At 37.4% G+C, this 57,671-nt stretch carries 37 protein-coding genes; 17 read left to right on the top strand and 20 right to left on the bottom strand.

Going from position 1 to position 57,671, the window contains the following annotated elements; translation table 11 throughout:
* Positions 1–561 precede the first annotated feature (561 nt).
* The 7 genes from QNJ50_RS01140 to rpsT all read right to left on the bottom strand — a co-directional run bounded on the left by QNJ50_RS01140 (position 562) and on the right by rpsT (position 16,505).
* Positions 562–996 (bottom strand): universal stress protein, encoded by a 435-nt coding sequence (locus QNJ50_RS01140; RefSeq protein WP_300631242.1) that lies wholly within the window; start codon positions 994–996, stop codon positions 562–564.
* Positions 997–1,361: 365 nt separating this feature from the next.
* Complete coding sequence (gene hisD / locus QNJ50_RS01145; protein WP_300631161.1) at positions 1,362–2,726, bottom strand: histidinol dehydrogenase; 1,365 nt, start codon at positions 2,724–2,726, stop codon at positions 1,362–1,364.
* 1,673 nt (positions 2,727–4,399) lie between these two features.
* The gene (locus tag QNJ50_RS01150) at positions 4,400–8,452 is read right to left on the bottom strand and encodes a DNA-directed RNA polymerase subunit beta' (RefSeq protein ID WP_300631162.1); all 4,053 of its coding nucleotides are present in this window, start codon (positions 8,450–8,452) and stop codon (positions 4,400–4,402) included.
* Between the two features lie 487 nt (positions 8,453–8,939).
* Positions 8,940–10,817, bottom strand: coding sequence for a DNA-directed RNA polymerase subunit gamma (locus QNJ50_RS01155; protein WP_300631163.1), 1,878 nt, complete (start codon positions 10,815–10,817; stop codon positions 8,940–8,942).
* A gap of 347 nt (positions 10,818–11,164) precedes the next feature.
* Positions 11,165–14,563, bottom strand: coding sequence for a DNA-directed RNA polymerase subunit beta (rpoB, locus tag QNJ50_RS01160; protein WP_300631164.1), 3,399 nt, complete (start codon positions 14,561–14,563; stop codon positions 11,165–11,167).
* 736 nt (positions 14,564–15,299) lie between these two features.
* Positions 15,300–16,085, bottom strand: a complete 786-nt coding sequence (locus QNJ50_RS01165; protein WP_300631243.1) for a TatD family hydrolase — start codon at positions 16,083–16,085, stop codon at positions 15,300–15,302.
* A gap of 114 nt (positions 16,086–16,199) precedes the next feature.
* Entirely contained in the window at positions 16,200–16,505 is a 306-nt protein-coding gene (gene rpsT / locus QNJ50_RS01170; protein WP_300631165.1) for a 30S ribosomal protein S20, read from the bottom strand.
* A 798-nt stretch (positions 16,506–17,303) separates the two neighbouring features.
* Between rpsT and QNJ50_RS01175 the strand changes: the two genes are divergently transcribed.
* Both QNJ50_RS01175 and QNJ50_RS01180 read left to right on the top strand, forming a co-directional pair.
* A complete protein-coding gene (locus tag QNJ50_RS01175) occupies positions 17,304–17,633 on the top strand; it encodes a hypothetical protein (RefSeq protein WP_300631167.1) in 330 nt (109 codons plus the stop codon).
* A gap of 72 nt (positions 17,634–17,705) precedes the next feature.
* A complete protein-coding gene (locus QNJ50_RS01180; RefSeq protein WP_300631168.1) occupies positions 17,706–18,251 on the top strand; it encodes a GIY-YIG nuclease family protein in 546 nt (181 codons plus the stop codon).
* 47 nt (positions 18,252–18,298) lie between these two features.
* On the opposite strand, the gene QNJ50_RS01185 is transcribed toward QNJ50_RS01180, so the two are convergent.
* From QNJ50_RS01185 to crtH, 8 genes are all read right to left on the bottom strand, one after another.
* The gene (locus QNJ50_RS01185) at positions 18,299–19,447 is read right to left on the bottom strand and encodes a nucleotidyltransferase family protein (RefSeq protein WP_300631169.1); all 1,149 of its coding nucleotides are present in this window, start codon (positions 19,445–19,447) and stop codon (positions 18,299–18,301) included.
* Positions 19,448–19,723: 276 nt separating this feature from the next.
* The gene (locus QNJ50_RS01190; protein ID WP_300631171.1) at positions 19,724–21,556 is read right to left on the bottom strand and encodes an ABC transporter ATP-binding protein; all 1,833 of its coding nucleotides are present in this window, start codon (positions 21,554–21,556) and stop codon (positions 19,724–19,726) included.
* 27 nt (positions 21,557–21,583) lie between these two features.
* On the bottom strand, positions 21,584–22,465 hold the full coding sequence (locus QNJ50_RS01195; RefSeq protein ID WP_300631172.1) for a hypothetical protein: 882 nt from the start codon (positions 22,463–22,465) through the stop codon (positions 21,584–21,586).
* A gap of 204 nt (positions 22,466–22,669) precedes the next feature.
* A complete protein-coding gene (locus QNJ50_RS01200; RefSeq protein WP_300631174.1) occupies positions 22,670–22,837 on the bottom strand; it encodes a lasso peptide in 168 nt (55 codons plus the stop codon).
* Positions 22,838–23,009: 172 nt separating this feature from the next.
* Positions 23,010–25,280: a lasso peptide isopeptide bond-forming cyclase gene (locus QNJ50_RS01205; protein ID WP_300631176.1), complete on the bottom strand. Its 2,271-nt coding sequence runs from the start codon at positions 25,278–25,280 to the stop codon at positions 23,010–23,012.
* Positions 25,277–25,714: a lasso peptide biosynthesis B2 protein gene (locus tag QNJ50_RS01210; protein WP_300631178.1), complete on the bottom strand. Its 438-nt coding sequence runs from the start codon at positions 25,712–25,714 to the stop codon at positions 25,277–25,279. Before QNJ50_RS01210 ends, QNJ50_RS01205 begins: the two co-directional genes overlap by 4 nt.
* Positions 25,715–26,140: 426 nt before the next feature.
* Complete coding sequence (locus tag QNJ50_RS01215; RefSeq protein WP_300631180.1) at positions 26,141–26,461, bottom strand: PqqD family protein; 321 nt, start codon at positions 26,459–26,461, stop codon at positions 26,141–26,143.
* Between the two features lie 1,059 nt (positions 26,462–27,520).
* Complete coding sequence (gene crtH, locus QNJ50_RS01220; protein WP_300631182.1) at positions 27,521–29,059, bottom strand: carotenoid isomerase; 1,539 nt, start codon at positions 29,057–29,059, stop codon at positions 27,521–27,523.
* A gap of 744 nt (positions 29,060–29,803) precedes the next feature.
* On the opposite strand from crtH, the gene upp reads away from it, so the two are divergent.
* The 3 genes from upp (at position 29,804) to QNJ50_RS01235 (ending at position 31,410) form a co-directional block, all read left to right on the top strand.
* Positions 29,804–30,454 carry a uracil phosphoribosyltransferase gene (gene upp, locus QNJ50_RS01225; RefSeq protein ID WP_300631184.1) on the top strand — a complete coding sequence of 217 codons (651 nt, stop codon included), beginning with the start codon at positions 29,804–29,806 and terminating at the stop codon, positions 30,452–30,454.
* A 198-nt stretch (positions 30,455–30,652) separates the two neighbouring features.
* Positions 30,653–31,003 carry a hypothetical protein gene (locus tag QNJ50_RS01230; protein ID WP_300631186.1) on the top strand — a complete coding sequence of 117 codons (351 nt, stop codon included), beginning with the start codon at positions 30,653–30,655 and terminating at the stop codon, positions 31,001–31,003.
* 128 nt (positions 31,004–31,131) lie between these two features.
* On the top strand, positions 31,132–31,410 hold the full coding sequence (locus QNJ50_RS01235) for a YggT family protein (RefSeq protein ID WP_300631188.1): 279 nt from the start codon (positions 31,132–31,134) through the stop codon (positions 31,408–31,410).
* Between the two features lie 209 nt (positions 31,411–31,619).
* Here QNJ50_RS01235 and QNJ50_RS01240 read toward each other — a convergent pair whose 3' ends face one another.
* The gene (locus QNJ50_RS01240) at positions 31,620–32,078 is read right to left on the bottom strand and encodes a hypothetical protein (RefSeq protein WP_300631189.1); all 459 of its coding nucleotides are present in this window, start codon (positions 32,076–32,078) and stop codon (positions 31,620–31,622) included.
* Between the two features lie 125 nt (positions 32,079–32,203).
* Between QNJ50_RS01240 and QNJ50_RS01245 the strand changes: the two genes are divergently transcribed.
* Positions 32,204–32,806 carry a hypothetical protein gene (locus QNJ50_RS01245; protein WP_300631190.1) on the top strand — a complete coding sequence of 201 codons (603 nt, stop codon included), beginning with the start codon at positions 32,204–32,206 and terminating at the stop codon, positions 32,804–32,806.
* A gap of 355 nt (positions 32,807–33,161) precedes the next feature.
* On the opposite strand, the gene QNJ50_RS01250 is transcribed toward QNJ50_RS01245, so the two are convergent.
* Positions 33,162–34,049: a shikimate dehydrogenase gene (locus QNJ50_RS01250; protein ID WP_300631191.1), complete on the bottom strand. Its 888-nt coding sequence runs from the start codon at positions 34,047–34,049 to the stop codon at positions 33,162–33,164.
* Between the two features lie 98 nt (positions 34,050–34,147).
* On the opposite strand from QNJ50_RS01250, the gene QNJ50_RS01255 reads away from it, so the two are divergent.
* The 4 genes from QNJ50_RS01255 to QNJ50_RS01270 all read left to right on the top strand — a co-directional run bounded on the left by QNJ50_RS01255 (position 34,148) and on the right by QNJ50_RS01270 (position 36,529).
* Entirely contained in the window at positions 34,148–35,095 is a 948-nt protein-coding gene (locus tag QNJ50_RS01255; RefSeq protein WP_300631192.1) for an alpha/beta fold hydrolase, read from the top strand.
* Between the two features lie 136 nt (positions 35,096–35,231).
* The gene (gene petN / locus QNJ50_RS01260) at positions 35,232–35,321 is read left to right on the top strand and encodes a cytochrome b6-f complex subunit PetN (RefSeq protein ID WP_058183634.1); all 90 of its coding nucleotides are present in this window, start codon (positions 35,232–35,234) and stop codon (positions 35,319–35,321) included.
* Between the two features lie 7 nt (positions 35,322–35,328).
* Positions 35,329–35,496 carry a hypothetical protein gene (locus tag QNJ50_RS01265; protein ID WP_201026126.1) on the top strand — a complete coding sequence of 56 codons (168 nt, stop codon included), beginning with the start codon at positions 35,329–35,331 and terminating at the stop codon, positions 35,494–35,496.
* Positions 35,497–35,647: 151 nt separating this feature from the next.
* Positions 35,648–36,529, top strand: coding sequence for an ion channel (locus QNJ50_RS01270; protein ID WP_300631195.1), 882 nt, complete (start codon positions 35,648–35,650; stop codon positions 36,527–36,529).
* 126 nt (positions 36,530–36,655) lie between these two features.
* Here the strand turns inward: QNJ50_RS01270 and QNJ50_RS01275 are convergent, their stop codons facing one another.
* Positions 36,656–36,832: a hypothetical protein gene (locus tag QNJ50_RS01275; RefSeq protein ID WP_300631196.1), complete on the bottom strand. Its 177-nt coding sequence runs from the start codon at positions 36,830–36,832 to the stop codon at positions 36,656–36,658.
* 178 nt (positions 36,833–37,010) lie between these two features.
* Between QNJ50_RS01275 and QNJ50_RS01280 the strand changes: the two genes are divergently transcribed.
* The 7 genes from QNJ50_RS01280 to QNJ50_RS01310 all read left to right on the top strand — a co-directional run bounded on the left by QNJ50_RS01280 (position 37,011) and on the right by QNJ50_RS01310 (position 51,296).
* On the top strand, positions 37,011–38,096 hold the full coding sequence (locus QNJ50_RS01280) for an ATP-binding protein (RefSeq protein WP_300631197.1): 1,086 nt from the start codon (positions 37,011–37,013) through the stop codon (positions 38,094–38,096).
* Between the two features lie 129 nt (positions 38,097–38,225).
* Positions 38,226–40,529, top strand: a complete 2,304-nt coding sequence (locus tag QNJ50_RS01285) for an ATP-binding protein (RefSeq protein WP_300631198.1) — start codon at positions 38,226–38,228, stop codon at positions 40,527–40,529.
* Between the two features lie 497 nt (positions 40,530–41,026).
* Entirely contained in the window at positions 41,027–42,955 is a 1,929-nt protein-coding gene (locus tag QNJ50_RS01290) for a vanadium-dependent haloperoxidase (protein WP_300631199.1), read from the top strand.
* A 1,180-nt stretch (positions 42,956–44,135) separates the two neighbouring features.
* Positions 44,136–45,842 carry a 4Fe-4S binding protein gene (locus QNJ50_RS01295; RefSeq protein WP_300631200.1) on the top strand — a complete coding sequence of 569 codons (1,707 nt, stop codon included), beginning with the start codon at positions 44,136–44,138 and terminating at the stop codon, positions 45,840–45,842.
* 133 nt (positions 45,843–45,975) lie between these two features.
* On the top strand, positions 45,976–47,448 hold the full coding sequence (locus QNJ50_RS01300) for an FHA domain-containing protein (RefSeq protein WP_300631201.1): 1,473 nt from the start codon (positions 45,976–45,978) through the stop codon (positions 47,446–47,448).
* 1,827 nt (positions 47,449–49,275) lie between these two features.
* The gene (locus QNJ50_RS01305; RefSeq protein WP_300631202.1) at positions 49,276–49,614 is read left to right on the top strand and encodes a hypothetical protein; all 339 of its coding nucleotides are present in this window, start codon (positions 49,276–49,278) and stop codon (positions 49,612–49,614) included.
* A gap of 170 nt (positions 49,615–49,784) precedes the next feature.
* Positions 49,785–51,296: an FAD-dependent oxidoreductase gene (locus tag QNJ50_RS01310; protein ID WP_300631203.1), complete on the top strand. Its 1,512-nt coding sequence runs from the start codon at positions 49,785–49,787 to the stop codon at positions 51,294–51,296.
* Between the two features lie 1,081 nt (positions 51,297–52,377).
* Here QNJ50_RS01310 and QNJ50_RS01315 read toward each other — a convergent pair.
* Positions 52,378–52,833, bottom strand: coding sequence for a hypothetical protein (locus QNJ50_RS01315; RefSeq protein WP_300631205.1), 456 nt, complete (start codon positions 52,831–52,833; stop codon positions 52,378–52,380).
* A 1,448-nt stretch (positions 52,834–54,281) separates the two neighbouring features.
* Complete coding sequence (locus QNJ50_RS01320) at positions 54,282–56,123, bottom strand: sodium:solute symporter family protein (protein ID WP_300631207.1); 1,842 nt, start codon at positions 56,121–56,123, stop codon at positions 54,282–54,284.
* Positions 56,124–57,671: the final 1,548 nt, after the last annotated feature.

Consider the following 57,671-nt stretch of genomic DNA (forward strand, 5'->3'; position numbering starts at 1 on the left):
GCGGAGCGCGTCCTCAGCAATCTCAAAGCCTTGCGTTAGCGTTAGCGTGTCCGACAGGACATATGCTACGTTACGCTACGCTCCACTCGCAATGACAAATATACAATTAATTTTCTCCAAGTACTTATTTGTCCATTTTGAAATAATTTAATACCAAAATAGTCAAATTTCCCCAAACATTATAGTTTCCGAACTTCAGAATATTTATACATAGAACATTAAGTATCAATATCTATCAAGAAGCTATGGAGATATTCAAGTATAATTTTACGCGAAATAAAGCAAAGTCAAATTTAAGCCTGATTGTTGCCAATTATGAATATTAGATTATGAATATTAGATTCACGAAAATATAATTTATGATAGAATTAAATCTTATTTTTTTTATTTTAGTTACTTAATTAGAATACTTTTTAAACTAAAATGAGAGAAATTTTCTTTTACAAATCTTCTTTTAAAAATCAAATACATAGTTTTAACCTAAACTCAAGAAAACCCAAATTTATAGCCAAATTTACAATTAACTAAATACGAAATAGTTAATAACCAGTAAACAGTCAGCTACTTATATGACTTTGGTTTTACCACTAAAACTGAACATTGAGCATCCTCAAGTACTTGGGAACTGACAGACCCTTCAATAATCCGTTTCATACCGGTTAAACCACGAGTACCAATCACAATCAGATCTGCTTTGTAGATATTTGCCAGACGAATAATTTCTTCGGCTGTATCTCCATTCACTAATTCCAATTCACTATCTACTTTTAATTGTGCTTGGTAAGACTGCAATTGCTTTTCCACTTGCACGTAGGGAAGTGTAGCTGACTCTGAGTGGGGACGATCTGCAACTAACTGCATTTCTGATTCTGGCGGTGGAAAGACGTGACAAAAAACAACTTTGCTATTTGAAGGGAGTAGCAATTCTTGCAAAGTCTGAATAACCTGTTTAGAAATATCAGAACCATCTAGAGCAACTAAAACTGTCTTTACCACCACTATTTTCTCCTCAAAAGTAGTCAAAACCTAACATCAGATTGATATTTTAAAACTAGCTATTGCACCCAGGCATAACTAAATTAGAAATATGCGGCTTGTATATTCCTTAAACTTTAGTTTGAGGCCATTAACTAGTTTTTGTCAAAGGTCTCCAAAAAAATTAAGAATTAAAGATAGCTCAAAATTGGCAATAAATTTTCCACTCTAAAATTATTTCCAATTAAAAATAAGTTAAGCAGGTAAACTGACATTAACCATGAAGCGTGGGGATGATAGTTGGGGATGATGATATTTATCTCAAACATATTATGCAAATTAAAGAGACGTAGAAATTCCACGTCTCCAACTAAAAAAATAATTATTTATTCTGTTTCTTGATTTCGAAATTCCGACTGAGTATTATCTTCCACAGAAGGTGTTTCTTGTCGTTGTTCTTTCCGGACCCGACGTTTGACTGAATCAGCATGGGAAGGTAAGCCTTCTGTTGTTGCTAACAAATCAATTGCACTTGCAACTTTTTCTAAGGCTGTATGGGAATACTGGATAATACTCGAATGTTTGAGGAAGGTTTCCACACTCAATGCTGAGGAATAACGGGCAGCTCCGGAAGTTGGTAATGTATGATTTGGTCCAGCCAAATAATCTCCTACAGCTTCTGGTGTTGAATGACCTAAAAATATTGCCCCAGCATGGCGGATTTGAGGTAACAAGGCCCAAGGGTCTTCGACTTCTAACTCTAAATGTTCTGGTGCAAATTCATTTGAGAATTCTGCTGCTGCTTGCAAAGATTCTACAACTACTATCAGACCATAATGAGCGATCGCTTTCTCTGTCAGCGTACGTCTTGGATGATCGACTAGTTGTCTTTCAACAGCTACTTGTACATTTTTTGCTAATACCGTATCATTTGTCAGCAATATTGCTGCAGCCATTGGATCGTGTTCGGCTTGAGCGAGTAAATCAGTCGCCACATCAACAGGATTTGCTGTTTTATCTGCAATAATTAGTACTTCACTTGGTCCGGCTAAAGAATCAATCCCTACGCTTCCATAGACCAGCTTCTTAGCTAAAGTAACGTAAATATTACCTGGTCCAGTGATTAAATCAACCTTGGGAATTGTCTCAGTACCATAAGCGAGAGCCGCTATAGCCTGTGCTCCACCAATACGGTAAATTTCCTTGACACCAGCTTCATGTGCAGCAACTAACACTGCTGGATTAATCCCATTGTCCCCTCCTGGTGGAGTTACCATTACTATGCGCTCGACACCAGCAACTCTAGCTGGAATCGCATTCATTAGCACCGTACTCGGATAAGCAGCCCGACCACCAGGAACGTACAGACCCGCACGATCTACTGGTGTATAACGCTTGCCCAGCACAATTTCATCAGAACCAAAGTGGACCCAATCTTTTGGGACTCGCTGGCGGTGAAAAGCCTCTATTCTCCGACACGCTAGTTTAATTGCTTCGAGCAAGTCTGAGTTCACTTTCTGATAAGCAACGTCTAGTTCTGAGCCACTAACGCGCAGTTCCTCAGGAGTTAATTTTTGTTTGTCAAATTCTGCAGTGTAATGTAGCAGAGCTTTGTCACCTTGAGATTTCACAGTTTGCAACACTTCTTTTACTGTTGCTTCTTTGTGAAATACTTGTTCGTCATTTGTGCGATTGCAGATCCGCTGTAGTTCAGCTATTACATCTGCTTGCTGAGTGATGATTCGCAGCATGGAGTAAGGACAATGCCAACTTTAATATATACCCACCTGAGTTCAAAATATTGCTTGTTTTCCTCAAAAGAGGTTTTAGCAGCTTTCTTGAACTCTGTTATCTAGCTTAACTCGTATTTTTTTTTAACTTCCACGGCTTGAGGGCACATGGTGTTGGTTAATCTAGGTTAAAAATTTACTTACTGTACATCTAGTTTTTGAATGCAAACTAACTGTAGGCAGTATTAGATATACTCTATTATGGCTATTTCCCAATTTCAAAACAGTATTCAGCAGTGGGTGTACTTAGTACTAGTGCCACGTACTATAGCCTATTTATCAAAAGGAATAATAGTATAACTTTTACCTATCTTTTTGATTCACGAGTGATTAGTTGTACAGACGCAATATATCAAGATTTTAGTTTCTGATATCCACATTTGGGAAATTAACAATTCATTTGACTTATTTATGTCCTAATTAGGGACATACTATATTTAAAGAATTTACCACTGCTTATAACTTTACATTTATAAACTTGGGTAAGTTAGGATGCGCCGTACTTTAGTATTCTATTTTAACCCATTTTTTGCTTTAAAAACATACTGATTTGTTTGATTTGTAAACTTCGAAATCATTGGAACAATAATTTAGACAATGACTTTCTCGGATATAGCATTCAAGGACCTTAGTTTACTTTGTATTCTTTACGATTTTTTTACAATTGATCTACTGTATTTTTGAACTAATCAGGACTTATTTTTTAAATATTATTGAAAGATATTATTTATATTCCTTTGAAGTCACAACAATATAAATATATTCATACGTAATCAACTTAATTATTTATACACATTTAAATGCTTACATTGGTATATCAAAATATAATCATTAAATATATTATTAGTAAGATTATTTTGATGTTTTATGAAAACTATTTTTGTGGTTTACAATGTTTTATGTTTGGGCGCTTAACATAGTCATTTTTTTATTATTCAATCAAGAATTATATAGGAATTAATATAATTGTTTTTAGTTATTTTCTATCTATCTATCTGTCTATTTATTTATCTATTTATTTATAATTAATTGTGTTTGAAGTTAGAAAATTTTTAACTTCCAAATTTTAATAATATAAAAATGCATAAAATCATTTGATTCCAAACTGTCAAATACATGCAAGTATTTGATAATAAGTTGATTGGTATTTGCTACCCTAAAAATCTATAATCAAATACTACTACCATATGCTAATGAACTTGTATTATAGGGCATTAATTACTAATACTGTAAAGTAATTAATTTTATAAATGATAAAATGTATATGGAAATTATTAAAATTGACAATCATGTTTGTGACAATTTTTATGCTTCATTAGCACTTTTATCCCAATATCAAATACATATAAGTTAAGCAGTTGTTGTTACAAAATTATTTATTAGCTAACTCGCAAATAATTTCTCAAATATGATAATAAAATCTGAAATTTTATATAGTGTAGATGTTGAACAATATCAAGTTTAAGTATTATTAAATAATAGTTTAATTGTTATATAGCTATTACTAAAAATAAGTAATAATGTCTTAGGTAAAATAATACTGCGGTATGTTATTTTTTTATCTAACTGCACATGATAAAGAAAAAAGCATTCTTGTATTTTAAGAATGCTTTTTTCAATTTAAAAATATTTACCTAGCTAGAAAAATCGCCAAAGTTAAAGCTACTTCCACCGGGGAAATCATTATTGTTTTGCCGTTCTTCTCCTAAATCCTGGATTTCTGGAGGAATCAATTCATCTTCACTACTCAATATTGAATTATCCATTGTCGGAGACATAAATCCAGATTCAGTTAGGGTGGGTGAGTCTAAATTGTAAGCGCGAGCAGTACGATCATCCAACACCATATCCATTGGGTCATCAACCTCATCCAAAACACTACTAGTGAGATCTGTGGAGTAATCATCGATTGCACTTGGTTCTTCATAGGTATTAAAACCAGTACCTGCAGGAATTAGTCTTCCGATAATCACGTTTTCCTTCAGACCGCGTAACCAGTCAGACTTACCTTCAATTGCAGCTTCAGTAAGTACGCGAGTTGTTTCTTGGAATGATGCGGCAGAAATGAAGCTATCCGTATTCAAAGACGCTTTGGTAATACCCAGCAACACAGGAGTGTATTCAGCACGAGCACCACCAGTAATAGCCATTGCTTCATTTACCTGTTCGACTTGACGTAGTTCAATCAATTCTCCAGGTAACATTGTGGTGTCACCACCATCATCTATACGTACTTTTGAGGTCATTTGGCGAACAATCACCTCAATGTGTTTATCCGCAATATCAATGCCCTGAGATTGATAAACTGACTGTACTTGATTTACCAAGAATGTTTGTACTTTTTCTAAAGCATAACTCGCACAAGCATAGGTACCATCTTCGGAGCCAAGACTGAAGAATACGTCTAAAATTTCGTGGGGATTTGCAGGTCCATCAGTTAATGTTTGTCCTGCTGTTACGATTTCACCATCACCAACCATTAAGTTCTGACCGGGACCTAATGGATAATCCGTAACTACACCGTTACTTTCAACGATTTTAACTGCAATTACTTCATCGCCATCACCATACACAAATTTAGCTTCTCCTCCCCTACGTACTAGCAAACAAGCTTCTTTTGGTTTGCGAGCTTCTAGAAGTTCTTCAATTCTGGGCAAACCTTGAATAATATCCCCGGTTTTAGCCCGTTCGTACACTAGCATCACCAAGTTATCACCACGTTGTACCAAACCACCATCTTCTACTTGTAAGACAGCACCGGGACTGACTCGGTATGGACGACCAACACGAATTGTTATGGTGCTTTGTTGGGTTGCGAGTCCCGAACTCTCGCCATTAGCAGCCGCTTTGCTTACATGAACAACTTGTCCGGATTCTTCGGTACATATATTTTCTGCAATCGGAGCACCTTCAACCAGTAAATCACCAACTTTTACAGTCGGTTCTGCATTAATGTGCTTGGTGATAGTGTCATTTTCACGCAGGAGTAAACAACGTCGAACTGCTTCTACTCCCTTTTGAACGCCACGAATAATACCTCCCCCTTTGGAAAGAATTTGAGTTCGTGCGACAACTGCTCCAGGTGTAATTGTATCTCCGTCTTTTACTTCTAGTTTGGTTTGGGTACTACCTTGAGTTGCATCAGCAGCTATATCGCGTCGAATCACTAATGACTCGAGAATTACCATTTGTAAGCGCTGGATTTCTGAGTCGTCTAGATCTTCAATTAATTCAATATCCGCAGCTAGGGGAGCAGTATTGATTTCTTGATCGTTATCTTGCTCAATTTCCAGGACTAACTGAGTTCGCAGTAAATCGACGCCTTCAACAGATTTAACGCGTTCGGCGTCTTTATACGGCAGTCTTTGCACTGCTCGCAATTGAATTGAACGTCCTGTTTGCTGACTAACTGAAGTTGTAGAAGGAACGTTTGGATTTTCAGAAATAGGGAACTCTACCACTGGGCGAGTTAAAATTGCCGGACCTTCAGGGGAATCTATGTATTCAATGTAACGTAGTTGGGAAACGACTTGTCCTAAGATTTCCTCACCTGGTTGAATGAACGAGCCATCTTTACCCATGATTTTCTCAGGGTCGTCTACCATTAGGAGTTCTCCAGGTTTAATGACCACTTCTCGCAGAATGTCATTTTTCTGAGTAACTTCGACTACACCACTATTCTGGCAGAAGATATCTTTGACTACTTCTGTTCCGGCTTCTACATATTTACCATCTTCTACTAGTAAGAGGGAAATATCTTTATTCACCTCATGGGTTTCTTCCGGGATCCATAGTAAGGTTCCACCCTTGGTTACTTCATAACCTTGTTTTGCTTTACCTTTTTTCTGAATTTCAACATCGGCATATTTGAGTAAACCTCCTGTTGTGGTGCGGTAGCGGTCGTCAATTAACTCCGCAACTACTTGACCATTTTGAACTTTTGTTCCAGGAGTTGCTCGCAAATTGAAGGATTGATTATTTCCAGTAGTAATTAAGTAATTATTACGACCTTGCTGACTTTGTACGGTAACTTTTGCTTGGTCTAGAACTACCGAAGCAGTGATAATTTCAATTTCTCTGGTTGACTTACCAGGAATTGGTTCTGGTAAACGAACAACACCGCCATGGGTTGTGGTTAATTTTGTTTCTGCCAACACGCCATTGGTGTCAATTCTGTCACCATTTTTCACTACCAGTTCGGCTCCTGGTGGAAGGTTATATACTTCACCAGATAAAATCCAGATTAGCCCTCCTCGTGCAGCGGTAGTGGTAGTATTCCCTTGACGGTCAGTTTTTTGTTCTGAAGTCACTCCAGAAAACTTAACTTCTCCAGCCAAGTCAGAAGCCACATCTTTCACTGCTTTTTCTGTATTGGCGCGAGTACCGCGCGCACCCAAGGCAACTTCTGCCAACAGTTGACCTTGTTTTACTTGCTCACCTTCAACAATATATAAAGTTGAACCTTGGGTCATCGAAATTTCTTTCGATGTTTGACCGTTTGCTGATTCGATAACTAAACTACCGTTAGTTTCTACATACAACGCATCTTCTCCGTGGCGAGTACGGTACGGTCTGGTACGGAATTTCTTCTTAAAGACAACTTTTCCGTCAGTTTTTGAACGTACTTGTTGAGCAACTTCACCAGTAAATACACCACCAGTGTGGAAGGTACGCATGGTCAACTGGGTTCCAGGCTCACCAATACTTTGAGCAGCAATAATACCTACAGCTTCACCCAAGTCTACCATCTTGGCATGTGCCAAACTCCAGCCATAGCAGGACTGACATACCGAACGCGCAGCTTCACAGGTCAGAGGAGAACGAACTTGTACTTCTTGCACGCCGGCTTTTTCAATTTCACTGGCTAGTTCTTCAGAAATTGGGGTGTTACGTGCAGCAATTAATTGTTTGGTTTTGGGGTGTATGACGTCAACACCAATTACGCGTCCTAGTAAACGTGTAGACAGAGGAATTAATATTTTCTCGCCTTCTCTCATGGGACGTATGGGAATAACCCGACTAGTACCACAGTCGATTTCCCGAATGATTACGTCTTGAGATACGTCTACTAGGCGACGGGTAAGATAACCAGAGTCAGCAGTTCTCAATGCTGTATCTACTAGTCCTTTGCGCGCACCATAAGACGAAATAATATATTCAGTAACAGTAAGTCCTTCCCGGAAGTTTGTTTTAATCGGTAAGGCAATAATTTGTCCTTGGGGATCTGCCATCAGTCCGCGCATACCTACCAATTGTCGAACCTGGGAAATGTTACCCCTTGCACCAGAATTCTGCATCATGTATACCGAATTCAAGGGATTACTTTTCTCAAAGTTATAAACTACTTCATCTTTGAGAGTTTCGTTGGTATTATTCCAAGTGTCAATAACTTTTTGGAATCGTTCAACTTCAGTAATTTCTCCCCTTTGATAACGTTCCTCGGTAGCTCGAATTTCAGCTTCTGCAGCATCTAGTAAAGTTCGTTTGGATGGAGGTACCATCAAGTCATCGATACTGATGGAAACTCCGGCTTTAGTGGCGTAACGAAATCCTAAAGCTTTTAATTTATCTGCCATCACGGCGGTGCGTGCCGTACCATAGGTCGTAAAAGACCAAGAAATTAACTTCTTAAGTTGCTTTTTACCAACTACACGATTGCGAAAAATCATTTTTTGCTCGTTACTCATAAGTCCGAGTTCCCTTAGTCAGTTATTAGTAAATAGTGAACTGTCCATCAACTAAAATTGCCCAAGCAAAAACTTGGAAAAGCTATTACTTGTTACTATTTGTTGAGTGATAGATATAAATAAGTTTGTTTGTGTTTGTACTTTTCTGTTTTTCCTCGGACGGATGAAATAGAGAATTTCGCCGGATATTAACTAACTGCCACATTTGATAATTTGCTCGACAGAGCTAAGAAACTATAAGAAAATAGCGAAGAAATTATTCGTAATTTACACGCACACCACAAAAGTTGTTTGTAATGAGCAGAGTATTACGTTAAAAGTTACTTACGTAACGTTAGCCACATTTTTTGATTTGACTTTCCCTTAAAAAACTCGAATCTGTAAGATGATGAATTTGTACGATGAACAGCTTTAGCTTCAAAAACTGTAAGTAACAATTTTGGCTAAGGTCATTGGTATATGACTTTAGCCTTCATAGTTGTAGCTGTTAACTAGCGATCGCTTCTTCAATAGCTTTATTGAAAATTACCCGTCCAGGTGTTGTCTTTATATACTGAGAGATAAAATTACCATTGCTATCTTGTCTGACTCTGCGGAACTTGTACTCTAAAGTTTTACTACCATCACTGTTTTCGTGAACTTTAACTGGTTCTGTATCTGGCTTATCTGTTTCAACTTCTCCGTCATAGCGTACGTATATGTAAGCGTGTAAGTCGATTTGATGTTGTTCGAAAGCTAGAATCACATCATCAAGAGAAGTAAAGTATTTTCCTTCACCTTTCTTTGCTTTAGGATTGTCTGCTGTTAAGTAATAGGCACCCAAAACCATATCTTGGCTAGGTGTTACAATTGGCGTTCCAGTTGCTGGCGATAAAATATTATTGGAAGCAAGCATTAACAATCTCGCTTCTGATTGTGCTTCCAAAGACAAGGGTACGTGTACCGCCATTTGGTCACCATCAAAGTCAGCATTAAATGCCGGACAAACCAATGGATGTAATTGAATTGCTCTTCCTTCCACTAAGATCGGCTCAAAAGCCTGAATTCCTAAACGGTGCAATGTTGGCGCTCGGTTCAACATGACCGGATGTCCTTCAATAACTTCTTCAAGAACATCCCAAACGCTGGGGTCAGCTCTTGATATCAGTTTTTTAGCAGCTTTGATATTATTGACCATACCGCTACGAATGAGGCGGTTAATCACAAACGGTTGAAACAGTTCGATTGCCATTTCCCTTGGCAAACCACACTGGTGAATTTTTAATTTGGGTCCAACAACAATTACTGAACGTCCGGAGTAATCTACCCGTTTACCTAGTAAGTTTTGTCGGAAACGTCCCTGTTTCCCTTCAATAATATCTGACAGAGATTTCAACGGACGGTTATTGGCTCCAACCACGGTTCGTCCGCGTCGACCGTTATCAATCAAAGCATCTACAGCTTCTTGCAACATCCGTTTTTCATTACGGACGATAATTTCTGGTGCTAAAATTTCTTGCAAACGTGCCAGTCGGTTGTTACGATTAATTACCCGACGATATAAGTCGTTTAAATCGCTAGTAGCAAATCTACCACCATCTAGCTGTACCATCGGACGTAAATCAGGTGGGATAACGGGAATTACAGTCATTACCATCCACTCTGGCTTAGAACCGGTGGCAATAAAGTTATCGATTACCCGCAAACGCTTAATTAATTTAGCTCGCTTCTGACCCTTGGCTGTGGTAATTTCTTCTCGCAAACCTTCTGCTTCTTGATCCAGAGTTAGATCGGACAGTAAGCGTAGTAGCGCTTCGGCTCCAATACCTACTTCTACTCCTTCAAGTTGGGAATCTTCGCTATAAATTTGATCTTCTATTTCTAACCACTGATCTTCAGTTAAAAGCTGTTTATAGGTCAAAGTTTCAGCATTTCCAGGGCTGAGTACCACGTAGGAATTGAAATAGACAATTTGCTCTACATCCCGGAGGGGCATATCTAGCAAAATAGAAATATAGCTAGGAATACCTTTGAGATACCAGACGTGAGCTACAGGTGCAGCCAGCTTGATGTAGCCCATACGATGGCGGCGTACTCGCGATTCGGTAACTTCTACACCACAACGTTCGCAAACTATTCCCCGGTGACGTACCCGTTTATATTTACCGCAGTGACATTCCCAATCTTTTGCCGGACCAAAAATCCGCTCGCAGAACAAGCCATCCATCTCTGGCTTTAAGGTCCGATAATTAATTGTTTCTGGCTTAGTTACTTCACCTACAAGCTGACCGTTGGGTAAGGTTCTTTCACCCCATTGACGAATACGTTCTGGTGATGCTAAACCGATTTTTACATAGTCAAACTGATTATTTTGGGTATGTCTCATGTGTCTAGTATTCTCCAACTTGAGTTGTGACTTCATGAAGGAACACGGGATTATAAATTCGCCGTGCTTAGGAGGATTATTTAATTGTGAGGAGGGCAAAATTTAGAACTGAGCAGGGTTCAAACTCAAGCTCAAAATCAAACTCAAAATCAAAATCAAAATTAATATTCAAAATTAATACTCAAAATCAAAACTTAAAAGTAAAACCTAATCTTCTTGCAGTTAATTTCTGGAAATAAACTCTGAATCGAAAAGCTCACAGCACAGGGATTTTTCAATGAAGAATTAAGAATGAATCTACAAGGTGGAAAATTTTAACTTATCCCACCTTGTAAATCTGTATACTTTTATGATTCTTCTTCGATGGATTCGCGAGTGAGGGATTCATAAGTTGGACGGGGTGGAGTCCGGCGAGAACTATTATCTGCCATTAAGTCCACTTCTACATCCAAGGAACTACCATCGTTTTGTGTTTCGACTTTGTGCACTGCAATATCAAGTCCGAGGGATTGCAGTTCGCGCATCAAAACTTTGAAGGATTCTGGGGTACCGGGACGAGGAATTGCTTTACCTTTAACGATCGCATTCAAGGCTTCGTTACGTCCTTGCATATCATCAGATTTAACTGTGAGTAATTCCTGCAAGGTGTAAGCTGCACCGAATGCTTCTAGCGCCCATACTTCCATTTCTCCAAATCTTTGACCGCCTTGCTGTGCTTTACCACCCAAGGGTTGCTGGGTAACCAAGGAGTAAGGACCTGTGGAGCGAGCGTGAATTTTATCGTCCACCAAATGTACTAGTTTCAGCATATAAGCCACACCAACGGTGATCGGACGGTCAAACGGTTCTCCCGTACGTCCGTCATATACTACGATTTTGCCTGGATCTTTGGGATTATATATCCAGTTTTTGTTAGTTTCATCCCTGGCTTCTTGTAATTTGCCATGGACGATTTGGCGAGATGATTCTTCCCCATACATTTCATCGAAGGGAGTAATCTTGAAACGCACGCCCAAATTTTGACCAGCCCAGCCCAGTAAACATTCAAAGACTTGTCCAACATTCATCCGGCTAGGTACGCCCAAGGGATTGAGCACAATATCTACAGGAGAGCCATCTGCCAAGTAAGGCATATCTTCAATTGGCAATATCCGGGAGATAATTCCTTTGTTTCCATGGCGTCCTGCCATTTTGTCGCCAACTTGGATTTTCCGTTTCTGGGCTACGTATACCCGGACTACCATGTTAGCCCCGGGGGGTAATTCATCACCCTGTTCGCGGGTAAACAAACGTACGTCAACTACGCGACCTTTTTCACCGTTGGGAACTCGCAGAGAATTATCTCGAACGTCCCTTGCTTTCTCACCAAAAATGGCTCGCAAAAGTTTTTCTTCTGGAGGTTGATCTGATTCACCTTTGGGAGTGACTTTACCAACCAAAATATCTCCAGCTTCTACCCACGCACCAATACGAATAATTCCTTGTTCGTCTAATTGGCGCAGAGCATCTTCACCAACGTTGGGGATTTCGCGAGTAATTTCTTCTGGTCCGAGTTTGGTTTGTCTTGCTTCAATTTCATATTTTTCAATGTGAATTGAAGTATAAACATCATCTTGTACTAGGCGTTCGCTAATCAAAATTGCGTCTTCGTAGTTATAGCCTTCCCAAGGCATATAAGCAACGACGATATTTTGTCCTAGTGCTAATTCTCCACCTTCTGTGGAGGAACCATCAGCTAACACTTGTCCTGCAACTACTCTTTCACCTGCACGCACTAAAGGCTTTTGATTCAAACAAGTGTCTTGGTTGGAACGTTGATATTTGGAAAGTTTGTAGACAATTTCGCCCGGACTGGGTTTGGGAGTACCGGTCAATGTTGCGGGAGGATTACTGAACAATGAAGCTGCAGTCAAAGCTTCTTTGGGTTGCCCTCTATCGTCACTACCATCTGGAGAAGGTGGACGTACTCGAATTTCAGTTGCATCTACATAGGTCACGATCCCATCAGTACGGGATACCTTCACCATTCCCGAGTCTCTCGCTGCTTGAGCTTCCAAACCAGTACCAACTAGTGGGCGTTCTGGTTTAAGTAGAGGTACAGCTTGCCGTTGCATGTTTGAACCCATCAAGGCACGGTTTGCATCGTCGTGCTCCAAGAAAGGAATCATGCTTGTAGCAACAGATACGATTTGTACTGGAGATACCGCTACATAGTCTACTTGGTCTGGTGTAGTTGTTGCCCAATCCTGACGATAGCGTACGGGGATGATATCGCCAAGAATATTACCGTTCTCATCTACTGGAGTATCACCTGGAGCAACTTGCAAATCATCTTCTTCATCTGCGGTCATGTATGCCACAGGCAAGTCAAATCTTACCCGCCCATTCTCTACGGGTCTAAAAGGAGTTTCTAAGAAACCATACAAGTTAACTTTGGCATGGGTTGCTAAAGAACCAATCAAACCAGCGTTGGGACCTTCAGGTGTTTCAATCGGACAAATTCGTCCGTAGTGGGAGGGATGAATATCTCGTACGGCGAATCCAGCCCTTTCCCTAGTTAGGCCACCTGGTCCTAGAGCCGAAAGACGACGTTTGTGGGTTAATTCTGCCAATGGATTGGTTTGATCCATGAATTGTGACAGTTGGCTGGAACCAAAAAATTCCTTAATTGCAGCAACCAGAGGTTTAGGATTCACCAATGAAGCTGGGGTGAGAACTTCGGCGTCTGATACGGTCATCCGTTCCCGGATAATCCGCTCTAGACGATTTAAACCTACTCTGACTTGGTTCTGTAATAATTCACCAACACTTCTAACCCGACGGTTACCCAAGTGGTCGATATCATCGGTGGAACCGATGTCATACTCAAGGTTAATCAAGTAATCGACTGCAGCCAAAATATCTTGGGAAGTCAAAACCCTTACCGTTTCTGGAACTTGTAGGCGTAATTTCTTGTTGAGTTTATAACGTCCTACACGTCCTAAATCATAACGTTTGGGGTCGAAAAAGCGGGATTCAAGCAGTTGTTGTCCCCCTAAAACTGTTGGGGGCTCGCCAGGACGGAGCTTACGATACAACTCCATGAGGGCTTCCTCTTCAGAAAACTGCCCTTCTTTTTCAATTGTTTTCTCAAAATAATCTGGATGACGCAAGGCATCCATTATTTCGTTGTCTGATAAGCTTAGGGCTTTAAGTAATACCTGTGCTGATAATTTACGGGTTTTATCTATACGTACCCACACCAGATCGTTACGGTCTGTTTCAAACTTGAGCCATGCACCCCGATTAGGAATTAAGCTAGCAGAGTAGGTTCGTCGACCGTTTTTGTCAATTTCCGATTTGTAGTAGACCCCAGGCGATCGCACAATTTGGTTAACAATTACCCTTTCAGCACCGTTAATGATGAACGTTCCACGTTCAGTCATTAGGGGTAAATCGCCGATAAATACTTCTTGATCTTTTACGTGCCCTGTTTCTTTATTAATCAAACGAGTCGGCACATACATCTGTACAGCATAAGTGCTGTCGCGTCGCTTGGCTTCTTCGACACTGTACTTTGGTTCTTTGAGTTTATAGTTTTGACCTAAAAAGTGCAGTTCTAGCTTGCCAGTATAATCTGTAATGGGACTAAAAGAATTCAGTTCCTCAATTAACCCTTCTTCCAGAAACCAACGAAAACTGGATCGCTGGATTTCAATTAAGTCGGGCAACAGGAAGGCGGGTTCCATTATTGTTTCGTTCGTCATGCCTCTACCTTTGTCAACCTGGTTAAACAAGAACGCAATTACTTGATTGTTTTTCGGACACCAAATTATCTGAACGCCCGGAACAGACAAAATGGAGCGATTAAGCGATTAAATTATGTCGTTCGCGATTGTAGCAAGGGTATGCTTTCCCCAAACGCTAACAAATTGAGCCAAGGCGGATCTTTTGGTGCTACACCCAAAATCCACTCCTCAACCGATTTGAGAATATGTTTGGTTTTCCTCACTTCCCCATTCTGACCCCTTGATGTTAATAGTATGTATTTATACTCATCCTCATTATTTTACGAAAAAGAATATTCACCTCTTTATTCGTATCCCGCGCTCAGTCTTCGTATACGGGTAGTTTTTACTCACAAGGCAATTATGTTTAATAATTTGCTAAAGATTTGTATAATTGGATTGTGGCCTAGAGCAATAGTTTAACTCAAGCTTGTACAAAAACATCATTATCATTCAATTGCGTTCACTTGTAGAGAATACATGGACTTACAAGTAAATAGCAATCTGAATGAGGGAAAATCTGTTATATTTTGCTTCCCTTAATTATTATGGCGCAAGCTTTATCATTTGGAATAAATAATAGTATCATAATTTCTCTAAGCCGAAGGGTTGAATTTTGGACTTTGGATTTAACTGGGTTTCAAGAGTTTTCAGGTTTCAAAGTTTTTAAGGTTTGAAAATTTCTAGGTTTGAAAATTTCTAGGTTTAAAAATTTCTAGTTTACTAATCCAAAAAGCTCACAGGCGTTTTTAGTTGTCTGATTTGCGATTGCTTCTACCGTTTGTCCTCTGATATCTGCTACTCGCTCTGCAACAAAACGTACGTAAGCAGGTTCATTACGCTTTTCACCCCGTTTGGGGACTGGAGCTAAAAAAGGACAGTCAGTTTCAATCAATAGTCTGTCATCCCAAACCATTGCTGCACTCGCCTGAATTTGTTTGGCATTTTTGAAGGTGACCGTACCGCTAAAGCTGATATAGAATCCCAAATCCAAAAACCATTGGGTTTCCTCTGGGTTTCCTCCCCAACAATGCATCACACCACGCAGACGTTCTCCTGTCAAATTTCGCCACTTTGCTAAAATTTTTCTTAGAGGCTCTGCTGCGTTGCGACAATGGATAATCACAGGCAAATTTAGTTCAGTTGCGATCGCCAGGTGTTTCTCTAATACAAAATATTGTTGTTCATAGTTATCGGCTTTATAAAAGTCCAGCCCAGTTTCACCAATCGCAACAATTTTGGGATCGCTCGTTGCTAAGGACAATAGCTGATTTGCCATCCCATCATGCCATTTATCAACATCCAATGGGTGTAGTCCAACTGCGAAGCTAACTTCGTCAAAGCGATTAGCTATTTCCTGAATACTAGAAAATTCCGATGGCTCTACACAGGAGTGCACCAAACGTACAACACCCGCCTCTTGCCACCGGGAACGGATTTCTTCTAAATCGACTTTGAATAAGTCAAAGTTAATATGGACGTGAGTGTCAATTAGCTGCATCTTAGTCATTAGCTTAGCTGTCACTTAATTTAGACCATAGTTTTCTAGCTGTGGGGTATGAGCTAGAAAAAATTGAATAGCAACTAAATGAATATCGATGATTCGTCAATGACTTTAAGATGCTGTAGCTGTTTCGGGTACTGAAGACTTAAATCTTTTGGCTAATCGGGATTTTTTCCTGGCACCTTTGTTGGGATGGAAAACTCCACGCTTTACTGCGCGATCGATTTTGCTGTAAGCCTCAGACATTCTCTGATTGACTTCTTGTTTTGATTCTGGGCTGGGATTTGCTGCATAATTATCTACAGCAATCAAGAACTTTTTCGTTAAAGTTCTAACTGCGGATTTATATGCTTTGTTCCGCAGTCTATTGCGTTCTGCAATTTGAGCGCGTTTGAGAGCAGACTTTGAATTCGCCACAATTACTTCCTACAAAGGATATTAATACTTACACACACTACTAGAGATACTAATATAGCATTGATATTGCCAATGGTACGATTGAAGCAAAAAATATTCTTGCCATGGCATGGGCATACTTCGCCAGGCTTGATTTATTAAGGTACTTTTAAGCAGTTATAAATTTTTTATTAAGCATTTATTCCACAAGCATTGATATGGAATTTTGAAAACATTTGCTTTGGTATTAAAGGGTTAGTGTTTGTAATAAGGAGCGACTTGGATAATTGCTGGTCGAGAAAACTACCTGATTCAAGTATAGTAAAAATTTTCAATCTAAGCTTTACGAACTAAATCTAGATTTATTTAGATAGTCTATCACGGTGTGTTATCTAATTATAAAATATGGTTTTATATTTATATTTTCAATTAACTCATATTTAATCACATAAGCAAATAACTTTTCTAGATCAATGACATTAAAAATCAGACAATAATAGAAGTCATAATAATTGTTTTACGGTTGAAAAGATAGTCATTTTTATAAATATTGGTAGTTGCTAAATGATAATTTTTGTCTATTTTGTAAAAAATTAAGTCTTTGTGATTTTAATAAAATATATTATTTTTCATAAATCTTAACTTCGTGTGTATTTTATTAGTGTGGATTTCAAGAGTTAATTCTTGAATGTCTTATTATTTAATAATGTAATATTAAAATTTTCACATATTTGGTAAATATTAAACTATTAGACATTGTATCACTAAAAAATTATCATTTCAGTTATAATTCCTAAATCGATTTTAACCATAATTACAATGGCTTTAAAAATTATTCAAAGTTTTGATAGAAGCTTTGTACTAGATGCAAAAGCAAAAGAAATCCTTTTTAATTTATTAAATAGTGAAAACTTTACTGGACAAATTTGCCAAATACTACAGTGCAAGGATGTAAAATTTACGGAATTATTATTTCAACCCGTACCATATAGTACAAATACCCCTAAAGGCATGCCCAAAGAATTTGAAAAGTATCATCAATCTGATGATTATCTAATCGTCAATGTGCCACCAAACTTCATGTTTAATGCCAAGATTTTTAAACCTAGTCGCTTATGTGCGATTTATCAAAAAGTAATTAGCGAGTAAATTCAATTTTGAAAGAAGTTGAAGTTGTTTAAAGTTGTTGAAAGTAAATTAAAATAATCTAACATTAATTCTATGCAAGCTCAAAGCAATACACCTGCTTTAAAAGATTTAACAGATATTTCTTTTATTGATGAAAATGGTCAATTACCAGAGCAATACCAGGGCAAAATAGGAGTATACGCAATTTTTGATGCTGAAAAAGTGTTGCAATTTGTTGGTTATTCTCGGAATATTTTTGTGAGTTTAAAGCAATGTTTAGTTCGACAACCACAAAAGTGTTATTGGCTAAAGACTCAAACCATTGAACGTCCTAGTCGTTCTGTTTTAGAAAATATTGAGAAAACTTGGATTGAAGAAAATGGTAGTATCCCTGCAGGTAATGGAGATGAGAAACCAAAATGGACTCAACCGATAGATGCAAAATTGCAAATTACCCCAGAAGAACGGGCGAATTATGAAAATCCTGCTAATGATGAAATCGCCAAAATGAAAATTCTCAAAAATGTAGCGCGGAGAGTAGAAGCAGAAATTCTCCAAGTTTTAGAAATGCGAGGTCTAAAAATGCAGGTTCGATTCAATCCAAAGTTGAAGGAAGAAGGTTTGTTGGATTTGAAATAAATCTATCAATGTTAATGCTGTCGAAAATACTCGATCTCTTGGGATGCTTAAATTGACAATCCCATCCTAGTGGTTTTGAACCAATTAATAAAAGATTGTAAATACAATAATTTATCTTGTAAGCGCTCTCTTGTTTGTAGGTGATAAAGAGTTCTTCCCAAAAATTTCTCTGAAGTTCTTACGTTGTCAAACAATTGAGCGTAAACAAGAGGGATAATCTTTTCTATGATTTTGTCACTTTTGATTTGCTTGTAAATTTCTGCTGGTAAGTTAACTTCAAACAAGGTTTTTGTAAGTAAAATACCAACAAAAAGTATTCTTTTACACTGCCAGTTTTCGGAATTGTGAATAACTCTTTCCCAATTTAAATTTGGATTCGTATAAATGAGTGTTGCAATATCGCATAACCAAGCTAATTTCGTCCAGATATGTCTCGAGCCATGGACGCATAAAATGGGCAGATAATACTCAGGGGGCAATGTTAAAGTCGTAATATTACTGAGAGTGATTGGTGTTAGATTATTCCAAAAATTATCTGGCTTGATATCAGTAAAAACTTTTGGTCCTAAACGCCAGTGAACTTCTACAAGAATTTTTTTGGGTTCGTCAATAAAATCATAGGTATGTTGATTTTTCGAGCGCAGGTAAGCTAATTCTTGAACCCGATCCATTTTTCGTTTGGGTTGATATCCCAAAGAAATTAGTAACTCTTTTACTGCAAAAATATCTTTGGGTTGCACCATAATATCTAAATCGCAGAATCGGCGCATACCAACATTACCGTAGATTGAATTTGCTAAAACTGGTCCTTTATAGGGAAATGCAGTTATATTTTGTTTTTGTAATAGAGATAAAATTTTTATTAGTTCCCCAGTTATAAACAAGTTATGCTGGGCATTTGCATAAAAAATACTCCGAATTTCCCTGAGAACAGGCTCGGGAATATATTCTGGACAATTATTATTGATACGGCTATATAAAAGAGGTGCGACTCCGTGTCGATAAGCTGTTTTCAGAAAAAACTTCCAATCAATTTCTTTTTGAGCTAAGACTTTAATTTTTTGTAGGATAGGATCTTCCATTTCTGGATACAGAGCATATAACAGTAACTCTATTTCGGGGCTAATATTGGGGCTAATATCGGGACTAAGATTTATTTTCTGTTTTTTGGGATCTGAATCAGCTAATAGTTGCATATAAAAATATTTACCTCAATTCTATGGAGATGCGATTGTGTCTTATAAGAAGATGTTTATAAATAAATTCTCAAGTAGGGTATGTTAGGTGCACAAGAGAATGTCTTGGTTTTGGTCACCTTTAGCACCGCCTGTAACACTGTCTGTAAGGTTAATGTACGAAGCTGACTTAGAGAAAAGTAAGGATTTGATTGTTGGAAGAATTCAAAAATTTTATTTTTGTAAATTTTATTTTTGCACCCATAAATGTTTTATACGTAAATTCAAAGATAAAATCTAATTGATAGAAGAAATTGAACTAGTCTGCATTTGCGATCGCCAGGAGGTAGCATAAAATCCATTTTGTTTAAGTAGTTCTTTATGACTACCTGATTCCACAATTTGACCAGATCGCATAACATGAATGATGTCTGCTTGCATTGCAAGGGTAAAACGATGGGTAATTACAACTGCTGTACGACCGCGAGCTAAGGTACGAAAACGTTCTAACCAATCCTGTTCGCTCCAAGGATCCATTGCACTGGTGGGTTCGTCCAAAATCATAATTTCGGAACGTCTAAAAAATGCCCTTGCGAGTGCTAAACGTTGCCATTCTCCCCCACTTAAATCCGTACCATCTGGAAATAATTTACCCATCATTGTGTTATATCCTGAAGGTAGACTCATAATTTTGTTGTGAATTCCTGATGCAATTGCTGCAGCTTTGATATCTGTTTGGTATGAGGTGTTCGATATATCACCCAAAGCTATGTTTTCACTTGCAGTTGTATGGTAGGGAATTGGCGATTGAAATAAAACTGTAATTAATCGACGCCAGTCTTTAACCCGAAAATCTCGCAAGTTAATACCATCTAGGTCAATGCTTCCCGTATCGGGGTCGTAAAATCTGCATAAAAGCTTAATTAAAGTGCTTTTCCCTGCTCCATTATCGCCAACGATGGCTACAACTTTTCCAGATGGTAAGGTTAAGTCAAAATTTTTTAATACAGGTTTTTGGGTTCCGGGATAGGAGAAAGTAACCTTTCGAAACCGAATTTCCCCTTTGAGAACTGATGGGATAGGAACTGGATGAGGTGGATCGATAATTTTTGGTTGTATCTGTAAGAATTCAAATAAGTTACTTACAAATAAACTGTGACGATAAATTTTCCCTAAATTACTAAGAATAGCTTTAACAATATTTTGAGCACGATTGAATGCTTGGAAAAATAAGGCTAAATCTCCAAGAGTAAAAATTCCCAGTAAAACTTGTCTTCCCATCCAAACTAATGCACCACCAGTAACCAATAATATTAGAATGACTGCAATTAGACGACCTATAGTTTGCTGTTTTAATAGTTGAAGTTGTTCTGCACGCAATCTCTGACGCAATTTTTGGTAAGAAGATTGAAAATAATTAGCAAAATCAAATAACCTGATTTCTGCTGCTGTAGTATTACTTGTGAGCAACATATCGTAATAGGATAGACGCCGTCGGGTGGTAGTATTACGTCGCGACCATTTATATTGGATTTTATTGAGATGAATCAGAATATAAAACGCAGGAACTGCACTAATCACTAAACCAATTGGTAACAATAAGCCGTAGGGAAGTAAAACAATTATTATTGCCAATAAGGTTATGGTTTTTTGTAAGAGACTACCAATATTTTCGAGTAAAGCGAGCGATCGCCCACTTGCTTTTTCCCTCGCTCGCTCTAGTTTATCGTTATATTCTGAATATTCATAAAAACTGTAGTCAACTGTGACGGATTGTTTGTGGATTAAACCATTAATATAATCTTGTAATAATTCTGACTGAACTGTACGAATCCATTCTGCAGCAGCATTAAAAAATTCTCCTAGGAGCAAAATAGCTGCCATTAAACCTACAGGTATCAAAATTTGGTAGATATTTGTTGTGGAAACACCTTTTCCTGCAACTATGACTAAAGTGTTAACTGCTTGGCGGGTTAGAGCAAGAGAAAAAACAGGTAATAGTCCTTGTAATAGTAATAAAATTATCCAAGCTATAGTCCAATAGCCAGAAGCTTGCCATATCAATACTAGAATTTTTCGTAAATCTAATAAAACTTTATTACTGCTGCGGAGTTTTTTAAATAACTTCACCTGCAATACCTAATTAGTGAATATTAATTAACTAGCTAATATTTTTATATTGGTTTGTGCAAAATCATCCTCCACCATTTTGACTAATTTGGGTAAGTCAGTCAGTGAAGGTTTGCGGGTAAAACGACAAAAACTAACTTTTTGAATTAACTGACTGCACATACTTAAATGTTTGCTCATACTTTCTGAACTATCCATAAGATTTATTGCTCGGGTATGTCGTACTAATTCAATAAAGGCATCTTGAAGTTTGAGATTTTTAATTGTATGTTTTTCCCCTTTAGTCAATACATAAATTTTCTGTATATTTAAAGGTTTATCTTGGAAATTTTCAGCGAAATTGTATGATAATTTTAGTGATTTTTGGGTAACTGAAGATAATTTTTTTGTATCTTCTCCTAAATAAATTAAAGATTTTGGATATAACTTAAAAGATGGATAAGAAGGTAAAGCGATGGCTGAATTTGGAGTAATTTTGATTGGCATTATGTCATCACTCAAAATTCTATAATCATGGGCGTGAAAAGCAGCTGCCATGGTAGATTTACCACAACCGGAAATACCCATAAAAGCAACAGCATAGCCATTTATTTCCACACAACTTGCATGGAGAACTAAAAAACCTCTTTGTCGCAAAATTACAGATAAAACTGCTCCAGTCAAAACTATACCCAGCCGATCTATTTCAACTCCTGGTTCTGGATTAACTAATATTGTTCGTCCATTTTGAATTATAAACCTACCAATTCCAGGTATATTCCCCTGACAGCGATCGCTACCATTATGTTCTATTTTTTGATCTGTTTTATTTAAATTAATAACGATATCTGCTTTACCTTCAGTTTCAATCAACTGTGGTAAAGGTATTTCTGAAGCAATCTTTAAGTTATAGGCTTGATATAGTCTCATCGATAAGTAATATTTTACTGACTTTGTATGACTGAAGATATTTGATACTAACTAATACAGGGATAAATCAAATATGATAAATATCCCTGCAATATTGAATTCATCCGATATATTTAAACTCAATTTTTATCGGGATTTATCCGAATTGAGAGCAAATTATTTTTAAGTTGATGAATTCATTAAACCTAGTAATTTATTTTTACATTAAGAATTATGCTTGTCAGAGTCAAAGTCAATTGAATCATCACTAGTGCCTACAACAGTACCGTTAAAAATGAGAAAGTCTTCAATCTTATCATTACCCAAAACCTGTGTTATGGATTCTACATTTCCATGATTAGATAATGTTGGTTTTGTGTACTTTTTCTTCATCAGAAAATCTCCTTTCCAAGTTAATGTTTAAGTTTGTTTTGCTTTCGCATACACCTCTGATGCTTGGACTTACGGTATAGCTAAATGATGGAAAATATATAAAAATCAGGGAAATAAGGCTAAAACCTGCCAAGAAATATTGATGATTGAAACTTGTTGAGAATTACTATTTCTACGGTGAAACTTGTTTATGCTCTAGCCACAGGGCGAGAATTACCGTTTTCCAAACTGTCATACAATCCCGATCGCTTGCTTCTTTTCCTGCTGAAATTAGGCGATGATATGAATTTTCTAAAAAATCTATATTGATGTAATTTTCCAGGTTTTTTATTTGTTTCGACATTAATCGATCAAGGATTTGGCGATCGCGCACTAGCAAACCATCAATAAAGTTAGGTCCCAAATCTGCTTTTCCTCCACGCCATTGAACTTTTTCTGGCAAAATACCTGTTAAAGCACGACGCATTACTATCCGTCCAAAACCTCCAGCTAATTTTTGTTCTGCAGGTAATGCAAGACAAAATTCAATTAGCCTTTTATCCATAAATGGATGTCTTGCTTCGATCGAAAACCTTGCAGCATATTGATCTATCTGTTCTAAGGTGTAAGCTAATATTCCTTGATTCAGGCTGCAGTAGTGTTCTTCTCTAAGATTGGTAAACTCTTTTCTAGAAGAACTTTGTTTTTGAATACGCTCTAATAAACCGATTCGACGGGCAAATTTTTCTTTAACTAAAGGATTAATAGATTTTTCTAAACTATCCTCGACGGAATTATCTACAACACTCAGATGAAGTCTTTTCAGCCAAAGTTTAGGGATAAATTTTGCTATTGGGTTAGTGATTGAATTTAATTTTGAGCTTAATCTTGAATTTAATATCAAATTAAATCTTGACTTTGATAGTAAGCTTGCAATAAAAGGCTTCACCCCATAACAAATAATTAATTGCTTACGCGAACCACCAAACTCTTTGTGAATCTTCCCAACTACTGATAAAAAGGTGATCCAGCACCAATCTCGAGCTAAATTTTGGAGATATGATAAGCAATGGGTGCGAAATATACGGTAAGCTTCCCCATCGAAATGCTTACTAATAGCTTTAGATTCCTGAATACAAGTTTCCCATTTTCCTTGATAAGCCAGTTCGCTTAATCTTTTCGTTCCATGACTGACTGTAGTATCCCCATCAAAACCATCGAGACTAATTCGCAAGCCTAATTCATTAATCTTATGATTCAATTGCCAAGGATAAAAATGGGAAGGACCGAGTAAGGCTTCATCCTCATATTCAAAAATACTACTCAGATTTGATAAAGGACTAAACTGATCGCCTCGAACATAGTGGGGTATTACTCCTTCTTGTTCTAATACTGCGTTAATAAAAGGACGTTCATCACATTCAGTAACTTTGTCAAAAATACTCGATATTGTATGAAGTTTATTATCTGTAATTCTTTTATTATCACCTTGAGAATCTTTCGTCTTAGTTAATAAATCTCGTGCAACACAAGTTACAGCAGACGAATCCAACCCTCCACTCAAATGGCTGATAATAGGAAAAGCACTACGCAAACGACAGCGTACAGCTTCTGTAAAAATCTTCTTAAACTCCCGAGCATATTCTTCTTCCGAGGATAATTTGATTTCTCTGTTACGATCAAGTTCCCAATATTGACGAATACAGATTTCATCAGTGGTGATAACCATACTATGAGCTGGGGGTAAACGCCAAATATCTTTGTAGGTGGCGATCGCTTTATCTTCCATCATCAATGCTAAATAGTCACCAATTCTAGTTTCATTAAGGCGACATGGAACTTGAGGAAGACACAAAAGAGCTTTGATTTCCGAAGCAAAAATAAAGATTTGGTCGGATTGATAATAATAAAAAGGTTTGACTCCAAAATGGTCTCTCGCACAAAATAGAGTCTGTTTGCATCCATCCCAAATTGCAAAAGCAAAGTCACCTATCAGATACTTCGGACAATCTTCACCCCATTTTTTGTAAGCTTCTAAAATTAACTGACTATCTGTAACTGGTTTTAAACAATAGTTGTTTTGATTTATATTTTGATTTAATGGGCGATCGCTCAGGGAATCATAGCAGTCACCATAATTTTTAGGAAATTTTTCTGTTCCCTGTTCCCTGTTCCCCGTTCCCTTGGAACTATCTAAACTTAATTGAGAAATTAACTCTTCACGATTATCGATGCGCGCATCTGCTGCGATCGCTAAATTCCTAACTTGATCTACCAAAGGTTGTTTTTCAATCAGGGACTCCGGAGTTGTCCACAACATTCGATGTCCCAAACCAATACCTCCATCAATCCAGATATCTGTACCATCCGGTCCTCGATGGGCTAAAGTATCCAGCATCAAGACTAAATCTGCGCGGTCTAATAGCGAATTATCAAGGTACTTTATACCTGCAATGCCGCTCATTGCTTGACTCCTTCAAGTGATGATAGTGGAATGAAACGGGAAACATCGGGAAGATTTCCAATTGCTATTACTCCTCCAACTTCAACCCAAGCATGAGCTTCTAGGTTTCCTTGTGCTGTTTTGGCGACACCAATCTGTAATTTTGATGCATGTCCGTAACGTTTCATCAAGACCTGGGTTGTTAATGCTCGTGCGAGACATTTACACTTGATTCCAGGAATACGGCGACTTACAGCGTTAACCGACCACAAAATTTTTCTGACTGATAAGCTGACGGTTGTATTTTGCTGACTAAATTGATCGAGCAGTTTTAACAATCTTTGAAAAGGTAATAACAACAATCCCAAACGGATAGCTGCAATTAAAACTGATGTCATTAATAAGACTTTGCGCTCTTTATATCCTGTTTTAAGTAACTGATACAGTTGTTTCATAAAACCTCACAGAGCTTAGAAATTTATTCCTTATGGGGTAAAGAAATCTCTGGGAAAGTAAATAGGACAGATTTTATCTGTCAATTTATATTGGAATTTCCTTGGCTATAGTTCATAGCACTATGTAGTTAATATCGCTGATTCCTGTTTGTCCTATAGATACGCTAGAACTGCGCTGTAACGACTGCTATAACTTTGACTTTTGACTTATGTCTTGTGTCCTACGGACACGCGCTTAGCCTGCGGTATCGGCGGATTCAAAGGTAATGTAGTTAGAGCCTGCGGCGGCGTCGGCAGATCCAAAGGTAACGACTCCGTAGGTAGCGCAGCTAGAGGCTAGAGGCTATAACTATAGCTGCGCTACCTACAGACGGTTCAAGCGCTAACATCGTTAGACGCGTGCAATCCGCTAATGACTTTTGACTTTCACATAATGCTTACTTGTTGATTATTAATTTCTATTAGTCCTGCTTTTGTAAGTTCCTGGAGTAGTTCTTTTAAATCGCGATCGCATTGCTGAAAATCAACCTCATACTCCTCCAAAAGAACAGCTCTAACATCATCAACAGATTTTGGTTTTTGAATAAGATTCCAAATTTTTGCTGCGACTTCATTCAAGCCATGATAAACCCCTGATTTAAGATTGAGAATAATAGCTTCTTCCCCTAGTTCAGAAGAAATTTGCTCTTTTGCTGCTGATACTATCGAGCTATCATCTATTAAGCTGTCTTGTTTATCCAAATACATACTTTTAACTTTAATACGCTATATCTTACTGCTAGAAATGACAAGTTCTTTGTCTTCAGATACACCGAAGTTCAAATAAATGGAAATTCAGAAGAATTGATATTCAAAGAAATTCAAACTCTAGGAAAGTAAAATGTTATAAATTTAAATTCTAGAAAGTTTGAACTCTAGAAAGTTTGAACTCTAAAAAAATTCAACTCTAGAATAGTTGAACTCTAGGGAATTAAGTCCGAGCAGTGTTGAGTCTTAAAAGTGAAACTCAATGAAAATTGGGTGCAAAAAAGGTGATGCAGCGTAATAAGGAACAACAAAAAACTATTGGTAGAGCACAAATAATCAAACCCACAATAATTTAAAATCAATCCTCAACCCCTTAACCCCAATTAAATAAGTTATGACTTAAAAACAAGATATTGAAAACACCCAGGTTTTATACGAAATAATTTCAATACTCAAAAGCTCTACACTGCAAAAAAATTCTGAGTGATTAGCTTTCTAAGTAAGCAGCAAAGCTAAAAATATTTTTCTTGTCTCAAACCATTTAGAAAGCCAAAATTTAAAATTCAGAATTCAAAATTTAAAGTTTAAAATCTAAAATTCAAAGTTTAAAATTCAAAATTCAAAATTTAAAATTTAAAATTCAAAATTTAAATTTACTCTCAGAGTAGACTTTTATAGGTGATTTTTCTACTTCAAAACTAGCCGATTATTAAGAAACCCTGGAAATTATGTATTTGACATTCATGTATTTACTAATACATCTAATCAGTAGTATACATACGCTTAGTTGATTAATACATTAACTTCATCAAAAAAACATAATTTTAGATAATTTTACCATCGGATAAATACACGCTGTTTCTGTATCTTCGATATCAGGTTAGCTATCTAACAACATAAATATTGTCAAAAAGTGTAACTCTAATAACAAGTTTTATTCTTGGGAAAAATAAATTTCTTAACCCTAGCTTTATATTAGTCCCTAAGGATTCGTAAATATAAACACTGAGCAATGGTAGAAGGATTTATCTCCATACATCAGCAGTATTTATACTTGATTTATACTTTTTTTAGTTGCAAGTCTGCAGCAATACGATGAGCACATGCGAAACCAGAGAACGCTACAGCATTTAAACCTTGACCCGGGAAAGTAGTATCCCCCACACAGTAAAGTCCTGGAATTACCGTTCTATTAAATGGCATTTTCAGCAAACCTGGCAATTTTTTCCGGGGAATAGGACCATAGGTACCATCTACACGACCTAAAAATCGACGGTGACTTCGTGGTGCTCCAACTTCCATATAATCTAAACCAGCTTCTAAACCTGGGAAAAGTGTTTCTAACTTTGCAAGGATTCGCCAAGCAGCAGCTTCTTTTTTCTCTTGGTATTCAGCATCAGTTAAACCAGACCAATTATTAATTAAATCTGGAGTAAATGAATGAATTATATGATAACCATTCGGCGCTAAACTTGGATCCAGTAAAGTGGGAATCGAGACAAAAATAGTACCTTCCGGAACTCTCATTTCGTCCCATTCTGAGAGCAAAATGTGGTGACATTCCGTTTCCGGTGGAAGAACTTCTGCTTTTACACCCAAATGCATACTCAAAAAGCTGGGTGATTTTTCATAGGCTTCCTGCCATTTTTTCTCATTAAGTGGTAATTCAATCTGTGGTAATAGTTTCTCAAAAGTATCCCATCGCGTAGCATTAGAGACGATGCGACGAGCATAGTAACTTTTACCATTTGCTAACTCTACGCCTATCGCTTTACCTTTGTCTGTGATAATTTGCTTAACTTTAGCATTGTATTGTATTTGACCACCTATCTCAGTCAAACCTTTTACTAGCTTTTGAGCGATTTGTCCTACTCCCCCTTTTGGATAATTGACACCACCGTAATGTCGGTCAGAAAATACCATTCCAGCATTAATCATCGGTGTCATTTGTGCGGGTACTGCAGACCAGCAGTAACATTCCATATCAATAAATTTTAACAGTAGGGGATCTTTAATGTAACGACGTGCTACGTCCCCTGCATTTAGAGGTAAATTTCTTAAAAGACCGAAACAAGCAAAAGGATTGCGGAGAAATACCCTCATTAAATAGCTTGGTTCTTCCAAAGAAAGTAATTCTATTTTATTAAGACAATTGAATACCCCCCAGCATCGATTGTAAAATTGCTTGATTCCTTTTTTCTCATGGGGAAAATACGTAATTAAGTGTCGTAAAAATCTTTGATAGTCCCGGTGTACCCTTATGTCTAATCCATTTGGAAGATGATAGTGAACTTGAACGGGATCAGGGATTGTTTCTTGACTCACACCAACAGCTGCAAGAGCGCGAGTTAGCAAATTTGTGGTCCCCTTCTGACCAAAACCAAAAATCATGGAAGCCCCAACATCAAATCGATATTCTTCCCTTTGAAAATAACCCGCACTCCCTCCAGGAATGATGTACTTTTCCAGCACCAAAACTTTTGCACCTTTTGCTGCTAACTGAGTCGCTGTTACTAATCCACCAATACCGGAACCGACAACTATAACATCAAATGTAGAATTTGCCCCAAATCCTTGAGCATCAGATCGGTGAATCATAAACGAGAATAGTTTCAAAATCTGAGAGCTTATTTTATCAGCCTAAAGCTCAAGCAAAAAAAAAGAAGCTTTTTATACTTCATGATTCGGGACAAAATACACTGTAAAAAATAAAGCTTACTATTGGTAGCTAATCTTTTACGTCAGATGCTCTTTCAATAGACTGACAAAGATATCAGAATAATTTTAAGTAAGTATTAAAACTTAAAAAAAATGTATTTTATTTACCTTGACGTCAACAACTAAAGAAAATACTTATTAAATTCTTGATTTCTTGAAGTAACAAAAAGCACTTTATAAAGCAGGCAAAAAAAGAGGGACGAGCCTGCTTTAGCTGGCTAATCCCGTCTGCCGATCCTTAAAGAGAGGAGAACACTTAATTATCAATATAATCTTGATTGAGAAAAAATGTCAACTACTAATGAGAAAAAATAGCAATAGTCTTCAAGTATACATTTGGATTTCTAGTTATATGCAGCGAGCAGCAAAAGTTCTTTCTGGATTACAGAGCTAATGTTGCAAAATTGCAAACGTGATTTTATGTTCAGCCATTGGGGGAAGTTCTCAATAATTCTCAATAAACCCCATACTAAATTGCAATTCACTAGGGATATTACATAAAAGCACAGTCATTATTAGGTAGCTTGTATTACATGTTTGCAAAAATTTATTTTTTTTGCGTTGATCTCTCGAGTTGTTATACTGTTTCAGTCCTCATGCGCTGTTTATTGCCGTTTCTATGTTATGACGCTACAATTACGTGTCTATGTTCCCCCCCATCCTTTAATTAAGCACTGGCTAGGAATAGCTCGTAATGCTGCAACTCCTTCGGCGCTATTTCGTAGCGCAATTACCGAATTGGGGCGTTGGTTAAGCTATGAAGCTATAAGGGAATGGCTTCCAACTCAAGATGTAATGGTGCAAGGTCCTTTGGAAACAGCTAATGTTACTTTGGTAGATCCGGAGGTACCAATGGCTGTTGTACCTATTCTTAGGGCTGGTTTGGGTTTGCTCGAAGGCGCTCAAACTGTTTTACCCTCAGCATCAATCTATCATTTGGGCTTGGTACGCAATGAAGAGACGTTACAACCTGAATGCTATCTAAACAAACTACCAGAAAAATTTCATCCCGAAACCAGGGTGCTGATTACCGATCCAATGTTAGCTACTGGAGGTTCTATCATGGCTGCAATGGTAGAATTAGTAAACAGGGGAATTAATCCGGAATTAACACGCATTGTATCTGTTGTCGCAGCGCCTCCGGCTTTGCAAAAACTAAATGCAACTTATCCCGGTTTGATAGTTTACACTGCCACAATAGATGAAATCGTTAACGAAAAAGGATTTATAGTGCCGGGTTTAGGAGATGCAGGCGATCGTATTTTTGGAACATGAACTACTATGCACCATTGCGGGGAAATTAGTATAGATTTTCCAAACGGCGATTCTCTAGCGTTCAACTTTCCGATAATCAATTCTCTGGTAAGTCAATTCTCTGGAAATCTATTTTTTTGGTAATTAATTTATTGGGAACCTACATTTTTGGTGGGCGATTTTCTAACAATTACAGTGTTTTTTTAAAGGCTTAAGAGTATGAGTCAAAGAGATGGTTTCGGTAGTGGTTTTCTGACCGGCGCATTAGTTGGCGGTGTAGTTGGAGGTATTGTTGGTGCGATATTTGCTTCGCGACGCGATAATTTATCCCCTGGCGAAGAAGAATTAGATGCAAAAAATAGACCTTTGCGGGGTCGAGAAATGTCCGCAAAAATACATCAAATGTCTCCCACAGATGGTAATGATTTAGATATGGAAATAGCTCGGCGATCGCTAGAAGATAAGATTGCTCAGCTAAACGCAACGATTGACGATGTGCGCCAGCAGTTGGGTAATGTAAATGATGACCAGGGAAGGGATAATGATAAAGCTTCGATTGGTCATGATTAGCTCTCTTCCCCCTGAACGCAGTATATTATGCTAATTGCTGATAAAGTTAAAAAAAACCATAGCAGCATCGGCTAAATTAAAATCGTTATAAGACATCTTTTGACACTTAGCAGGAAACTGATTCATCCATGAATTTACTGTTTACTACCCTGTCTACTTTTATATCCTTATACTCCCTACTCCTTTTCATCCGGATTCTTTTAACTTGGTTCCCCAACGTAGACTGGTATAACCAACCATTTGCAGCATTAAGTCAGGTCACAGATCCTTACTTAAATATTTTCCGGTCTTTTATTCCACCTTTGGGAGGAATTGATTTATCTCCTATCTTAGCTATTTTCGTGCTTCAGATATTGGGTAATGTTCTAGGAACTTTAGCTAGCGGTTTCGCTGGAGTTGGATTCTAGTATTCATTCAACATCTATTCTTGATTATAATTATCGAGTTTAATTCTGGAATTTTTTCTGTAATACTTCTTCTGTAAGATATTATGAAATGTATTCTGGAGTTATCTTCATCTTAGATTAGATAGCGAACTGATACATATCAATAATGAGATGATTGGCGATGATACATCGCCATTATTTTTTGGTGATTGGTGATTGATAATTGGTAATTAACGAACAGGAGAACTAAAGCCAGAAGCTTTAAATTTCTTGAGTTTCAATGGTGTAGGTTGATTAGAAGCTACAGAAATTCTGATTTGAAAATCATTGTCTCCCGGTGAAAGCTCAGTAATAGAACCTAAACGGTTGCGATTTTGCATTACCGGATTATTATTTGCATCGTAAATTCTTCCGAAAATATCTGCATCATAAACTTTTTTGGAACTGGGATTATATGCTTTCCCCGTAACGATAAAACAATTAGCACTCATAGAATTACCGCTAGTAACCTGTCCTTTCGCTAGTTCTGGAGGACATTCTTGGTAAGAAAGCTTAGAAAGCTTAATCTGTGTTAAAGCTTCAGCGGTAGGAGTAAAGATCCAAGATAAGATAATAACTATAAAGTAAATAAGAAAAACTATCAGCCCTTTTTTTAAATTCTCATTTTGCGACTGTATATATTGCAGCATAAATCCGTTCCACAAAGTCAAATATTAACTTTAGATTACCCTCTATTTGGTCTTCTACGTATCAGAGAATTTTATTTCGCTTTTGTCATAATTAGAAAACTGAGCCTTACATCATTACAAAAGTTATGAATCCAGATGAGATTGAAGCCGCATTAAAAGTAGCTTTTTTCCGCTGCGATACTGCTAGTTGTCCGTTAACCGAACAACAGAAAAATATTTTGGTAGAAGCAGTTAAAAATTCTCATTCTGGTGCATCTAATTCTGTTAATCCTTTGGAAGAACTCACAAGCGAAGAATTGGAATTATTTTTACAATTTGTCAAAAGTCAAGAAGAACAAAACTTTTCTTGGAAAGCGCAATTACTTAATGATTGGTTGCACAATCGAAACTCACAACAAGTCCAATTTATTCGAGATCGGTACGGAGTTCAATGGCTTTATCGCTTAGAACCACATCATTTCAATCAGTTTAAGAACGAAAATATTTTTCAACTCAAAATAGGCGATCGCATCCAAGTTTGCAATGCTTTATGGGAATGGGTACAGGAAAATGGAGTATGTGCTCCTGAATGGTTCTCTTGTACAGTAGTCAAAATTGATGAAGTTGGTACGGATGAGTATCCTCAGACCAACTGCATTATTCGCTTTGATGACGACAATGAATATGTGATTCAGGGAATTTACGAATGGAACCGTTACAATTGGCGTTGGTTAGAAAAGTCAGGCTAACACTTGAAACTATAAGACACCCTTGGATATTAATCTAATATAGCGGAGCCTTACGACACAACAGCGATAAAGGTGACCCAAAAAAGATACGCTTTTGCGCGTCTAACACACCCTTATATATCGGTACAGTTCATTTTCAAACAAATAACACCGTAGATACGCGACGTTAGCCTCTGTCGCGTCTCTACAAAGAAATTTAGGCTTATCTGAACCGTATTGCCTTATATATTAAGAGTGTGCTAAACGGTAACAAGCTTAAAATAAAGAATTCTTCTTTGTTTGTTACCAATTTAATGAATATTCTTGATAATTTTCAATATATTCTTAAATTTCAGCTTGAATATCAAACTAAAACCTAACTTGCCCAACCCAAATGTTCCCTTAATGTATGCTGCATAATATCCACAGGTATAGTTTCTTCTGGTAACCAAGTTTGTAACGCGATCGCACCTTGCTGAACTAACATTTCTAAACCATCAATTTTAGTTGCACCTTGGTTTTGGGCGATTTGGAGAAATTTGGTCGGATTGGGAGTATATATCAAATCATAAGCGATCGCATTCTGGGGTAATTGGCTGATTAATTCAATACTTAGCGGTGATTCTTCTACTTTTGGGTACATTCCCACAGGAGTTGTATTTACCAATAAATTTGCTGATGGTATTAAACTCGGTAATGCACTCCACTCATGAACTTGTAATTTTACCTCCAAAGGGGAATCAACCCAACTTTCAGCAAATACCTGTAATTTTGCAGGGTTTCGCCCCACAATATGAATTTCTTTGCAACCTAACTGTTTGCAACCTGCAACTACCGCTCTAGCTGCTCCTCCATTACCTAAAATTACTACCACAGATTCTTCCCAATTACGGTCATACTTCCGCAGAGGACATACAAATCCCTCCACATCAGTATTAGTTCCAACCCATTGATTATTCTTCAAAGTAACCGTATTCACGGCTCCCACCGCTTGAGCAATTGGGTCTACTTCGGCTAATAAAGGTAATATCGCTTGTTTATGGGGGATTGTAACACTAAATCCAACAACACCAATTGCTGCTAAACCCGCAACTGCAACCTCTAAGTTCTCTGGTTCGATCGGGAATGGTAGATACACATAATCTAATCCTAAGTGGGTAATAGCAGCATTATGCATTTTGGGCGATAGGGAATGCTCCACTGGATGTCCAATAACCCCCAATAGCTTGGTTTTACCGGTAATCATTCTGTTGAAATTTGTCATGTACTTTACCCCTGAAAATCAATTACTCTTTCTGGAGAATTAATAAAAATCACTCAATAATTTAAAATTATTAAAATAGATTAATATTTGTTAACGTTATGCGAGTAACTAAAGCTGTGTCTACGGAACCAATTCCCGGTCAATATTGGGAATGGCAAGGACATAAAGTTTACTATGTTAACGCAGGAGCAAAGCAAACTGAATATCCTGCTTTGCTTTTGGTGCATGGTTTTGGTGCTTCTACAGATCACTGGCGCAAAAATATTACTGAACTGTGCAAAGAGTTTGAGGTATACGCCATTGATTTACTGGGATTTGGCAGGTCTGCGAAACCCAATTTGGAGTACAGTGGGGACTTGTGGCGCGATCAGCTTTATGATTTTATCACCCAAGTTATCGGGCAAAAAGTTGTTGTTGTGGGTAACTCTCTCGGTGGATACGCCAGTTTATCTGTTTCCGCTCAGCGTCAGGATGGAGTTGCTGGGGTTGTATTACTTAATAGCGCCGGACCATTCAGCGATAATCAAACTTCTTCAGAATCAGAGTCTCTAACTCAACAAAATGAGCCAGTTAATTTTGCCAAACAAGTACAAACTGTATTTGGCGATACTGTTAAATGGGTGTTTCAACAACGATTAACCCAATTTTTACTATTCCAGTACATACGTCAACCCTGGGTAATTCGCCAAACCTTAGAAAAAGTTTATTTAGATAAAAGTGCAGTTACCGAACAATTAGTAGAAGAAATTCGTCGTCCTTCGGGCGATCCTGGTGCTTTTGACGTGTTTTGCTCGGTTTTTAGTACTCGTCAGGGAGAAACAGTAGATGAACTACTGGGTAAATTAACCAGTCCTTTATTACTACTGTGGGGAGAAGGGGATCCTTGGATGAATGCGAAACAACGTTCTGAAAAGTATCGCCAGTACTATCCGCAAATGACCGAATATTTCCTTCAAGCTGGTCATTGTCCCCATGATGAGATACCAGAAAAGGTTAATTCTTTGTTGGGAGATTGGGTTAAAAATCAGGTAATGAGTAAGAAGTAAGGAGTAAGAAGTAAGGAGTAATGGGTGAGGGTAATTGCTAATTGATGATGGGTAATGGGACAATAGGAATAATGAATATTCCAAGTATGATAAATATTGAAGTAGTTTTGTAAATTAAGTTTAATCAGAAAACACTATGGGCATTTTGACATTTGGTTGGGTTTCGTTACTAGTTGTTTTTACTTGGTCAATCGCTATGGTAGTTTGGGGTCGTAACGGACTATAGAAGTATCGTGGAAACTGCTCAATTCCTAAACTATTTGGCTTTGGCGGCTTTGGGTCTATTGGTGCTAGTTACTTTAGGTATAGGTTATTTAACGTTTCTGGGTTGGCGCGATCGCCGACTTCAGGAAAACGAAAAACGGGAAACCCGTCGTTCGCTAGCAGCAAAACGTAAGTAAACCTAAACTACACCAAAGACCTGTTAGACATCTGTGGAAAAAAATGTAGAGACGCGCCATGGTAGGTCAAAAGTTTAGAGACATACCATGGTAGGTCAAAAATGTAGAGACGTAACATGTTACGTCTCTATGAGGATTTTGGTTAAGGGGAATGGGGAAAAATCGTAAGTCTCCGGAGCTTCGTTTTATTAAACGTCAAGGAAGATCCTATTCTATTTGTCTTGGTACCCGTCCATCTTGGGGAAGTTTGTACCATTTTTTGCTCACTATTTCTTGGTGGCGTTTTCTGGCGCTAATTTCTGCGGTTTATCTCGCAATTAATGCTGTTTTTGCTTTGCTATACTTGGCGGGTGGAAATGGAATTGAAAATGCTCACCCGGGTGATTTTGGTGATGCTTTCTTTTTCAGCGTTCAAAGTATGGCATCAATTGGTTATGGTGCAATGTACCCAAGCACACGATATGCCAATGTTTTAGTTGTAATTGAAGCATTAGTAGGTTTTTTTATCATGGCTGTGGCTACCGGGTTAGTTTTTGCCCGATTTTCGCTTCCTACAGCCAAAGTCATGTTTTCTAATTTTGCTGTAATTGCGCCTTATGATGGTATTCCAACTTTAATGTTCCGTGCTGCGAACCAACGGGGTAATTTTATTTTGGAAGCACAGATCAAAGTATCTTTAGTGCGTAATGAAATCACGAAAGAAGGAGATTTCATGCGTCGCTTTTACGATCTGAAGTTGGTACGCAATGAGTCACCGGCTTTTTCTTTGACTTGGACGGTAATGCATCAAATCGATGAAAGTAGTCCATTTTATAACGAGACAGCAGAATCGCTTCAGGAAAAAGTAGGAGAACTGATCGTTACTTTAACTGGGATTGATGAAACCATTTCTCAAAGCATTCATTCCCGGTATTCCTATATTTCGGACGAGATTTTGTGGAATATGCGCTTTGTTGATATTTTATCGTTTACTCCAGATGGTAAACGAGTTATGAACATGAGTCATTTTCATGATGTTCTTCCGTTGGAATAGAAAAGGCTCATTGATGAACTTCTAAAAAATATTTAATCATTATTTATTTCCCGTAGGGGCGCACCGACGTACGCCCTGGCGAGTGGTATATTTTGAATGGAAAGTTCCTAATAGCAATTTGCTTTATTAGTTGCATTCTCTTTTATCTACGTCAGTTTTTACCTGTAGTCCTTGTGCGTTGACTACAACATCGATACGGTATCTACCATTAACCATATAGATTGTAGTCGCACATCCAATACCAAACATTAGTAGTCCACAAAGGGGTAAGGTAATCGACCAAATTGTTAAACTGTGTTTCATAGCTTTTTTCCCAACTCTGTATATTCCCATTAAAAATTGTGGCTAGGTGAGAACTCGATTGAGAAAAAAGTTGTTTTTTTGGCTGACTTAGCTCACTTATAGCTGACTTGTAGCTGAAATCCAGCAATTTACATCAACCAAATTATAATTAACTCAATTGGTATAAATATAAAAAGTGATGGGTCGATCGCTTCGGGTTGCGGTAAAGTACATTCAACAAGTTAAATCAGCACTGCCTCGTAATGGTTATCCTAGCCAAAAAGCTTTTGCTACTGAAATCGGACTTTCCTTGTCCACGGTCAAAAATTTTCTCAGTGGTAAACCAGTTGATTACATCAATTTCGTGGAAATTAGTGAAAAATTAGGGCTAGAATGGCAAGAAATTGCAGATAAAGAACCAGAAGCACAAGAAAATAACAACCACATTGGGCAAGACTCACCCTTTGTAACCGGTTCTCCCATTACCCATCCCCGTCATTTCTTCGGACGACAAAAAGAACTCAAACGCCTATTTAATCTACTGAAGCGCCACCCCCTGCAAAACGCTGCGATTATTGGTCAGCGACGCATTGGTAAAACTTCTCTATTGCATTATCTGAAAAATATTACCGCCACACCAATAGAGGAATTACGCCCCCAACAAAAGTATGACTGGCTAACTAATCCAGAAATATATCGATGGGTTTTCGTAGATTTTCAAGACCCCCGGATGTCAAGCAAGGAGAGATTTTTAAGCCACATTCTGGAAACTCTGCGGATGAATATACCAGAACCGTGCGACTTAGATAACTTTATGGATGTGATGAGTGATAACTTACATAATCCCACAGTTATCTTACTGGATGAGATTGGTGTGGGTTTACAACGTTATCCAGAATTGGATGATGAATTTTGGGAAAGCTTGCGTTCTTTAGCAACTAACCATACAGGGGGAAATCTAGCATTTATCTTAGCGACCCATGAATCACCTATTGAACTTGCTCATCATACCAGACATAGTTCGCCATTTTTCAATATTTTTGGTTACACCGCCACATTGAGACCACTGAAGGAGGAGGAAGCACGAGAATTGATCGCAAGTTCGCCGATTCCCTTTACTGATGATAATGTGGAGTGGATTATTGGGCAAAGTCAAGGTATACCACTGTTGTTACAAATTCTTTGTCGGGAATGCTTATTTCATTTAGAAGATGGGGATACGGATGATTGGCGTGAAGAAGGATTGAGACAAATCGAACCTTTCAATCATCTATTATTGAGATAAGAATTATTGTAAGAAAATCGCACTGTAGAGACGCGCCATGGCGCGTCTCTACACAGCCAAAACTATCGCTTTTGGGTGCTACTTAAGCCCCTCTATTTACTGATGGGAAACTGATAACTGATAACTGGAATGAAATCCGCCATCGACTACTCCAAAATCTACACCCACGCACCCGAACAACACCCCAACCTTATACTGGGTAGTCTGCAACTACTGTTCTGGTTATTTTTTCGTCCCAAAGCTTGGAAAAATCACCTCAAACGTATCGATTCAGCTTTAGATTATGATTTCACAGTGAGACAATCCCTACAATGGGATAACGATAAACTGTGGAAACTACTACTACAAGCATATGTAATAATACCTATAATTACACTATTAATAGGTTTGCTATTAGGTTGGTCATTAATTGATGTGACGGTCGGCGTGGCGGTCGGCGTGGCGGTCGGCGTGGCGGTCGGCGTGACGGTCGGCGTGGCGTTCGGCGTGGCGTTCGTCGTGGCGGTCGGCGTGGCGGTCGGCGTGGCGGTCGGCGTGACGGTCGGCGTGGCGGTCGGCGTGGCGGAAGGCGTGGCGTTCGTCGTGGCGGTCGGCGTGGCGTTCGGCGTGGCGTTCGGCGTGGCGTTCGGCGTGGCGTTCGGCGTGGCGTTCGGCGTGGCGTTCGGCGTGGCGTTCGGCGTGGCGTTCGGCGTGGCGGAAGGCGTGGCGGTCGGCGTGGGTGCGACTATAAATCTATGGCGACCTGTACTAATTTACCCTTTTCTAACTTTATTCCATACCCTACTCTATCGTCTTGACCAACGATTTCCTGATAATGAGTTAACTTTTTTACATTGGCATGCTTCATTATGGGATGAGTATCAATTCATACCATTTATTGGTTTGGATAAGCATTTAGTACAAGTCATGGAGCGAAACCCAGATGAAGGACAAGTTGCTATTGAATATTTAAATAATAGCCACCAACGCTGGGCTGCTCAAGCTGCACAAATTGAGCTAGATGCACGAATGTTGGAAAGTTTTAAATCGGTTGAATCTATCCGTGAAGTATACGACGAATTGGTAATTGAAGAGCTAGAAGGTAAAGCTAGTCCAGTACTACGCATATTCAGTCGTATCAGTGAAGATATAGATGCTGCTCTCAATCAGCGTAGTAACTACAATCAGCGTCTAGCTTTTACAGCTACTGCAGATCGATTAAATGCAAATTTACAGGATCTTACTCGCAGCAGTAATAAATATGCTCCCCGATTTCGCCCAATCGCTAAAAGTTGGTATGAAATAATCACCAATCATATAGAAAAACTAGCAAAAGAAGTCGAACTTCATCAGGAAATTGACTCTCCTTACATTCTCGCTATCCCACTCACCCAAGAGCAAGAAATCTTCAGTGGACGCGATGACATCGGAACCCGGATTGAACAACTTATTTTAGATCGACGTCGCCCACCCCTGCTACTTTATGGACAGCGCCGCATGGGTAAAACTTCCCTTCTCTACAACTTGGGAAAACTCTTACCCAGTTCTATTATTCCCATGTTTGTAGACTTGCAAGGCGCACCTTCGTCAGCAAATAACTATACGGGTTTTCTCTACAATCTCGCCAGGGGGATGATTATCTCAGCAAAAAAAGAAGCTGTTACCTTACCACCCCTCACCCGTGAAACCTTAAAAGATGACCCCTTCACCTGCTTTGATGAATGGCTCGATCGCGTAGAAGAGGTACTAGAACAAAATACCGCTTTGTTGATGTTAGATGAATTCGAAGTACTTGACAGCGCAATTACCAAAGGACGATTTGACGAACAAGACGTGTTAGGAATGTTACGTCACTTGATCCAACACCGTCCCCGCTTCAAACTCATGCTGGCTGGTTCCCATACAATTGAAGAATATCAACGATGGGCTAGTTACTTAATCAACGTGCAAGTGGTGCATATTAGTTACTTGGAAGAAAAGTCAGCCCGTAAACTAATCGAACATCCGATTGAAGATTTCATGTTGCGCTACGACACTGATGCTGTAGAGCGCGTGTTAGAAATTACTCGCTGTCACCCTTTCTTAGTACAATTACTGTGTAGTGAAATTGTCGCTTACAAAAACGAGCAAGACCCTTCAGTGCGGCGATTAGCGACTTTAGATGATGTGGAAGCAGCAGTTACGGAAGCTTTAAATAGCGGTAGTTTCTTTTTTGCTGATATTCAAAAGAACCAAGTAAATGCGATAGGGCTTGATATTCTCAGGTTTATGGCTGCAAGAGGGGAAGGGGCAATTGTTAATAAAAATACTATATTACAAGAAATTCCCGGTGCTTCGGAAAGTGATTTTCAAAAGTTATTGCAACGGGAACTGATTGAAAAAGTAAAGAATGAAGAAGAAGGGGATGGTTATCGCTTTCAAGTGGAGTTGATTCGGCTATGGTTTGCACGGTAATAAGTTGTTATACCAACTCAATAACAGATTCTTCGGTAGAGACGTTGCAGAGCCTGCGGCGTCGGCGTTAGCCTCTGCAACGTCTCTACATAAATCTATCTGTCTGGCGTTGCATCATACTGGTTTAAATATCTGCGTAGTTTTCTATGAACGGAAAATCATGTAAACAAAATCATACTTCGGTAAAGAAATATTTATATAAACATATGCAGTTGCATCAGAATACACACATAGAGCGATAATAACTCTGGTGAGATAATAAACTTAGGCAAAATCTGAAACAAATAAATACTGAATAATTGACACTTGAAATCTACTTTTAGTTTTCAGGTAAAGCCTGAGCTATAAAAAAACTCAAATCATTACGTTATTTATACGCAATCAATATCTACCACTTGATTCAAATCAAACGTAAATTCTATTACTCCTGAATGAGAAAGATTTGCGAACCTCGCTTTGGTTCTAATTTTACTTTGCCAGCTTGAAGGATAAGTATAATGGACAACATAATAAATAACGAATACTCTTTGGGACAAGAAAGTTTGTCAGTGGAATCTCTTGATGAAGGTAAAGAACCACAAGATGAAAAACTAGGTATTAATTATAACGATGTTCCAAGTTTGATAGTGGATCCGAAGACTCAATTCGTAACAGTTGATGACCCTTCGCCAACTATTTCTGTATTTTGGGATCGAGTGGTTCAACAAGCTGTGATTGAGGCTTCACCGGGTCCCACTATTGCATCTCGTGCTTATGCAATGCTCCATACAGCGATGTTTGATGCTTGGGCTGCTTACGATCCTAAAGCCATATCAACTCAACTCTGCGATGACTTACAACGCCCTTTATCAGAGGTTACTGAGGCTAACAAAATAGAGGCGATGAGTTATGCAGCTTATGGGGTTTTAAAAGATCTTTTTCCCCAGCAAATAGAGATATTTAAGGACTCAATGGTCGAGCTAGGTTTCGACCCATACAAAAATACTACAGATGTCACTACTGCTGCTGGTATTGGTAATGTGTCGGCAGCTGCATTATTAGACTTTCGCCGTCAGGATGGTTCAAATCAGCTTGGAAATGACCCAAATGGAACTCTTGGAGTACCATATTCTGACAACAGTAATTACCAAGCTGTTAATAGTCTGGATGAAATAGTTGATATTAACCGTTGGACTCCAGAGAGAGTACCAATTGACTCCAAACCAGGCGAAGAAGAAAGAATTCAAGAATTTCTGACATCCCAGTGGGGAGATGTTAAACCTTTCGCTTTGGAATCTGGCGAGCAGTTCCGACCAGAAGCACCAGAGCCATTTCTTTTAGTAGATGGCTCGGTAAATTTAGAAGATAAAACAATTACCCTCGAAGATGGTTTCACTGTAAAAATTGATAAAAGTTTAATTGGAACGATTATTAACCCCAAATTTATTGCTCAAGTAGAAGAAGTTGTTGATATCAGCGCCAATTTAACCGATGAGCAAAAGTTGATTGCAGAATTCTGGGAAGATGGTGGGGGAACTTCCTTCCCTCCCGGTACTTTTATGACATTTGGTCAATTCGTTTCAGCCCGGGACAATAATAACCTAGATGAAGATGCTCAACTATTTTTTAGTTTGGGAAATGCTGTATTCGATGCAGGTATAGCCACATGGGACGCCAAAAGGTTTTATAACTATACTCGTCCAGTTAGAGCAGTACGGGAGCTTGGTAAATTAGGGCTAATAGGGGAATTTAGCGAAGAAAAAGGTGGTTTTGTAATTGATGCATGGCAACCGGGACAAGGAACTCAGACAATTTTGGCGACTGAATTTCTGACATACCAAACTCCTGGTAGCGATCCTTCTCCACCATTTGCTGAGTATACTTCCGGTCACAGTAGCTTTAGTGCAGCAGGTGCAACCATTCTGGAATTATTTACCGGTAGTGATGAATTTGGTGCTTCAGTTAGTTTTAAACCTGGCGAATCTCGTTTTGAGCCAGGTTTAACACCTGCTGAAACAGTTACGTTAAGCTGGGACACTTTTAGTCAAGCAGCAGATGAAGCTGGGATTTCTCGACTTTATGGAGGAATCCATTTTACTCAAGGAGATGTGAACGGGCGAAAGTTAGGAGAAGAAGTTGCTCAGAGCGTTTGGGAAAAAACTCAGTTTTTCATCAATGGTGGAGAAATAAATGATGGAGAAGTAGATGAATTAATTAACCCCGCTAATGCTGAAAATTTAACAGTCCAAAATAGCTATTTTACTAACAGTGAAGACATTATATCTTTGGATATCGATCGCACTCCTTTAATTGGAAATATTGAGTCTAATAATTTTGGACTCCCTAGTAGTTTTTCCCTAGAAAACCCTTATTCCCTGGAGAACCCAAATCTTATTGGAGTTTTTGAAGGTAGCATGGATATCTTAGAGGATGTTTTCAAAGTATAGTTTATTACTAAGATTCACTATTAAGATCCTCTAACCCCTTAAAAAGAAGGCAAAAGTCCCCCTTTCCAAGGGGGATTTAGGGGGATCCAAGATATATTAAGTGGGTAAATAATATGACTTGTAAAACATCCTCGTAAGTATGGGTAATTTGGAAGTGTGAGGAAATTTATTGACAACCCAGGTGTAATTTTTGCATAAGTATCAAGACATAAAACCTACATCAATAGTGTAGATAGCTCAATAAGTAGTGCATCGTACATAAAAGAACAAGTTTGATTAAAATAAACAAGTTCAAGATCTGTATAGCTTACTCATCCCTATTTCTGTATTCACAAATAAGACAAAGAAAAGAAGTTAAAAGTAAAAATGATAAGACAAAAGTCAAGATAAATACAAAATAATTCAAAATGATTATTTCTGACTTTTTTCTTTTTTTGATATGCAACAAAAAATAACTTCTGTAAACAAATACGACTGATCGTCTTACGTGGAGATATGTGATGATATTCAACCAAAGCCATAATATTCTTATAAGTTTTATTCAAGTGTTCTCGAATAATCAATGTTCTTGAATTATTTGCAGTAGTTGCAAGATTAACATGGGTGTATAGAGTTTTAGTGTAGAGATATTCAATTACTGAACATTTGCAAGAAAGAATTATATTTTTAGGTTGAGGTCTACAACTCCTATAAAATAAGCCAAACAAGTATTTAGACTTTACATACTGTTACATTGCAGCATATTCTTCACTCAATTTCATCTCAATCTAAAGACAGTATTTCGAGTTAATAGAAATAGCTAAATGTATTCAAAATATATTCAAAATATATCAATATTTGATACTTATTTAATTGTTTGTATCCCTATGTCATTACTTGTGTTTGAGAACTATTTTTTTGATCCCTCTATCTAAGTAATTAGCTCATGTTTTTGAGATTTTGTCAACAAAGCTGAACATAAGTAAACTACTTAGATTTTGCCTTAATTATTCAGGAATTACAGATAAATAATTTGAAGGAAATAGTAAGAATTACATCGATGAAACAATAAAACCAAAACTCCAATTTGATGTATCCAAATCAGTGTATTCAAATTAATGCATCGAACTTAATCTCTATTAATAACTAATTATTATTCATTATTGATAAAGAAATTTTTTGAAAAGGAGGTTGAAAGACTATGCTAAGTAAGGCTTCTGAAAAAACAATGCACACTGTTAGATGGGTGCTTGTAATCGGATGGACACTATTAATTATCTCGTTGTTTTACGATCCCATAAGTCATCATTTAACGGAGCCTAGCAACTTATTGTCTCCACTTCGTGACTTACAGTTAAGTGATAATCCACCAATAAAGGTTTTCATCCAAGGAAAAGAACTAGTACAAAAGGCTTATCCAATTGGGGCGAGAATTTTTTGGGGTATGGTTGTACCCAGTGCAGTCATGATTGTACTGGTTTTCGGACATGAAACTTGGCGACGTATCTGTCCTTTATATTTTTTCTCCCAAATCCCTCGCGCTTTGGGCTTAAAGTCCAAACTAGATATAAATCAGAATAAATGGCTAACTCGTAATCATCTTTACGTACAATTTACTTATCTATTCATTGGTTTAAACTTTAGAATTTTATTCATTAACTCTACAAGATGGGCTTTAGCCTCATGGTTTCTCATTTCAATTTTCTCTGCAATCTTAATAGTTTTTCTCTATGGTGGTCGTAGTTGGTGTCATTATGTTTGCCCATTTGGACTTGTCCAAACTGTTTTTACCGGTCCTGCTGGTTTATTAGGAAGCGACGCTTCTTCTGCACCTCCGAGAAGCATTACCCAGTCCATGTGTCGAGAAATAGACAAAAAGACAGCTAAAGAAAAAAGTGCTTGTGTAGCTTGCAAATCCAATTGTATGGATATCAATGCAGAAAATTCCTATTGGAGTGACCTGAAGAAACCCGGACGCAGATTTATACAGTACGGATATCTTGGCTTAGCTATTGGTTACTTTGTTTATTACGGATTATATGCAGGTGATTTTAATTATTATTTCTCGGGTGCTTGGACCCATGAAGAGAATCAACTAGGAACTTTATTCGATCCAGGCTTTTATATATTCGAGCAGGCAATTAATATACCTAAAATTCTTGCAGTTCCTTTAACTTTAGGATTCTTTGTCATCGTTGTTTATTGGCTATGCAGCAAATTAGAGAAAGTATATCGAGCTTATCTCAGAAGACGTCATCCTAATATAAGTTCCGAGCAAGTATTGCATAGATCTCTTTCTATTTGCACCTTCATCGCTTTCAATGCTTTCTTTGTCTATGGTGGTCGTCCGGAACTTTTACGCTTTCCTTCCGAAGTGAACTTAGTATTTAACGGCTTTGTGATCCTAGTTAGTACTTTGTGGTTGGCTAAAACTTGGGGACGTAGTTCTGAGCAGTACCAAAGAGATAGGCTAGTTTACAGTTTTCGTCGTCAACTCAAAAAATTACCAATTGATATTTCCCGCTTTTTAAAAGGTCGTTCTCTTGATGACCTGACATCCAATGAATTATTTATCCTGACTGCTGTGTTACCTCAATTTCAACGCCGAGACCGCTTGCAAGTCTATAAAGAAATATTGCGGGAAACCTTGACCCAAGGAAATATAACTCCTCAAAACAGCTGTGAAGTTCTTAGGGAGTTACGTCAGCAACTAGCATTAAATGATGATGAACACTACAGCGTATTGTCCAATTTAGCGGAAGAACAACCATCAAATGTTTATCCTGTACCTTCTCAGCAAGTAACAACAGTTCTAAAACCAAAAAAACTTTTAGACTCTCCCAAAAAACCACAAAAAACCCCAGCAAAAACAGAAATTAGGGCGAAACGACGCCCTCCAAAAAAATAACTAATAGCAGCCAAAAGTAGCCCAAATCTCAGGTTTATTTCAGGTTTGGGTCTAAAGTCTTAAAAATCGCGAATAGCTCCCAAACCATCAAAATCCCCTTGCGCTTGTTAATCTAACTAGAGTTCAAATAATTATGAAAATTACAGCTTTTAATCATTTAACTGGAGCTTTAGAAGAAAAACTACTTTCTTCAAATACAGATAACTTACAACGATGTGTAATTGGAAGACATCCCAGTTGTGACTTAATTCTCAACAGTCCAGAAATCAGTCGAGTCCATGCTATTATCCTTGGTCACCAAGGGAATCACTGCTTTATCGATCTGGCTAGTACCGATGGTTCTCGTATTAATAATCAAGAAGTTGAATTCAACCAAGAATATCCTTTAAAAGCTGGTGATGCGATCCGAATTGGCGATTTTCTTCTGTTATTTGAAGAAGTCAGTGATGAATCAAAACCTTACTGGTTTTTAAAACCACAAGAAACCAATAGTCCCAAACAAGTAACTATTGGTAGTGAAGTTCAACCAATGTTTCGTTGTTCTCAAATCATAGATGAAACCCATGATGTAAAAACATTTTGCTTAGTTTCTTCTCCATCTAAAGTATTTGATGACTACAAACCTGGTCAGTTTGTCACCCTAGATTTAGAAATTAACGGTCAGCAAATAAAACGTTCTTACTCGATTTCTTCTACTCCTTCACGTCCCCATGCTTTAGAAATAACTGTTAAGCGTGTTCCTTCACCTTCAGATGTAGCTAATGTTCCCCCTGGTTTGGTTTCCAATTGGTTACACGATAATTTCAAGGTTGGTTCCTCAGTCAAAATCAGCCCACCAATGGGTAAGTTTACTTGTTTTGACCATCCCAACGAAAAATTCTTGTTTATCTCTGCTGGTAGTGGTATTACACCAATGATGTCCATGTCTCGATGGTTATGTGATGTAAAACCAGATGTTGATGTTATATTTGTTCACAGTGCAAAAACAATAAAAGATATTATTTTCCGCCAAGAATTAGAGTTGATGGCGTCAAGGTACCCGAATTTTAAATTAGCTGTTACTTTAACTGGTAATCATCATCCAACTTGGTCAGGTTACAGTGGTAGGCTAAATAATTTAATGCTGCAAGCGATCGCACCCGATTTCAAAGAACGTCTTGTATATGTTTGTGGTTCTGATGGATTTAGAAATAATGTGAAAACAATTCTGGAAGGGATGAGATTCCCCATGTCTTCTTACCACGAGGAAAGTTTTGGCTCTAACAAGCGAAGAAAATCTTTATCATCACCAAAACCAGAAATCCACAGACAATCAGAATTTTCTCCACAAGATACCCATATTGCTTCCACTTCCTCAAGTGCTGATGTTGTAGTTTTTACTAAATCTCACAGAGAAGTAGTTTGCGAACCGGAAGAAACTATTTTAGAAGCAGCTCAACGGGAAGGAATTAGATTACCCTACGGATGTCAGATGGGAGCTTGCGGTCAATGCAAGTTACATAAAGTGTCTGGAGAAGTTGTTTATGAAGACGATTCGGATTGTGAAAATGATTTTGTTCTAACCTGTGTCGCGAGAGCTGCTGGACGTGTAACAATTGAAGGCTAGATTCATCGTAATATGTGAGCAATGCTATTCAAAAGATTTAATAACAATAATTACGCACGGACAATATAAACGCGATCGTTGTGAAAATAGGAAGTAATAATCTCAAACCAATGAGCTTGCGGTCACGCTAGAGCTATAGCTGCGCTACCTGCGGAGCCGCTACCTTACGGATCCGCTAATGGGAATAAGTTCCTTTGACACTCGCAATACCTAAAGCCTTCGGATCTACCAACGCTGCAGGCTCTAGGTATTGTATCTCCTTTTGGGAGAAAGAAATCGCAAGACTTTGAACTTAGTTTAGATTATGTTACATAGTTGTATTTAATTGCGCCTAAGTAAGTAGGCAAGAAAAAAGTAAACTATGTAAATAAATATAAAATACTCGTATTTGGCTCGTAGTAGCGCTTTAGCGCTAAAGCGCTATTACAAAAAAGTTATGATTTTTCTTACTAACCTACTAACCTACTTAGATTAGGTTTAAATAAGTTGTTACGCATCTAATTTGTATATTATTCTATTCGATAGCGAAGCCTCAAACTTCTTTCAATTGTGTCCTACGGACACGCAATACCTATAGCTTTGCTACCTACGGATCCGGTACGCTGCGCTAGACGCTAATGACTTATGTCCTTACGGACACGCAATACCTATAGCTTTGCTACCTACGGATCCGGTACGCTGCGCTAGACGCTAATGACTTATGTCCTACGGACACGCGATGCTAATGACTTTTGACTTGCTGTTGTGCATTAAAAATGCACAACAGCTTAAACTCTACGAAAGTAGAAGATATTTTAATTTTTTAGGGAACAACTTCCCATAGCATAACTCTTGCAACAAAAAGTTTTGCGATAAAAATATTACAGCATGTATTTTTTAAGATAAAACAATTGATAAACAAGTAGTATGCAAAATGAATGAAATATCGCTAGCGTAAAATATTTTGTTATAAAAAGCGTTAATGCATGCTATGCTTTGAGTCTTGAGTTTTTATTTGCATCTTCCTCTGTAGCTACTTCCTAAGTGAAAATAGGTCATTTTTGATCGTTTTAAGTCGCATTGACAACAAACGCATTCATAAAATTATTTTCCATTTTAGGCATGCATCTATTACCCAGTTCTATTGCAAATACACCTTAAGCCGTAGTAAATTCTATTTCTGAATCTTTTCTACCCCAGACATACTGTAAATTTGAATTGTGCTAGCAATTGAGTAAGAGCAAAGTGTTTTTGCTACTTGCGCTCTCACGGAAATTTTGTATCTACTCGACCAGGGTGAGAATGTCTTTATTGGGTGTAATGAAACGCCCTACATAAAATACTTAGTTTTGGGGACAAATATTCCCTTTTTACTAGCGGTAAAAACTAAGCAGGAAATTAGCAAATAGACTTTGTAGGTGTTTCGCCGAAAATGTATTTACCTACAACAGAATTTGCTTGTTATTCATATGTTTTCAATTTTTATTTGAAAGTATATTTTCGCTTTTGAATTGTGAACTTTTCTTTAGGGCTTACTATGTATGATTTTTTTTCTCAACATCAGGCCGAAACTATTTTTCTTTTTGCATATAAAAATATCTTATGGATTACTCTCCAAGTAAATTCACGATTTTTGGAGGTTTTTAGGGTAGTAGCAATATCTATTAACTATTACTTAAGGTTTGTCCCAACACAGTGTATTCCACCAATACAGGGTAAGTCCTATGACTATTTATCAAGGAAAGTCTACTTACCGATATTGGTGTTTTAAATAACTTATACTCAGAATTACGAAGAAAATTCAAATAGTACGATGAAAGATTGAATATAGTTTAAATACTTGAGTCGATGAATATTATCACAGAGAATTTCGAGCTCAAGCAGCACATCTCAAAATTACCATTAACGCAGCAAAGAGCTCTTCTATCTTGGTTAGGAACGCAAATCGCTAAAAGAGAATTGGAGGAAGAATTTGATATCCCTACAAAGCCAAGACGAGAGGTTTTAGAGATTAAGCGGGTTGGTAAATTTGCGTACCAGCTTGAGGCATTTGAATGTAGTAATAAGTACTGTTGGTGTAAAAAACCATCAGGTAAGAAACATACTGCATGGTACGGCTATCAGTGGCGTAAAGATAGGGTTGTTTCTTGGTATATTGGCAAGCGTTTAATTGAGGAGGAATATTAATTTATTATCAGTAATTTAAGCATTTCAACCAAGCATAAGAATCGCTTGGTTGATACACTGCTTAATTTCAAAAAGTTACAAGGTGGGGAATAAAAGTATATGAGGAGTGCAATAATACAGATCGCGTAGTCTTTGCTGCGACTAACAGCAAACAAAATCAGGAGGCAGAAATGTCAGAAGCGTTACAACACAAGAAAATTGTTGTTGTTGGTGCTGGTTGGGCTGGATTAGGAGCAACTTATCACTTAGCAAAACAGGGTTATCAAGTAACACTTCTGGAAGCTGGTTCCTATCCTGGTGGGTTAGTAGCAGGTTGGAAAACCAGTAGTGGGCGTTCTGTAGAAGCTGGAATTCATGGATTTTGGTATCCTTACAAAAATATTTTTGCTTTAATTAACGAGTTGGGAATTAACCCTTTCACTACTTGGACTCGTTCTTCGCAATATTCTCCTGTGGGTTTAGAAGCAGAGTCCCCTATTTTTCAAGACTTACCTCGATTACCAACACCTCTTGGAACTTTTATATACACTCAATTTCAACGTTTGCCCTTAATTGATCGTCTTAGCGCTCTACCCTTACTTTACGCTGTTATTGATTTTGATAATTCAGACTCAGCATGGCGACGTTATGACTTTGTTACAGCAAGGGAATTATTCAAACAATTTGGTGTATCGCAAAGACTATATAAAGAATCTTTTGAACCAATGCTGCTGGTGGGTTTATTTGCACCGGGAGAACAATGCTCTGCAGCAGCGACTTTAGGAATGCTTTACTTTTTTATCCTTGCTCATCAACCAGATTTTGATGTCGTTTGGTGTAGGGGAACTGTTGGGGAAAAAATCTTCCGTCCTTGGGCAGAAAAAATTGAACGAGCCGGAGGAAAAATCCTAACAAATCGACGAGTTACCGATTTAATCAGCGATAATGACAATCGGGTCACAGGTGTTGTGTGTGATGATGAGGTTTTTACTGCGGATGCAGTAATTTTCGCAGTCGGTATTAATGGGATGAAAAAAATTGTTTCGGGTAGTCCCGTTTTGCAAAGCCGAGCAGAATTTCGGAATTTAAGTAATTTAGGGGGAATAGATGTTTTAGCAACTCGTCTGTGGTTTGATCGCAAAATTAATATTCCCCGTCCTTCCAATGCTTGTTTTGGCTTTGATTCCACTACCGGATGGACATTTTTTGATTTAAATGCTTTGCACGATGAATACAAAGATGAACCAGGAACAGTTGTAGAAGTAGATTTTTACCACGCAAATCAATTTATTCCCTTAGAAGACAAAGAAATTATTCCACTAGTTCATAATTATTTAACAACATGTGTTCCTGCTTTCGGGCAAGCAAAAGTTATTGACAGTAGTGTTATTCGTTTACCACAAGCAGTCACTCATTTTGCTCCTGGTAGTTATAATCATATGCTTCCAGCCAAAACTAGTTTTTCTAACTTATTTATGAGTGGTGATTGGATTATTAATCGTCATGGTTCTTGGTCTCAGGAAAAAGCTTACGTTACTGGTTTAGAAGCTGCAAATCTAGCGATCAAGTATTTACAAGCAGGAGAATTGGCTAAAATTTTGTCAGTGGAAGAAGATGAAGGACATATTCAAGTAGCCAGACAAATTAATCAAACTGTGCGGGAGGTGAGTAAATCAGTTTTACCCAATTTTTGGCTTCCCTAGTTTGATATCAAATCCGTTAGCATCGGAATTATATATTTTATATGAACAAAGGTTCAGAGTTTTTTCAATCACCTTTTAAATCATTCCAAAGTAAACGGAAAGAATATGAGTTCTGCTACTGTTGATTTTGATGTCCAATTTAAATTTAGTTATTATTTAATTTAGGACTTACGCAGTCATTACCTTAGCGCTTAGCGCCTAGCAGAGCGTAATAGATCCAATCCATAGAGCTATAAGTATTTATAAGTATTGCGATTTCCTTAGGGACTTCTTTCCATTAGCGGATCCGTAAGGTAGCGGCTCCGTAGGTAGCGCAGCTATAGCTAGAGGCAAAGACGCACCTTACGGTGAACGCCGTCGCCTTAAACCTTACGGTATGGCTGCGCTTACGCCTTTAGGTGCGTCTCAGGCTCTAGCGTGACCGCAAGGTCATTGGTTTAAGATTGCCGCTTTCTTACGGAAACTCTTTCCTAACTTTACCTTGCAATGAGTGTAATTGTGTTGTGTGTGCGTAAGCTGTTACGCATCTAATTTGTACATTATTCTATTCGATAGCAAGGTCTCAAACCTTCTTCAATTATGTCCTACGGACACGCATTAACGCAGTGTGACGCGACAGCGTCATAAACTACGTTACGCTTAGAACGCGGCAAAGCCGTTCACCTCCGGTGCCCCTCACGCTAGATCTAATGACTTTTGAGTTTTTACTTTTGACTTGCTGTTGTGCATTTAAAATGCACAACAGCTTAAGTCCTGATTATTTTAAATTCGATTTGTGTTGATAACTGGGAGATTGGAGTTGCTTAACTCAATTTACGATCGCTCCATAATCAAATCATACTAACATCGCTCATATTTTAGAAATAAATTTGGGCGTTGGGGAGTATGGGATAGAAGTTCCATAAGGGTTTTTAAGGTTGGATATAGTAAAAAGAATAAAAAAACGGGTAAGATACCCGCCTCACACATAAAAATCACTACTTATGATTAGTTAACCTACTTTTAAACTCTTGGTAAAGATCCCAGCGATACAATTGGTCTCAGAGTTGCCAAATAAATCGGAATATTGAAACCTAATAATTCACTGATTCGTACAACTCTGGATCTTGTTTCTGATGTTTAAACGATCCAAACCCTCTTTAATCCACTGCAAACACTCATATTCCGATCTAAATAGTTTTGGTGCTGCAATATTATTTAAAGAATCTGATGGGTAGTGATCGTAAAAGTATTTACCACCTTGGTTAAAAACAATAATCAAATTATTTCGGTATGTATAGCGAAACCTAAAAGCATCACTATAAGCAACTAAATCGGAGTGCAGATCGAGATGCTCCTTAGCTATCTTAATTACATTTTCGGTATTACTTCCATAGATAGTCGCAGGATTCTCTACCTTATGAAATTTACTATTGTAACCAACTGCTGATAGCAATTTATAGGAGAAAATATCATATTTATCGGCTTTACCGAAAACAAAAGGAATGATGAGATATCCTTTGTAAGAAACGGATTCCTCGTATAGTAGACGACCCATATTCAGTCTCCTTTGGTGTAAATTTAAGTACCAAAGCCCAAGGTGATTAATTAAGAAATATTTCTCAAGCAGATACAGCCCAAGAAATTATTTTGCTCTTAGACTTCTATCAAAGAAAGCTAGCGAAATATGGCATAGAATATACACGTACTCTCATGATTTCTGAAAGTGCTGAGAGTATTTATTATAAGTTATTCACCAATTTCGCTGTTAGCTCTTTATTTAAAAATATCACATCAAATATAATTAGAGTAATGCTTATTTGAGTTTGAAATATAGAATATATCTAAAGTTTTATAAATGTCTATAGGCAGTTTATGTAAATCTTAGTAAATAAATAGATCTACAAAGTCAGATAGATAGAAGAAATCAGTAATTAGCACTTTATTTACTCTTACTTACCGACAAAATATTATCTGACATAATACTTGTGAAAATATTTATACATTCATAAATCAAACTTAGGCGCTTTTACTTTTTTATAAAAACTCATACTTGGTATGAAATATCAATCTGAGGAGATTATAATTTACTGAAAATATGAGATAAAACTGCAATCTTATTAATTGAATGGCACCAGTGTGTAATCCAGTCACTGGTCATAATTTTAGAAGTATAATTTAGCTTGTCAATTTTTAGATAACCTAAGTTCAAATCTAGTAAGTTTTGTGTCATAAACTACTATAGATAAGTAAAAGTTACTATATGGATAACTTAATATTTACTCTCAAAAGATAATTTAATAAGAAAACTTTAGGTACCTAGGAATTATATATCTGAGTTTTAGGAATCATTTAAAACGTTAGTTCATAAGTTTTTACTTTTATCTAGGCACAGTAAAAAGCAATAAGTTATAACTTGTATGAATAGCATTTTCAGCAAATCATGACATTATTTATTATCAATAAGTTCAGATCTTTGAGATGTACGAAAAATAAAAAGCTGTGAAACTATAAGTTTCACAGCTTTAAGTGTGGTGTGAGGAGCTTAACTATATACAATCATACTAGTAAAATTGAATTGTAACAATTGTGTTAATACAATTTTGCGGAGAAAATCAGTACGTTGAATTTTTTCTATTTTCATATAGATATAAATTAACCTGGGAAAATTACGTCATAAACAGTTAGTGTTTAATAAACTTAAATTTTGTGGATAAAGTTGCAAATTTCTTCAGAAATGCCCAGTTTTAAGATTTATTTTTAAGAATTTCTTCGTAGGCTAGTAAATGCGAAATAAAATAAAACTGCGGACTTTATCAGCTAAATCCGCAGTTTACTTAATTGTGTGAGGAGACTTGAGTTGCATATACTATATGTCTAATCTAGAATTTGCCAACTATCTGTTACTATTTTTGAAACCATCCTATTCAATTACATATTCACGAAATGTCATGTTTCAAGTGGAAATATGTTTTCAATCTCATCATTTCTCTGAATATATCCATTCTATGGATTTTTAGAAACTTTATCGCTGTTTTGGAAATGATTTTCTATTTTTACCTCTTTAGATAAATGTCTAAACCAGGTAAAGTATAAAGCTATGGATAAGACTATAAAGCCCAATATCAAAAAACCAAGGGTATCCCAACGTTTCATCATAAAAGCTATTCCCGTCATAAATAAAGTTAATTGCCAAGGTATGGCGACAAAAGTAGCTAAAATATCTCGTTGATTCTCCCGTTTGATTTTTGCTTGGATATTATTAGGAAGTTGTTCGCGTACTTCACCCCAAAACCCAAATGGTCTGGTAGTTAAATAAAAGTTGCTCATTGTCTCCCATTCAGTTGGTTCCGTTAGAACTGTGGCTAAAATACAACCAACAAACGAACAGATACTGGGAACCAAAAATAAAGCATACTCTTTGAACTGTGGATCGCTTAAGGTAGGTTCTATCATTAACTTCGTAATAATTGCAGCTAGCATGCCAGCAATTGTACCTATGGCAAAACCATAACCATTAAAACGCCACCAATACCAGCGCAATACCAATGGTACGGATAAACCTGCGCCAAGACCCAAGGTAAGCCATCCCCAAATATCATTGATACTGGTGATATTGAAACTAAATAATAATCCCAACACAACTATAAGAATAGATGCAAAACGACCTTGCCAAACTAGTTGACGTTCTGAGGCTTGGGGTCTGAGATAAGCTTGATAAATATCTTTGACCCAATAAGCTGCACTGGCGTTAATAATAGAGTCAAAGGTAGACATGGCAGCGGCAATAAAGCAAGCTATCAATAGCCCTTTGATACCAGTGGGGACATATTCACGAATTACAGTGGGTAAAATTAATTCTGGGTCGGGAATTACTTCTTTAGTTACAACCCCATAATGAATACCCAACATCGCAAAAGCTGTTACCAAGGGCCAGCGAAATGATAGTAAGAAGATCCAAAAAAGAGATAATAAACCGGCTTCTCTGTCACTTTTAGCAGCAAAATAGCGTTGGATCATATAACCACCAGCACCACCAAAGCCTTCCATAAAAACCTTCACCATGTAGAAAAAGATTACTCCACCAAATAAGTTAAAAATGGCGTAATTTCCTGGTAAATCAAGGGTCAGTGATGGAGATATACTGCTCCAATCAGAAAAATTCCAATTGTACAATTCAAAACCTGTGTCATTAGGGATAGAGACAGAAAAAGTTTCTGGAATATTTGCGGTGTGTAAAGCGATCCCACAAACATAAATAATTGCCAGAAAAATCAATATTCCCTGAAAAACATCAGTCCAGACTACTCCATAAAAACCACTGACTACCGTATATACAAGTGCCATTCCAATGAGTATTATTGATGCTATACGGTCATCTACAGTAAGGAATTGACCTAAAAACTTTCCCCCAGCTACAGAAAAGTAACTCATAGCACCAATAGAAAATATGATATTCGCTACCGCGCTGATAATTCTGGCTGTATTACCTTCTCTTCCCGTTCCGAATCGTAAGCGCATCCATTCAGCTAGAGTCATTACTTTTGCTCTACGGTTCCACTTCCCCATAAAGATCATCAAAATTGCCATGATTAGAACTACTCCACCCCGGATTTCAATAAAAAATCCCTGAGTTCCCAAAGCATAAATTAAAGCTGCAATCACCATTGTCCCTGCTAAATCAGTATTAGAAGCCATTCCTGAAGCTCCTAAAACCCACCAAGGCAAATTACGATTGCCCAAAAAGTAAGATTCTATACCAGTTGATGCTTTTTTCTCTAAAAATATGCCAAATGCAATTATGGCAAGCAAGTAAATTGCAACAATGAAGTAATCAATTTCATGCATAATACTTAATTTCTACTCACTATACACCACACACAAAAACTAGGAATAAACCATTCATTCTACTGGGAATGTTAACTATTTAATAGTGATTATTAATGCAAGTATTTTCTTGTTAAAGGTTCGCTTCCAAAAATTTAGAATAACTTGATTTGAAGCGATACATACCTAAATAAAATAGATATTAATACCATGACATAAATAAAAATACTTAACTGTAATCACCTTTTGAAATAGCTAAGTATAAACTAAGATACACCAAAAGTTATTCTTGTGCTTCTGGTGTGATGATTATCTTTGCAAGCTTTATCCCGAATTGTAAATTATTTGTGAGCTTTAGAAAACAACCAGAACTCTCAATTTCCCCAGTACCAGTTTTACTCTATTTATAGAGTTTATTTTTCTCAATTTTACCCATTCCTTAATATGCTGGGGGTAATTCCAAACGCTTAAAAACTAGAGTATAAAAAACTAATCAGTAATAAAGCAAGATAACTTGCATATATTAAAATAATTGTCTGAAAGGCAATGTAAATAGCTTAAGGTAATAATTTTTGCTTATTTTCCGGTCGGAACTTATGCAACTAACGCGGATCCGTAAGTTAGTGGATCCATCGGTAGTGTAACAGGGGCTCCCTCTCCACCGACGACCTCGTAGAGCCGCATGCTCCAGTGTTTCCATAGAATATGGGTTTGTCATTGCGATCGGAACATAGGATGGGGTTAGCGCAGCAAAGCTGTTAGCGTGATGTTAGTCATAGGTGATGATGCAATTACGTAGATTTTGCGTAAGTTTTACTTGATTTTAAGAATTAAAATATAACTTTACCCAGATGAACCTTCCAAAGCAAGAATTAATCTATTGGTACATCTATCCCAACTTCTAAATTTACTCGTATTTCAGAACGACTGTTAAATTCGATTTCTGCATAGCTCACGAATCGTCATTATTTAGAAATCATGATGGGTTATTTTTCGCCGAAACAGTTTTGCTTGGTACTAACTTACACAAAAGTGACGTAATTTTTCTGGAAACAGCTATTTTTATCTGTTTTGAAGATGTCATACCCACTGTAAGCTTCTCCTAAGCACTAAAGCAACACTTTTTCCTGTTCATAATGGCAATTTTTTTATATTAAGTCCTATCATTTGGGAACTGGGATCGCTTAACATTAATAAAACATTAAGGTTTACTGGATAGGAAATCAGATTTTATGAGTTTTGTTCATACTTTATAAATGGAATATATATTTACTAATCCAAAATTATTAAGATATTCGTGAATTCAAAGAATAACCTAAATTAACTATATAGATATTTATGATAGTTTTGTCACCAATAATTAAAGAATAATATACCTGTATTTTTAATAATTTCAAAAAAAATGCTTTCTACACTCAGCCTAATTTTTTTTATGTAAGCAATAAAAACAATATTTATCGACACTTAAAATAAAATTTATTTTTTTTGTTAGCAATAATGGATATTTATCTTATATTTTTGTTTATATAAAAATGCTTACAGCATCAATTATATTTCAACAGGTAACGT

This window comes from Mastigocoleus sp. MO_188.B34 (genome assembly GCF_030065675.1).
Classification (GTDB): Bacteria; Cyanobacteriota; Cyanobacteriia; order Cyanobacteriales; family Nostocaceae; genus Mastigocoleus.

Excerpts from the sequence above, each read along its gene's own strand:
- QNJ50_RS01215 (WP_300631180.1), bottom strand. The coding sequence starts at position 26,461 with ATGTATTTGGATAAACAAGACAGCTTAATAGATGATAGCTCGATAGTA.
- QNJ50_RS01245 (WP_300631190.1), top strand. The coding sequence starts at position 32,204 with ATGAATCCAGATGAGATTGAAGCCGCATTAAAAGTAGCTTTTTTCCGC.
- QNJ50_RS01255 (WP_300631192.1), top strand. The coding sequence starts at position 34,148 with ATGCGAGTAACTAAAGCTGTGTCTACGGAACCAATTCCCGGTCAATAT.
- QNJ50_RS01210 (WP_300631178.1), bottom strand. The coding sequence starts at position 25,714 with ATGAAACAACTGTATCAGTTACTTAAAACAGGATATAAAGAGCGCAAA.
- QNJ50_RS01180 (WP_300631168.1), top strand. The coding sequence starts at position 17,706 with ATGCAAGCTCAAAGCAATACACCTGCTTTAAAAGATTTAACAGATATT.
- QNJ50_RS01280 (WP_300631197.1), top strand. The coding sequence starts at position 37,011 with ATGGGTCGATCGCTTCGGGTTGCGGTAAAGTACATTCAACAAGTTAAA.
- hisD (WP_300631161.1), bottom strand. The coding sequence starts at position 2,726 with ATGCTGCGAATCATCACTCAGCAAGCAGATGTAATAGCTGAACTACAG.
- QNJ50_RS01300 (WP_300631201.1), top strand. The coding sequence starts at position 45,976 with ATGAAAATTACAGCTTTTAATCATTTAACTGGAGCTTTAGAAGAAAAA.
- QNJ50_RS01310 (WP_300631203.1), top strand. The coding sequence starts at position 49,785 with ATGTCAGAAGCGTTACAACACAAGAAAATTGTTGTTGTTGGTGCTGGT.
- QNJ50_RS01200 (WP_300631174.1), bottom strand. The coding sequence starts at position 22,837 with ATGAAGAAAAAGTACACAAAACCAACATTATCTAATCATGGAAATGTA.
- upp (WP_300631184.1), top strand. The coding sequence starts at position 29,804 with ATGACGCTACAATTACGTGTCTATGTTCCCCCCCATCCTTTAATTAAG.
- QNJ50_RS01205 (WP_300631176.1), bottom strand. The coding sequence starts at position 25,280 with ATGAGCGGCATTGCAGGTATAAAGTACCTTGATAATTCGCTATTAGAC.
- QNJ50_RS01175 (WP_300631167.1), top strand. The coding sequence starts at position 17,304 with ATGGCTTTAAAAATTATTCAAAGTTTTGATAGAAGCTTTGTACTAGAT.
- petN (WP_058183634.1), top strand. The coding sequence starts at position 35,232 with ATGGGCATTTTGACATTTGGTTGGGTTTCGTTACTAGTTGTTTTTACT.
- QNJ50_RS01250 (WP_300631191.1), bottom strand. The coding sequence starts at position 34,049 with ATGACAAATTTCAACAGAATGATTACCGGTAAAACCAAGCTATTGGGG.
- rpoB (WP_300631164.1), bottom strand. The coding sequence starts at position 14,563 with ATGACGAACGAAACAATAATGGAACCCGCCTTCCTGTTGCCCGACTTA.
- QNJ50_RS01320 (WP_300631207.1), bottom strand. The coding sequence starts at position 56,123 with ATGCATGAAATTGATTACTTCATTGTTGCAATTTACTTGCTTGCCATA.
- QNJ50_RS01230 (WP_300631186.1), top strand. The coding sequence starts at position 30,653 with ATGAGTCAAAGAGATGGTTTCGGTAGTGGTTTTCTGACCGGCGCATTA.
- QNJ50_RS01275 (WP_300631196.1), bottom strand. The coding sequence starts at position 36,832 with ATGAAACACAGTTTAACAATTTGGTCGATTACCTTACCCCTTTGTGGA.
- crtH (WP_300631182.1), bottom strand. The coding sequence starts at position 29,059 with ATGATTCACCGATCTGATGCTCAAGGATTTGGGGCAAATTCTACATTT.
- QNJ50_RS01305 (WP_300631202.1), top strand. The coding sequence starts at position 49,276 with ATGAATATTATCACAGAGAATTTCGAGCTCAAGCAGCACATCTCAAAA.
- QNJ50_RS01315 (WP_300631205.1), bottom strand. The coding sequence starts at position 52,833 with ATGGGTCGTCTACTATACGAGGAATCCGTTTCTTACAAAGGATATCTC.
- QNJ50_RS01285 (WP_300631198.1), top strand. The coding sequence starts at position 38,226 with ATGAAATCCGCCATCGACTACTCCAAAATCTACACCCACGCACCCGAA.
- QNJ50_RS01195 (WP_300631172.1), bottom strand. The coding sequence starts at position 22,465 with ATGAGACTATATCAAGCCTATAACTTAAAGATTGCTTCAGAAATACCT.
- QNJ50_RS01270 (WP_300631195.1), top strand. The coding sequence starts at position 35,648 with ATGGGGAAAAATCGTAAGTCTCCGGAGCTTCGTTTTATTAAACGTCAA.
- QNJ50_RS01240 (WP_300631189.1), bottom strand. The coding sequence starts at position 32,078 with ATGCTGCAATATATACAGTCGCAAAATGAGAATTTAAAAAAAGGGCTG.
- QNJ50_RS01185 (WP_300631169.1), bottom strand. The coding sequence starts at position 19,447 with ATGCAACTATTAGCTGATTCAGATCCCAAAAAACAGAAAATAAATCTT.
- QNJ50_RS01165 (WP_300631243.1), bottom strand. The coding sequence starts at position 16,085 with ATGCAGCTAATTGACACTCACGTCCATATTAACTTTGACTTATTCAAA.
- QNJ50_RS01235 (WP_300631188.1), top strand. The coding sequence starts at position 31,132 with ATGAATTTACTGTTTACTACCCTGTCTACTTTTATATCCTTATACTCC.
- QNJ50_RS01150 (WP_300631162.1), bottom strand. The coding sequence starts at position 8,452 with ATGAGTAACGAGCAAAAAATGATTTTTCGCAATCGTGTAGTTGGTAAA.
- QNJ50_RS01290 (WP_300631199.1), top strand. The coding sequence starts at position 41,027 with ATGGACAACATAATAAATAACGAATACTCTTTGGGACAAGAAAGTTTG.
- QNJ50_RS01295 (WP_300631200.1), top strand. The coding sequence starts at position 44,136 with ATGCTAAGTAAGGCTTCTGAAAAAACAATGCACACTGTTAGATGGGTG.
- QNJ50_RS01155 (WP_300631163.1), bottom strand. The coding sequence starts at position 10,817 with ATGAGACATACCCAAAATAATCAGTTTGACTATGTAAAAATCGGTTTA.